The 49,434-nt window shown below is 66.1% G+C and carries 39 protein-coding genes; 27 read left to right on the forward strand and 12 right to left on the reverse strand.

Annotation, left to right across the window (positions count from 1 at the left end; genetic code table 11):
* Nucleotides 1-168 precede the first annotated feature (168 nt).
* Complete coding sequence (gene cyaY, locus QZ994_RS02270; RefSeq protein WP_290867613.1) at nt 169-528, forward strand: iron donor protein CyaY; 360 nt, start codon at nt 169-171, stop codon at nt 526-528.
* Between the two features lie 22 nt (nt 529-550).
* Here cyaY and QZ994_RS02275 read toward each other — a convergent pair whose 3' ends face one another.
* Complete coding sequence (locus QZ994_RS02275; RefSeq protein WP_290867616.1) at nt 551-2,962, reverse strand: penicillin-binding protein 1A; 2,412 nt, start codon at nt 2,960-2,962, stop codon at nt 551-553.
* 243 nt (nt 2,963-3,205) lie between these two features.
* Between QZ994_RS02275 and QZ994_RS02280 the strand changes: the two genes are divergently transcribed.
* The 6 genes from QZ994_RS02280 to QZ994_RS02305 are packed head-to-tail and all read left to right on the forward strand — an operon-like array spanning nt 3,206 to nt 8,882.
* Nucleotides 3,206-4,285 carry a pilus assembly protein PilM gene (locus tag QZ994_RS02280; protein WP_290867619.1) on the forward strand — a complete coding sequence of 360 codons (1,080 nt, stop codon included), beginning with the start codon at nt 3,206-3,208 and terminating at the stop codon, nt 4,283-4,285.
* On the forward strand, nt 4,282-4,938 hold the full coding sequence (locus tag QZ994_RS02285; RefSeq protein ID WP_290867622.1) for a PilN domain-containing protein: 657 nt from the start codon (nt 4,282-4,284) through the stop codon (nt 4,936-4,938). Before QZ994_RS02280 ends, QZ994_RS02285 begins: the two co-directional genes overlap by 4 nt.
* Nucleotides 4,939-4,948: 10 nt before the next feature.
* Entirely contained in the window at nt 4,949-5,635 is a 687-nt protein-coding gene (locus tag QZ994_RS02290; protein WP_290867625.1) for a type 4a pilus biogenesis protein PilO, read from the forward strand.
* Nucleotides 5,635-6,168: a pilus assembly protein PilP gene (locus tag QZ994_RS02295; protein WP_290867628.1), complete on the forward strand. Its 534-nt coding sequence runs from the start codon at nt 5,635-5,637 to the stop codon at nt 6,166-6,168. The genes QZ994_RS02290 and QZ994_RS02295 overlap by 1 nt, the downstream gene beginning before the upstream one ends.
* Before the next feature lie 23 nt (nt 6,169-6,191).
* Nucleotides 6,192-8,309, forward strand: a complete 2,118-nt coding sequence (pilQ, locus tag QZ994_RS02300) for a type IV pilus secretin PilQ (protein ID WP_290867631.1) — start codon at nt 6,192-6,194, stop codon at nt 8,307-8,309.
* A 15-nt stretch (nt 8,310-8,324) separates the two neighbouring features.
* Nucleotides 8,325-8,882 carry a shikimate kinase gene (locus QZ994_RS02305; protein ID WP_290867634.1) on the forward strand — a complete coding sequence of 186 codons (558 nt, stop codon included), beginning with the start codon at nt 8,325-8,327 and terminating at the stop codon, nt 8,880-8,882.
* An 81-nt stretch (nt 8,883-8,963) separates the two neighbouring features.
* On the opposite strand, the gene QZ994_RS02310 is transcribed toward QZ994_RS02305, so the two are convergent.
* Nucleotides 8,964-11,819 carry a valine--tRNA ligase gene (locus QZ994_RS02310; protein WP_290867637.1) on the reverse strand — a complete coding sequence of 952 codons (2,856 nt, stop codon included), beginning with the start codon at nt 11,817-11,819 and terminating at the stop codon, nt 8,964-8,966.
* Nucleotides 11,820-12,040: 221 nt separating this feature from the next.
* On the opposite strand from QZ994_RS02310, the gene QZ994_RS02315 reads away from it, so the two are divergent.
* From QZ994_RS02315 to QZ994_RS02325, 3 genes are read left to right on the forward strand one after another with little or no spacing between them, the layout of a single operon-like run.
* Nucleotides 12,041-12,487: a universal stress protein gene (locus QZ994_RS02315; RefSeq protein ID WP_290867640.1), complete on the forward strand. Its 447-nt coding sequence runs from the start codon at nt 12,041-12,043 to the stop codon at nt 12,485-12,487.
* Nucleotides 12,488-12,526: 39 nt separating this feature from the next.
* The gene (locus tag QZ994_RS02320) at nt 12,527-12,829 is read left to right on the forward strand and encodes a YqjD family protein (RefSeq protein ID WP_290867706.1); all 303 of its coding nucleotides are present in this window, start codon (nt 12,527-12,529) and stop codon (nt 12,827-12,829) included.
* 30 nt (nt 12,830-12,859) lie between these two features.
* Entirely contained in the window at nt 12,860-13,318 is a 459-nt protein-coding gene (locus QZ994_RS02325) for a phage holin family protein (protein ID WP_290867643.1), read from the forward strand.
* 385 nt (nt 13,319-13,703) lie between these two features.
* On the opposite strand, the gene QZ994_RS02330 is transcribed toward QZ994_RS02325, so the two are convergent.
* Together QZ994_RS02330 and QZ994_RS02335 are read right to left on the reverse strand one after the other, a co-directional pair.
* Nucleotides 13,704-14,843 (reverse strand): M48 family metallopeptidase, encoded by a 1,140-nt coding sequence (locus tag QZ994_RS02330; protein ID WP_290867646.1) that lies wholly within the window; start codon nt 14,841-14,843, stop codon nt 13,704-13,706.
* On the reverse strand, nt 14,843-16,099 hold the full coding sequence (locus QZ994_RS02335; RefSeq protein ID WP_290867649.1) for a YjgN family protein: 1,257 nt from the start codon (nt 16,097-16,099) through the stop codon (nt 14,843-14,845). The genes QZ994_RS02330 and QZ994_RS02335 overlap by 1 nt, the downstream gene beginning before the upstream one ends.
* Before the next feature lie 177 nt (nt 16,100-16,276).
* On the opposite strand from QZ994_RS02335, the gene QZ994_RS02340 reads away from it, so the two are divergent.
* Together QZ994_RS02340 and QZ994_RS02345 are read left to right on the forward strand one after the other, a co-directional pair.
* Nucleotides 16,277-18,691 (forward strand): UvrD-helicase domain-containing protein, encoded by a 2,415-nt coding sequence (locus QZ994_RS02340; protein WP_367172249.1) that lies wholly within the window; start codon nt 16,277-16,279, stop codon nt 18,689-18,691.
* A gap of 118 nt (nt 18,692-18,809) precedes the next feature.
* On the forward strand, nt 18,810-19,595 hold the full coding sequence (locus tag QZ994_RS02345; protein WP_290867655.1) for a hypothetical protein: 786 nt from the start codon (nt 18,810-18,812) through the stop codon (nt 19,593-19,595).
* Between the two features lie 38 nt (nt 19,596-19,633).
* Here QZ994_RS02345 and QZ994_RS02350 read toward each other — a convergent pair whose 3' ends face one another.
* Complete coding sequence (locus QZ994_RS02350) at nt 19,634-20,263, reverse strand: response regulator transcription factor (RefSeq protein WP_290867658.1); 630 nt, start codon at nt 20,261-20,263, stop codon at nt 19,634-19,636.
* Nucleotides 20,264-20,267: 4 nt separating this feature from the next.
* Entirely contained in the window at nt 20,268-21,422 is a 1,155-nt protein-coding gene (locus tag QZ994_RS02355; RefSeq protein WP_290867708.1) for a response regulator, read from the reverse strand.
* A gap of 298 nt (nt 21,423-21,720) precedes the next feature.
* Here QZ994_RS02355 and QZ994_RS02360 point away from each other — a divergent pair, with 298 nt between their 5' ends.
* From QZ994_RS02360 to QZ994_RS02385, 6 genes are all read left to right on the forward strand, one after another.
* Entirely contained in the window at nt 21,721-22,176 is a 456-nt protein-coding gene (locus QZ994_RS02360) for a hypothetical protein (protein WP_290867660.1), read from the forward strand.
* 97 nt (nt 22,177-22,273) lie between these two features.
* Nucleotides 22,274-22,636 carry a response regulator gene (locus QZ994_RS02365; protein ID WP_290867662.1) on the forward strand — a complete coding sequence of 121 codons (363 nt, stop codon included), beginning with the start codon at nt 22,274-22,276 and terminating at the stop codon, nt 22,634-22,636.
* A 53-nt stretch (nt 22,637-22,689) separates the two neighbouring features.
* Nucleotides 22,690-24,870: a chemotaxis protein CheW gene (locus tag QZ994_RS02370; RefSeq protein WP_290867664.1), complete on the forward strand. Its 2,181-nt coding sequence runs from the start codon at nt 22,690-22,692 to the stop codon at nt 24,868-24,870.
* Between the two features lie 27 nt (nt 24,871-24,897).
* A complete protein-coding gene (locus QZ994_RS02375; protein ID WP_290867666.1) occupies nt 24,898-25,374 on the forward strand; it encodes a chemotaxis protein CheW in 477 nt (158 codons plus the stop codon).
* A gap of 26 nt (nt 25,375-25,400) precedes the next feature.
* The gene (locus QZ994_RS02380; protein WP_290867668.1) at nt 25,401-25,877 is read left to right on the forward strand and encodes a cache domain-containing protein; all 477 of its coding nucleotides are present in this window, start codon (nt 25,401-25,403) and stop codon (nt 25,875-25,877) included.
* Nucleotides 25,878-25,937: 60 nt separating this feature from the next.
* Nucleotides 25,938-27,464, forward strand: coding sequence for a methyl-accepting chemotaxis protein (locus QZ994_RS02385; RefSeq protein WP_290867670.1), 1,527 nt, complete (start codon nt 25,938-25,940; stop codon nt 27,462-27,464).
* Nucleotides 27,465-27,470: 6 nt separating this feature from the next.
* Here the strand turns inward: QZ994_RS02385 and QZ994_RS02390 are convergent, their stop codons facing one another.
* Together QZ994_RS02390 and QZ994_RS02395 are read right to left on the reverse strand one after the other, a co-directional pair.
* Nucleotides 27,471-27,932: an HIT family protein gene (locus QZ994_RS02390; protein ID WP_290867672.1), complete on the reverse strand. Its 462-nt coding sequence runs from the start codon at nt 27,930-27,932 to the stop codon at nt 27,471-27,473.
* Nucleotides 27,933-27,936: 4 nt separating this feature from the next.
* Nucleotides 27,937-31,962 (reverse strand): FAD/FMN-binding oxidoreductase, encoded by a 4,026-nt coding sequence (locus QZ994_RS02395; protein WP_290867674.1) that lies wholly within the window; start codon nt 31,960-31,962, stop codon nt 27,937-27,939.
* Between the two features lie 265 nt (nt 31,963-32,227).
* On the opposite strand from QZ994_RS02395, the gene ugpQ reads away from it, so the two are divergent.
* Nucleotides 32,228-33,040, forward strand: a complete 813-nt coding sequence (ugpQ, locus tag QZ994_RS02400; RefSeq protein WP_290867676.1) for a glycerophosphodiester phosphodiesterase — start codon at nt 32,228-32,230, stop codon at nt 33,038-33,040.
* 50 nt (nt 33,041-33,090) lie between these two features.
* Here ugpQ and QZ994_RS02405 read toward each other — a convergent pair whose 3' ends face one another.
* The gene (locus tag QZ994_RS02405; protein ID WP_290867678.1) at nt 33,091-34,236 is read right to left on the reverse strand and encodes a spirocyclase AveC family protein; all 1,146 of its coding nucleotides are present in this window, start codon (nt 34,234-34,236) and stop codon (nt 33,091-33,093) included.
* Between the two features lie 227 nt (nt 34,237-34,463).
* Between QZ994_RS02405 and QZ994_RS02410 the strand changes: the two genes are divergently transcribed.
* Nucleotides 34,464-35,258 (forward strand): CbbQ/NirQ/NorQ/GpvN family protein, encoded by a 795-nt coding sequence (locus QZ994_RS02410; protein ID WP_290867680.1) that lies wholly within the window; start codon nt 34,464-34,466, stop codon nt 35,256-35,258.
* A gap of 62 nt (nt 35,259-35,320) precedes the next feature.
* A complete protein-coding gene (locus QZ994_RS02415; protein WP_290867683.1) occupies nt 35,321-37,018 on the forward strand; it encodes a VWA domain-containing protein in 1,698 nt (565 codons plus the stop codon).
* A gap of 8 nt (nt 37,019-37,026) precedes the next feature.
* Here QZ994_RS02415 and mpl read toward each other — a convergent pair whose 3' ends face one another.
* The 3 genes from mpl to QZ994_RS02430 are packed head-to-tail and all read right to left on the reverse strand — an operon-like array spanning nt 37,027 to nt 40,659.
* Nucleotides 37,027-38,403: a UDP-N-acetylmuramate:L-alanyl-gamma-D-glutamyl-meso-diaminopimelate ligase gene (gene mpl, locus QZ994_RS02420; protein WP_290867685.1), complete on the reverse strand. Its 1,377-nt coding sequence runs from the start codon at nt 38,401-38,403 to the stop codon at nt 37,027-37,029.
* A gap of 26 nt (nt 38,404-38,429) precedes the next feature.
* On the reverse strand, nt 38,430-39,722 hold the full coding sequence (gene hemL, locus QZ994_RS02425; protein ID WP_290867688.1) for a glutamate-1-semialdehyde 2,1-aminomutase: 1,293 nt from the start codon (nt 39,720-39,722) through the stop codon (nt 38,430-38,432).
* A complete protein-coding gene (locus QZ994_RS02430) occupies nt 39,712-40,659 on the reverse strand; it encodes a hydroxymethylpyrimidine/phosphomethylpyrimidine kinase (protein WP_290867691.1) in 948 nt (315 codons plus the stop codon). Before QZ994_RS02430 ends, hemL begins: the two co-directional genes overlap by 11 nt.
* 133 nt (nt 40,660-40,792) lie before the next feature.
* On the opposite strand from QZ994_RS02430, the gene QZ994_RS02435 reads away from it, so the two are divergent.
* The 6 genes from QZ994_RS02435 to QZ994_RS02460 form a co-directional block, all read left to right on the forward strand.
* Nucleotides 40,793-40,945, forward strand: coding sequence for a rubredoxin (locus tag QZ994_RS02435; protein ID WP_290867711.1), 153 nt, complete (start codon nt 40,793-40,795; stop codon nt 40,943-40,945).
* 76 nt (nt 40,946-41,021) lie between these two features.
* Entirely contained in the window at nt 41,022-41,420 is a 399-nt protein-coding gene (locus tag QZ994_RS02440) for a response regulator (RefSeq protein WP_290867696.1), read from the forward strand.
* Between the two features lie 100 nt (nt 41,421-41,520).
* Complete coding sequence (locus tag QZ994_RS02445) at nt 41,521-41,886, forward strand: response regulator (protein WP_290867699.1); 366 nt, start codon at nt 41,521-41,523, stop codon at nt 41,884-41,886.
* A 12-nt stretch (nt 41,887-41,898) separates the two neighbouring features.
* A complete protein-coding gene (locus QZ994_RS02450) occupies nt 41,899-42,438 on the forward strand; it encodes a chemotaxis protein CheW (protein WP_290867701.1) in 540 nt (179 codons plus the stop codon).
* 312 nt (nt 42,439-42,750) lie between these two features.
* Nucleotides 42,751-44,835, forward strand: a complete 2,085-nt coding sequence (locus QZ994_RS02455; protein ID WP_290867713.1) for a methyl-accepting chemotaxis protein — start codon at nt 42,751-42,753, stop codon at nt 44,833-44,835.
* 12 nt (nt 44,836-44,847) lie between these two features.
* Nucleotides 44,848-49,434: Hpt domain-containing protein (locus tag QZ994_RS02460; protein ID WP_290867704.1), on the forward strand; the 4,587-nt coding region annotated here is incomplete at its 3' end.

Raw genomic sequence — 49,434 nt, forward strand, 5'->3', positions numbered from 1 at the left:
CCTTTTTGACCGCAGGCAGAAAGCGCCAGACTCAGGCAGAGCAGGGCGGTGCCACGCAGCTTGCCCCACGTTTTCAGTGGAGATCGTCCGTGGGCGCGGGGCAGGGGCGCATCGGTGCCTAAAATTTGAGTCTTGCGGTTCATGCCGCCATTTTAAGGATCACAAACCATGACCACCTCCGTCGACAGCCCTTCGGGCCTCAGCGATGCCCAATACGACGCAGCCATCCAGGCCGTGCTCGCCCGCATCGAGGCCAAGGTCGATGGCTGGCTGGAGGACGATGTGGTCGACATCGACACCGCCCGCTCGGGCAGCATGATGACCCTCTCCCTGCCCAACCGCAGCCAGCTGATCGTCAACGCACAGCCGCCCTTGCAGGAACTCTGGCTGGCCGCGCGCCGCGGGGGCTTCCACTTCAAGTACGACCTGGCCACCGGCCAGTGGCTGGACACCCGCTCGGGCGCGGAGTTCTTCGCGCTGCTGTCGTCCTGCGCCAGCGAGCAATCCAGGCCTGGTCTGGTGTTCTGAGCTGAACTGAGCGGAGGCCCGATCAGGGCTTCTTGTGTTCGCCAAAGAGGTCGAGAATGCCTTTTTTCTCTTCCTCGCTGCTGGGGTTCGGGGCCGCTGTGGTGCTTGGAGCGGCATCGCTGACATCGGGCGCCAGTTCGCGAACGCCCGTGCCCGAGGTGTATTCCTCATAGAACCACTCGCCGCCAATGTTCACCACGCCCTCGGGCGGTGTGGGCTCTTCCACCGGGGCGTTGCGCAGGGCGGTCGACATGAAGTCGATCCACACGGGCAAGGCCAGGCCACCACCGGTTTCCTTGTCGCCCAGCTTGCGGGGCTGGTCGTGCCCGATCCAGACCACGGCCACGTTGTGGGCGGTGTAGCCGGCAAACCAGGCGTCCATCGAGTCGTTGGTCGTGCCGGTCTTGCCGTACAGGTCGGGGCGCTTGAGCAGGGCCTGGGCCTTGGCCGCCGTGCCCGATCGCGTCACCTCCTGCAGCAGGCTGCTCATGATGAAGGCGTTGCGGGCGTCAATGGCACGCATGCTTTCGTCCAGCACGGCCGGGCGGTACTGCGCCAGGGTGTGGCCGCGGGCATCGGTCACCCTCAGCACCATCATCGGGTTCACGCGGTACCCGCCGTTGGCGAACACGGCGTAGCCGTCTGCCATCTGCAACGGGGTCACCGAGCCTGCGCCCAGGGCCATCGTCAGGTAGGCGGGGTGCTTGGCCGCCTCGAAGCCGAAGCGCGTCACCCAGTCCTGGGCGTAATGCACGCCCACCGACTTCAGCACCCGGATCGAGATCATGTTCTTCGACTTGGCCAGGCCACGCCGCAGGGTCATCGGGCCCTCGTACTTGCCGTCGTAGTTCTTGGGCTCCCAGGGCTGGCTGCCGGTCACGCCAGTGTCGAAAAACAGCGGCGCGTCGTTCACCACGGTGGCGGGGGTGAAGCCCTTTTCCAGTGCCGAGGAATAGATGAAGGGCTTGAAACTCGAACCGGGCTGGCGCCAGGCTTGCGTCACGTGGTTGAACTTGTTGCGGCCGAAGTCAAAGCCGCCGACCATGGCGCGGATCAGGCCCGTGCGCGGGTCCATCGAGACAAAGGCGCCTTCCACCTCCGGCAACTGCAGCACAAACCAGTTGCCCTGCTTGTCCTTGCTGACGCGGATCACCGCGCCACGGCGGATCTGCTGCTTCGGGTTGGCCTTGTCCGTCAGGGCGTTGCCCACGGCCTTCAGGCCTTCGGGGCCGACCTCCAGGGTCTCGCCAGACTGCAGCACCGCCACCAGTTTGCGCGGGTCGGCGCTGAGCACCACCGCGGCGCGAATGTCTTCGCTGTCGGGGTGTTCTTCCAGGGCTTCGGCCACGCGCACGTCGATCTGTTTCGGGTCGGAGGGCAGGTCGATGTAGGCCTCGGGGCCGCGCCAGGCCTGGCGGCGGTCAAAGTCGAGCAGCCCCTTGCGCAAGGCCTTGTAGGCCGCGTTCTGTTCGGTCAGGTTGATCGAGGTGTAGACGCTCAGGCCGCGGGAGTAGGCCTCGGTGCCGTACTGTTCGTGCATCAGCAGGCGCGCAGCCTCTGCGGCGTATTCCGCGTGCACGGGGATGGGGGCCTTGCTGCGGTACTGCAGGGGTTCTGCCTTGGCCTGGTCGCGCTGTTCGGGCGTGATGAAGCCGTTTTCCGCCATGCGGTCGATGATGTACTGCTGCCGGATGGTGGCCCGCTTGGGGTTGCGCACCGGGTTGTAGGCCGAGGGGGCCTTCGGCAGGCCGGCCAGCATCGCGGCTTCGGCGATGGTGATGTCCTTGATGGGCTTGCCGAAGTAGGTGTCGCAGGCCGCGGCAAAGCCGTAGGCGCGCTGCCCCAGGTAGATCTGGTTCATGTAGAGCTCGAGGATCTGGTCCTTGCTCAGCAGGCTTTCGATCTTGAGCGCCAGCAGGATCTCGTAAATCTTGCGCGTGAAGGTCTTCTCGGTGGGCAGGTAGAAGTTGCGGGCTACCTGCATGGTGATGGTGGAGGCCCCCTGACTGCGGGATTCGCCAAAGTTGGCCAGCCCGGCACGCAGCACACCGAGGTAGTCCACGCCACCGTGCTTGTAGAAGCGGGCGTCTTCGATGGCCAGGACAGCGTCTCGCATGACCTTCGGAATTTCGCGAACGGGCATGAAATTCCGCTTTTCTTCCCCGAATTCACCGATCAGGACCTGGTCTGCCGAGTAAACCCGCAAAGGCATTTTGGGCTGATAGTCGGTCAGGCCCTTCACTTCGGGTAGATTGGGGTATGCCACGGCGAGGCCAATACCCGCGAGCAGCACGGCCGACAAGGCGCCGGCGACGCCCAGTCCCACGAGCACCAGCACGGGCTTGACCAGCCAGCGGTACCACCCGGGGCGCTTGGCAGGGGCTTGGGCAGGGCCAGGCCTGGAAGAAGGGCTGTCTTTCTGGGAATCGCTCATGTGCTCACACCATGGAAGGTGGGCGGATTATAGAAACCATGTTGTCCGGTTTGGTCTACACCAGTGAGGGTGGGGCAAACCTGCTCAGTCTGTTGGTTTTGAAACGGCTTGTAAGGCGTGTGCATCGCGCAACGTGACGGGGATTTCTCCTGCTATCTCTGCGTTCATCCACAAAACCTTTGCTGATAGCATTGAAGTGGTTTATTAACTTTCCAGCGCCAGCAGTGGCGCGTGGGGGACGGTGTGAGCTTTCTTGACACGCTCTTGGGCCGCAAGCATCCGCCAATGATCGGACTGGACATCAGTTCATCGAGCGTGAAGCTGGTCGAATTGAGCCAGTCTGCGTCTGGCGACTTCATCCTTGAACGCTTTGCGTCCGAGCCCTTCGAGAAGGGCTGGATTGCCGACGGCCAGATCGAAAAATTCGACGAGGTCGCGGAAGCCGTGCGCAAGGTGGTCACCAAAAGTGGCACCCGCACCAAGCACGTGGCCATGGCCATGCCCCAATCGGCGGTGATCACCAAAAAGATCATGCTGCCGGCCGGCCTGCGCGAAGAAGAAATGGAAATGCAGGTGGAGGCCGAGGCCAACCAGTACATCCCCTTCTCGCTCGACGAGGTCAGCCTCGACTTCTGCGTGGTGGGCCCCAGCACCACCTCGGCCGGAGACGTCGAGGTGATGATCGCGGCCTCCCGCAAGGACCGCGTGCAGGACCGCCAGGGGCTGGCCGAAGCCGCCGGGCTCAAGCCGGCGATCCTCGACATCGAGTCCTACGCCTCTCGTCTTGCCGTTCAGCGCCTGGTCGGGGCCTTGCCGGGTGAGGGGAAAGACGCCCTGGTGGCGCTGTTCGAGATCGGTGCCGAAACCACCAGCCTCAAGGTGCTGCGCGACAACGAACTGCTCTACGACCGCGACCAGGCTTTTGGTGGCGCCCAGCTCACCCAGCTGATTTCCCGCCAATACGGCTTCTCCTTCGAAGAGGCCGAGCTCAAGAAGCTGTCCGGCGACCTGCCGGAAGACTTCCAGGGCACCATCCTTGGCCCCTTTGTCGACAGCCTCTCCCAGGAGATCGGCCGGGCGCTGCAGTACTTCTTCACCAGCACGCCGCACCACAAGGTGCATTACGTGATGCTGGCCGGTGGCACCGCCACCTTGCCGGGCCTCAAGGACCGCGTGACCGAGCTCACCGGTTTTGCGTCCATGGTGATCAACCCCTTCGAGGGCATGAAATTGGGCTCTGCCATCCGTGAAAGCAAGCTCAGGCGCGAGGCGCCCTCCTACCTGACCGCCTGCGGGCTGGCCATGCGGAGGTTCCTCGCATGATCCTGATCAACCTCCTTCCCCACCGCGAAGAGAAGCGTCGCCTGCGCAAGCAGGCCTTCTTCGTTGGGCTGGGCCTTTCGGTGGTGGCCGGTGCCGTCCTGGTGGCCCTGTGGTACGTGGTGCTGCAGCAGCTCACTTCCGCCCAGCAGGCCCGCAACGAGTTTCTGCGCGCTGCCATCCACAAGCTGGACGACGAAATCAAGGACGTCTCCTCCCTCAAGTCCGAGATCGACTCCCTCAAGGCGCGTCAGCGCGCCGTGGAAGACCTCCAGACCGACCGCAACATGCCGGTCTACCTGCTCAACGAACTGGTGCGCCAGACCCCGGAGGGCATTTACCTGAGCAGCATCCGTCAGGATGGCCAGGCTGTGCTGGTGACGGGCGTGGCCCAGACCAACGAGCGGGTGGCCGAGTTCCTGCGCAACACCAACACGCGCTCCGAGTGGCTGGAACGTGCCGACCTGCAGGAAATCAAGGCAGGTGCCGCAGGCAAGGACAGCCGCGATCCGAAGCGCCTGTTCGAGTTCTCCGTGCGTGTGAACCTCAAGCGTCCGCAGGACGTGTCGGCGGCCGCGGTGGCGGCGTCTGGCGCCTCCGCTGCGTCGGCCGCGTCGGCCCCCTCGCCCGCTGCTTCGGCAGCGAAGCCGTCCTGAGGACCCGGACATGGCCAACATGAACATCGATTTGAACGCCTGGTTCGAGCAGGCTCAGGAACAGTTCCGCGGGCTGAACCCCAACGAGCCCGGCCAGTGGCCCCTGCTGCCCAAGCTGGCGACCTTCGCCGCCACGACCCTGGGTGTGCTGGCCTTTGGCTGGTTCACCCTGGTGTCGTCACAGAGCGACCAGCTCCAGGCCGAGCGCGACACCGAGCCCAATCTGAAGCAGGAATACCGCGGCAAGGTGGCACAGGCTGTCAACCTGGGCGAGCTGCGCAAACAGCGTGTGCAGGTCGAGGAGTACGTCAAGCAGCTTGAGAAGCAGCTGCCCGGCAAGGCCGAGATGGACGCACTGCTCTCCGACATCAACCAGGCAGGCCTGGGCCGTGGCCTGGAGTTCGAGCTTTTCCGTCCCGGCCAGGTGTCGGTCAAGGATTACTACGCCGAACTGCCCATTTCCCTGAAGGTCACCGGCCGCTACCACGACATCGGCGCCTTCACCGCCGACATCGCCAACCTGTCCCGCATCGTGACCCTGCACAACCTGGTGATCGCCGCACCCAAGGACGTCAAGGACGCCCAGGGCAACCTCTCCATGGAGGCCACGGCGCGCACCTACCGCTACCTGGACCCGGCCGAGCTCGAGTCCATCCGGGCCGAAAAAGCCAAGCAGAAGAAGGGGGATCAGAAATGATGAACCGCCCTCAACGCTGGTTGATCGCCGCCGCGGGCGTGCTGGCACTCACCGCCTGCAGCAACGAGCAGGATGAGCTCAACACCTGGATGGAGCAGCAGCGCCACGAGGTGCAGCCCAGCGTGCCGCCCCTGTCGCCGCCGCAGAAGTTCAATCCGCAAACCTATGCAGGCCTCGATGGTGTCGAGCCATTCAGCGCCCAGAAGCTCACCGGTGCCTTGCGCCAGGAAGCCCGGCAGCCGAATTCGGCCGTGGCCGCCGAACTCAACCGCCGCAAGGAACCGCTGGAGAACTTCCCGCTCGACAGCATGACCATGGTGGGCAGCGTGACCAAGAAGGGGGTGCCTTTTGCGCTCCTCAAGGTCGACAACCTGCTCTACCAGGTCAAGGTGGGTGAATACCTTGGCCAGAATTTTGGAAAGATCACCAAGATCACCGAGACCGAGGTGAGCTTGCGAGAAATCGTTCAGGACGCCGCGGGCGAATGGATTGAACGGCCGACCACCCTGCAACTTCAGGAGGGCGGACGATGACATTGAAGCTGGAGAAACTCACTATGAAACCGTGGCGTGTTGCGTTGGCCGGGCTGACGCTGGCGTGTGTGTCGCCGCTGACCTGGGCCGCTGCGGCCATCCAGTCGATCACGACCAGCATGCAGGCTGGCTCTGAAGTGGTGCGCATCGAGATGAGCGAGGCCTTGACCGCGGTCCCGGCCGGCTTTGTTGTGCAGACCCCGCCCCGCATCGCCATCGACCTGCCTGGCGTGAGCAGCGCGCTCACGAAGAACATCGTCGACATCAACCAGGGCAACCTGCGTTCGGTGAACGTGGCGCAGGCCGGTGAGCGCACCCGCCTGGTCTTCAACCTGCGCCAGGCGACCACCTACAAGGCCCAGTTGCAAGGCAAGGCCCTGTTGCTGGTGCTCGACCAGTCGGCGGCCACGGCCCCGGCGGCGGCGCCTGAGCTCAAGGCGGCCGATGACAAGACGGTGCATTTCGCCGACAGCAAGAACGCCGCATCGGTGGCGCTCAAGGACATCGACTTCCGCCGCGGTCAGGACGGTGCGGGCCGCGTGGTGGTCGAGTTGCCGAACAACCAGGTGGGCGTCGACATCAAGCAGCAAGGCCAGAGCCTGGTCGTGGAGTTCATGCGCACCAGCCTGCCGGAACGCCTGCGCCGCCGCTTTGACGTGACCGACTTCGGCACGCCGGTCAAGGGCATGACGGCCACGCAGTCCGGCGACCGCGTCAAGCTGGTCGTTGAACCGCGGGGCGACTGGGAGCACTCGGCCTACCAGACCGACAACCAGTTCGTGCTGGAGGTGCGTGCCCGCAAGACCGACCCGAACAAGCTGACGCAAGGCCCGGGTTACGCGGGTGAGAAGCTCTCGCTGAACTTCCAGAACATCGAAGTGCGGGCCCTGCTGCAGGTCATCGCCGATTTCACCAACTTCAACGTGGTGACGTCCGACACCGTCACCGGCAACGTGACCCTGCGCCTGAAGGACGTCCCGTGGGATCAGGCCCTGGACATCATCATGCAGGCCAAGGGCCTGGGGGTGCGCAAGTCGGGCAATGTGCTGTGGATTGCGCCCAAGGACGAGATCAACGCCAAGGAAAAGATGGACCTGGAAGCCAAGGCCCAGGTCGCCAACCTGGAGCCCACCCGCACCCAGGCCTTCCAGTTGAACTACACCAAGGCAGAAGAGATCGCCAAGGGGCTGACGGGCAACAACACCACGTCCAGCAGCGGCAATGCCTCGCGCATCCTGTCGCCTCGTGGCAGCGTGATCTACGAGACCCGCACCAACCAGCTCTTCGTCAACGACATCCCCTCCAAGCTGGAAGAGGTCCAGCAGATGATCGCCAAGATCGACATCCCGGTTCGCCAGGTGCTGATCGAGGCGCGCATCGTGGAAGCCGACGATTCCTTCGGTCGCACCCTGGGTGCGCGCCTGGGCACGTCGAACACCACAGCGGTGGCCAGCGCTGGCAACTGGAACCTGGGCATCGGTGGCAACTACACCGGTGCGCAGTCGAGTTACACCGGTACGGCCGCGAGCACGGCGAACAGCTACTTCGTGAACCTGCCGGCCACGGCCTTGTCCAGTGGCGCCTCGGCAGCCACCCTGGGTGTTTCGTTGTTCTCGTCGAGTGCCAACCATGCGCTGAACCTGGAAATCTCGGCCCTGGAGGCCGATGGCAAGGGCAAGATCGTCTCCAGCCCGCGTGTCATCACGGCGGACCAGGTCAAGGCCCTGATCGAGCAGGGCACGGAACTGCCTTACCAGTCGGCGACCTCGTCGGGTGCCACGGCGGTGTCGTTCCGCAAGGCCAACCTGAAGCTGGAAGTCACCCCGCAGATCACGCCTGAAGGCGGGATCATCATGGCGGTGGACATCAACAAGGACAGCGTGGGCCAGGTGACCACTGCCGGTTACGCCATCAATACCAAGCACATCCAGACCCAGGTGCTGGTTGAGAATGGCGGCACGGTGGTGATCGGTGGTATCTTCGTGCAGTCCGAAGACGAGACCGAGAACAAGGTTCCCTTCCTGGGTGACATCCCCATTCTCGGCTTCTTCTTCAAGAACAACATCCGCAATGCCTCGCGCTCGGAGTTGCTCATCTTCCTGACCCCCAAGGTGGTTTCGGACAAGGCCGCCTTGCGCTGATCGGAATGGTTTTCCTTGGTCTCCGTTGTTTCTCTGGTGGGCTTGCCCGGTGGTGGCAAGTCGACCGTCGGTCGCCAGCTGGCTCGGCGATTGGGTGCTCGCTTCCTTGACGCCGACATCGTGCTCGAAGAGCGGATCGGCATGCCGATCCGTGCCTATTTCGAGCAGCACGGAGAACCTGCTTTCCGGGATCTGGAACAGGCCGTTCTGGACGAGCTGACCGCTCACCAGGGCGATTTGCTGATCCTGGCGACCGGCGGGGGCGCGTGCCTGCGCGAGGTCAATCGTCAGCACCTGCATGAGCGCACGACGGTGATCTACCTGCGCTCTTCTCCTGAAGAGCTGTTCCGTCGCCTGAGGCATGACACCCAGCGGCCCCTGTTGCAGGTGGCCGACCCGTTGGCCAAGCTGCGCGAGTTGCACGAGGCGCGCCATGCGCTGTACGAGATGGCCGCGCACTATGCGGTCGACACCGGGCGGCCGTCGGTGTCCACCCTGGTGAGCCTGATCATCCAGCAGCTGGAATCCGAAGGGCTGTTGCCGCCGCGGCCGCCTTCGCCCGCCTCGTCCTGATGTCCCCAAAGAAAAAGCCCTCTCTCGAGGGCTTTTTGCTGTCCGCAATGGGGGGAGGGAGGGGCGCAGCCCCTCGCAGGCTCAGCCCAGACGGCTGAGCTGGGCCTTGATGCGCTCCACGCTGGCCGTGAAATCGGCCACGCGCGCTTTTTCTTGCTCCACCACGGCGGCGGGAGCGCGGGCCACGAAGCTTTCGTTGCCCAGCTTGGCCTGGGCCTTGGCGATCTCGCCTTCAAGGCGCGTCACTTCCTTGCCCAGGCGGGCCTTTTCGGCCTCGACGTCGATCTCGACGTGCAGGGCCAGGCGGGCTTCACCCTGCACGGCCACGGGGGCCATGGCGGTGGCCTCGGCAAAGGCGGCGTCGTCCAGCAGCTTGACCTCGCTGAGCTTGCCCAGGGCCTTGATGATGGGGGCCGCCTGCGTGATGAAGGCGGCGTCTCCCGTGGTCAGCAGGGGCATGCGCTCGGCGGGGGAGAGGTTCATCTCGCTGCGCAGGTTGCGGGTGGTGCCCACGATGGCCTTGAGCTTGGCGACCCAGGCGTCCGATTCCGCGCAGACACGGCCCAGGTCGGCGCGCGGGTAGGCGGCCGTCACCAGAGATTCGTCGCTGCCTTCGGTCTTGCGGCCAGCCACGGGCGCCACAACCTGCCACAGCTCTTCGGTGATGAAGGGCGTGATGGGGTGGAGCAGGCGCAGCACGGTTTCCAGCACGCGGATCAGGGTGCGGCGGGTGGCACGTTGTTGCGCCTCGTTGCCGGCATCCTTGGCGGCATTGATCTGGGCCTTGGCGATCTCGATGTACCAGTCGCAGTACTCGTCCCAGACGAACTGGTAGATGGCGTTGGCGACGTTGTCGAGGCGGAACTCGGCAAAGCCCTGTTCCACCGTGGCCTCGAGGCGTTGCAGCTCCGACACGATCCACTTGTCGGCGGGGCTGAAGTCCAGGTACTCGCCGGTTGCGCACACGCCAGGGGTGTGGGCCTTGAGGCCGCAGTCCTGCCCTTCGGTGTTCATCAGCACGAACTTGGTGGCGTTCCAGAGCTTGTTGCAGAAGTTGCGGTAGCCCTCGCAGCGCTTGCTGTCGAAGTTGATGCTGCGGCCCAGGCTGGCCAGGGTGGCGAAGGTGAAGCGCAGGGCATCGGCGCCGTAGCCGGGGATGCCTTCGGGGAATTCCTTCTCGGTGGCCTTGCGCACCTTGGGTGCGGTTTCGGGCTTGCGCAAGCCGACGGTGCGCTTGTCCAGCAGTTCGGGCAGTGCGATGCCATCGATCAGGTCGACCGGGTCCAGCACATTGCCTTCGGATTTCGACATCTTCTTGCCCTGGGCATCGAGCACCAGGCCGTGGATGTAGACGTGCTTGAACGGCACCTTGCCGGTGAAGTGCTTGGTCATCATGATCATCCGGGCGACCCAGAAGAAGATGATGTCGTAGCCGGTGACCAGCACGGAAGAGGGCAGGAAGAGGTCCATCTCCTTCGTCTGCTCGGGCCAGCCCAGGGTGGAGAACGGCACCAGGGCGGACGAGTACCAGGTGTCCAGCACGTCTTCGTCGCGGGTCAGCGTGCCGGTGTAGCCTGCCGCAGCGGCCTTGGTCTGGGCTTCTTCCTCGTTGCGGGCCACAAACAGCTCGCCATCGGTGCCGTACCAGGCGGGAATCTGATGACCCCACCAGAGCTGGCGAGAGATGCACCAGTCCTGGATGTTCTTCATCCACTGGTTGTAGGTGTTGACCCAGTTCTCGGGCACGAACTTGACTTCGCCGCTGTCGACCACGTCGATGGCCTTCTGGGCGATGCTCTTGCCGTCAGGGCCGGCCTTGGTCATGGCCACGAACCACTGGTCCGTCAGCATCGGTTCGATGATCTGGCCGGTGCGGGCGCAGCGGGGCACCATCAGCTTGTGCTTCTTGACCTCGACCAGCAGGCCTTCTGCATCCAACTGGGCGACCAGCTGCTTGCGGGCCACGAAACGGTCCAGGCCACGGTAGGCCTCGGGGATTTCGGCCAGGTCGCCCACCACCGTCGCGTCCAGCGTGAAGATGGTGATCATGGGCAGCTTGTGGCGCACGCCTACCTGGTAGTCGTTGGTGTCGTGTGCGGGGGTGACCTTGACCACGCCAGTGCCGAATTCCTTGTCAACGTAGTCGTCGGCGATCACGGGCACCAGGCGGCCGGTGATGGGCAGCTTGACGTTCTGGCCGATGAGGTGCTGGTAGCGTTCGTCATCCGGATGCACCATCACGGCGGTGTCGCCCAGCATGGTCTCGGGGCGGGTCGTGGCGACCACCAGGGTCTCGTCCGAGCCATCAACGGGATAGCGGATGTGCCACATCGAGCCGTCTTCTTCCTCGCTCTCGACTTCGAGGTCGGACACGGCGGACTTGAGGATCGGGTCCCAGCTCACCAGGCGCTTGCCGCGGTAGATCAGGCCTTGCTCATAGAGCTGCACGAAGGTCTCGGCGACCACCTTGGAGAGCTTGTCGTCCATGGTGAAGTACTCGTGCTCCCAGGAGACCGAGTCGCCCATGCGGCGCATTTGCTGGGTGATGGTGGAGCCGGATTGCTCCTTCCATTCCCAGATCTTGGCGACGAAGTTTTTGCGGCCCAGGTCATGTCGGGTCTTCTGGCCTTCAATGCCCTTTTCCTGCAGCTGGCGCTCCACCACGATCTGCGTGGCGATGCCGGCGTGGTCGGTGCCGGGCACCCAGAGGGTGTTGTGGCCGAGCATGCGGTGGTAGCGCGTCAACGAGTCCATGATGGTCTGGTTGAAGGCGTGGCCCATGTGCAGCGTGCCGGTCACGTTGGGCGGCGGCAGCTGGATGCTGAACGAAGGCTTGGATGCGTCGAGCGTGGGCTTGTAGAGGCCGCGTTGCTCCCACAGGGGGCCGTACTTGGCTTCGATGGGGCCGGGTTCGAAAGATTTGGCGAGTTCGGTCATGGAGTGGGCACGCGGGCCGCACCGGAGGGCGCGGCGATCTCAGCGGGGTGTCTCTGCGGTAAACCGAGATTTTAGGGTGGGCAGCGCCTGCGGTGGATCAAGGCGGCGCAGGAAACGCCTGTTGCCGTCACGGAAAGGGCTTGGCGCAGGGCAGCGGGAGGCCTAGGATGGTTTCAGGGCAGGTGGAGCGCCCGCCGCCGATCAAGCTGAAGGAGCACGTCATGTATGAACATTTGCTGGTGCCGGTGGACGGCAGCGAACTCTCGCTCAAGGCCGAGGAGCACGCCATCGGTCTGGCCAAGATGCTGGGTGCGCGCATCACGGCCCTGACGGTCGAGCCCCCTCTGCCGGTGCTGGTGGTGGAGCAATCGGCCGTGGCCTACGACGTGGCCACCTTCCAGGAGCACGAAAAGCGCTGTGAGGCCCATGCCCGCGAGTTGCTGGCCGTGTTCGCCGACAAGGCCAAGCACGCCGGCGTGGCCTTTGACGGTCAGTTCGTCATCACCGACAACGTGCAGCAGGCCATCGTGGACGTGGCCGGCAAGCAGGAATGCGACCTCATCGTGATGGCGACCCATGGCCGCCATGGCTTTGATGCGCTGATCCATGGCTCGCTGACCAAGAGCGTGCTGTCGCACAGCCAGCTGCCCTTGCTGATCCTGCATTGAGCCTTGAAACACCCAACGAAGGAGCCTGACATGAGCGATTTGACTGCAGCCCAGAAGGACAAACTGATGGCCGATCTGAAGCTGGTGCTGGCCGATGCCGAGGCCTTGCTGGCCGCCACGGCCGGCGAGGCCGGGGAAGGGGTGGCGGAGTTGCGGGGGCGGGTGCAGGCCACCCTGTCGCAGGCCAAATCGGGCCTGATCGACGCGCAGGCGGCGGTGGTGGAGCGTGCCAAGGCCGCGGCGAAGGCCACCGACGGTTATGTGCACGAGAGCCCCTGGAAGGCCGTGGGCATCGCGGCCGGTGTGGGGCTGTTGCTCGGCATCGTGATCGGGCGGCGTTGAGCCTGATGCGGGAGCCTGTGAGGTGTGAACATGGCCGAGCCTGATCGGCATGCTGGCGCTGCGGTGCCTGGTTGGGGGCGCGGCCTGCTGGGCTCGGTGCAGGGCCTGGCCAGCACCCTTTTGGACATCGGTCACACCCGACTGGCCTTGCTGGCCATCGAGGTGGAAGAGGAAAAGCGTCGGCTGCTGGCGGTGCTGGCCTGGGGGGCCGTGGCGCTCCTGCTGGGCTGCATGGCCCTGCTTTTTGGTGCCCTGACCCTCACCATGGTGTTCTGGGAAACCCACCGCCTGCTTGCGCTGGGCGGCGTGAGCGCTTTGTTCGCGCTGGCCGCCGTGGGCGCGGTTTGGCAGGTGAAGGCCTGGGCCAGGCCCCCGGAAGGCGGCGCCCTCGCGGCATCGCTGGCGGAATTGCAGGCAGACGTCGCCGCCTTGTCGGCCGCGGCGAAGGCGGCGGGGCGTGGGGCTGCATCGCATGAGGGTGGGCCGTGATGCGATCCGGGCTTTTTCACCCGCGCAGTGACTTCGCGTTGGCACGGCGCAAACAGGCCTTGTTGGCCCGCAGTGCGGTGCTGAGGCGTCAGTGTGCAGTGCAGGCCGAGGTGTTGCTGAAACCGGCTTGTGCTTGGGGGGACCGTGCGGGCCGACTGATGCAGGGGGTGAAGGGCCACCCCTGGCTTGCGGCGGGGGCGGTTGTGGGCCTGCTGGCCCTGTGCAGGCGAGTGGCGCCGCGGGGCGGCGGTGGTGCGTTGCGCACGCTGCTGGAGGCCTGGGCTCTGGCACGCCGCTGGGGGCCTTGGGGGCTCATGGTGTGGCGCGCGATGGCGGGAACGAATTCGGGGCCGCAGCCCGAACCGACCGACGGCTGTGAGCCGGGTCAGGGGTGGGCGGCCGACGGTGCGGGGCTGGAGGGCAGGAAGCCCACGGTGGGTTGATCGGCGGCCTGAAAGCGCTGGATGCGTTCTGCATCGGCCGGGTGGGAGCGGAAGGCGATGCCCAGCGTCTGGGCCAATGGGGTGCTGGTGCCATCGCGGTCGGCATGGGGCCCGGTGGGGCCTTGATGGGCCTGAGCGCCTGCCGTGGCGTGGAGGCGCTCGAACAGCGTTGCCATCACCGAGGGGCGGATCTGGCTGGCGCGCAGCCAGGCGATGGCCTCGTTGTCGGCTTCCCGTTCGAAATCGCGGGAGTAGGCCATCTGGCCCAGCAGGACCGGGGCGGTGCTCAGCAAGGTGCTCACATCGCCCAGCGCCAGCGCGGCCACCGTGCCCAGCACGCTGGCCTGCACCAGGCTGCGCGTGCCGTGCCGCAGGTGAACGTGTCCGGTTTCGTGGCCCAGCACGCCGAGCAGGATGTCGGGGCGATCGGCCAGCAACTGGACCAGCTCGTCGGTGACGACGATGGTGCCGCCTGGCAGCGCGAAGGCATTGGGGCCCATGTGGGAGCGCCGGAACTGCAGCGAGACCCCGGGCGCATTGCCGCGCGGGAAGCGCAGGCCACGAGCCCGGGCATAGCCCTCGCGGATGGCCGCCTGCTGCGCAGGATCGAGCCGAGAGGGGCCGAGCAGGCGGCCTTCCATGGCCGCCAGGGCGGTGTCGCCGATTTGGCGTTCGACCTGGCCCGGGATGAGGGCCGTCACTGCCTGCGAGGCCAGCGGCAGTCCCCACCGGTAGGCCGACAGGGTGACGGCCAACAGCAAGGCGGTGGCCAGCAAGGCCCAGCGCCAGCTCTGCTGCGCGCGCACGACCAGCGATTCACCCAGGCCTGTCTGGGCGACCCAGTCGTCCCACTGGGCGGATTCCAGGGCTTGCACGCTGCCGCCGCCTGGCAAGTGGGCCAGCCGTGGCCCGTGGCGGGTGCGTTCGGGCCACTGCACCTGGCGCAAGGGCGCCTGGCGCATCAAGGTCTTGCCGGCAATCTGGAGCATCTCGCCTTCGCACCAGAGCAGGACTTCGTGGACGGCGCCGCTGTGCCCGTCGAAGTAGCGGGCCGGGATGCGGGGCGAGGCCGGTTCGGGCATCAGAGGCCGACGTCCACGCCGATGAGGTCAGCCGCGAAATCGCCGGCAGCGTCGTTTTGCGCTGGGCTGGCCCTGGCCATGAGTTGCTCTGGGCTCAGGCGGCTGATGACTTCGATGGCATGCAGCTTCAGGCGCGTCATGGCCACCAGGGCGAAGGGCCAGTACAGCCCCAGGGTGAGGGCGAGCAGAAACAGGTTCACGGCGCTGACCCTGGCGACCGCCCCCACGTGGAGGTGGCCCTTGAAGCGCATCTGGCGGTTGCCGGTGCGGCCCCAGACGAGGTTGTGCATGCGTGAGGTGTAGAAGGCGCCGACGAGGAACTGGGTGAGCAGCCCGAAGCCGATCAGCAGGATGCTCGCTTGCCCCAGGAGGGCGGTCCAGACCTCCGGGGTGCCGGGTGACCGCAGGCTCAGGCCGCTGCGCGCCAGCATCACGGCCAGCATGCCGCCCAGCAGCACCAGCGCACCCAGCCCGAGCAGGCTGGTTTGCAGGAAGACCCGGGAGACATCGCCAAAACCTGCCTTGAACTGCGTCTGCAGTTGCCCGAGCGTGTAGTGGCTGTGTTGGTAGCGCTTGAGTCGCCACCAGGTGTAGGGACCGATGAGGGCCAGCATCAGCAGCATGGCCAGGCCGATGAGCAGGCTGGCCACATGGCCCAGGGCCTGCCCCAGGAAGGGCATGATCACGGCCATCAGGACCCCGGTACCGATCACCAGGGCCATGGGGGTGAGGAAGACGAGGTAGGCGTCTTTCAGGGAGCCGTTGAAGCCCATTCGCAGGCCGCGCCAGCTGGTGTTGCCCATGCGGAACTGCAGCGACGCCCGGAACAGTGCAGGCCAGATGGCCGCCAGGATCAGGCCGGCGAGGCCACTGGCCAGGGGCGAGGTCTGACCCGCCAGGCTGTAGACGGCCATGAGTGCGGCCACCAGCAGGAAGCCGCGGAAGCTCTGGCGGGCGTCGGCGTGGTAGGCCAGGGGGTAGCCGGCGACGATGGTGTTGCCGTAGAAGTAGCGCAGTTTGCGCACCTTGGCCCACGGGTAGTAGAGGCCCAGGGTGAGCAGCATCAAGAGGAGGTTGACGATCCAGATGCGGAAGTACTCGCTGCCGGAGCCGGTGAAGATGATGTCGTGGTGACTGAGCTCACGGCGAGACGGCGGGATGTCGATGGTGAGCGGTGTGTTCTCGAAGCCGCCCGGTGCGGATGGGGGCGTGGCAGAGGGCCTGCGAGGCGGCCCTGCCGGTGGCGATGTCTGCATGGTGTCCCTGAATTTGGATTTGAATGGGGCAGTGTGCGCCCTGAAGCCGGACGCGGCACCGCTGGCGCCGACCTTCTCGCGGCGCGACATCGCCAGGGCGCCTACAATTTTTCAATGACTGATCACACTGCGTCCGAGGGATTGTTCCCCCAAGCGGCTCCGGCCGGCAATTCCCCCATGCTGGTGGGCCTCAACCCAGAGCAACTCGCCGCGGTGACCGCGCCGCCCGGGCCCGCCCTCATCCTGGCGGGTGCGGGCTCCGGCAAGACCCGGGTGCTGACCACCCGCATTGCCTGGCTGCTGCAGACCGGCCAGGTCTCGCCGGGCGGCATCATGGCCGTGACCTTCACCAACAAGGCAGCCAAGGAGATGCAGGCGCGCCTTCAGGCCATGCTGCCGTTGAACACGCGGGCCATGTGGATCGGCACCTTCCACGGGCTGTGCAACCGCTTCCTGCGGGCCCACGCCAAGCTGGCCGGCCTCCCGCAGGCCTTCCAGATCCTGGACACGCAGGATTCGCTGTCGGCCGTCAAGCGCATCATCAAGGCGCTGAAGTTCGACGAAGAAAAGTGCGTGCCCAAGGCCACGAGCTACTTCATCGCCAACGCCAAGGACAGTGGCCTGCGCCCCAAGGACATCCAGCCCCGTGACGAGGTGGGCCGCATGCAGCTGGCCGTGTACGAGGCCTACGAAGACCAGTGCCAGCGCGAGGGCGTGGTCGACTTTGCCGAACTGATGCTGCGCACCTACGAGATCATGCGCGATCACCCCGAGGTGCGCGAGCACTACCAGCGCCGCTTCAAGCACATCCTGGTCGACGAGTTCCAGGACACCAACAAGCTGCAATACGCCTGGCTCAAGGTCTTTGCCGGCAACCCGGCGCAAACGGGCAACAGCGTGTTCGCCGTGGGCGACGATGACCAGAGCATCTACGCCTTCCGTGGGGCCCAGGTGGGCAACATGGCCGATTTCGAGCGCGAGTTCCGCGTGCCCCGCGTGATCAAGCTGGAGCAGAACTACCGCAGCTTCGGTCACATCCTCGACGCGGCCAATGCCCTGATCTCGCAAAACAGCAAGCGCCTGGGCAAGAACCTGCGCACCGATGCCGGACAGGGTGAGCCCATCCGCATCAACGAGTCGGCCAGCGATTACGCCGAAGCCCAGTGGGTGGTGGACGAGGCCCGGCAGTTCAAGCGCGAGGGCCAGCCCCTGCACGAGGTGGCGGTGCTCTACCGCAGCAATGCGCAGTCGCGGGTGATCGAATCGGCGCTGTTCAACGCGGGGGTGCCTTACAAGGTGTACGGCGGCCTGCGCTTCTTCGAGCGTGCCGAAGTGAAGCACGCGCTGGCTTACCTGCGCCTGATCGAGAACCCCAACGACGACACCAGCTTCCTGCGGGTGGTGAACTTCCCGACCCGCGGCATCGGGGCACGCAGCGTGGAGCTGCTGCAGGATGCCGCCCGATCGAGTGCGCGCAGCCTGTCGCAAAGCGTGACGGCGGTGCCGGGCAAGACGGGCGCCAACCTGCAGGGCTTCGTGGCCCTGATCGATGCCATGCGAGAGGCCACGCGTGGCCTGACGCTGCGCCAGATCATCGAGCACGTGGTGGCGTCGTCCGGCCTGTCGGACTTCTACCGCAACGAGAAAGAGGGCCAGGAGCGGCTGGAAAACCTGGCCGAACTGGTGAACGCGGCAGAGGCCTTCGTGACGCAGGAAGGCTTTGGCAAGGACGCCGTGGCCCTGCCGGTGGACGAGCCCGCGGGCACCATTGCAGAGGGGCTGCCTACGGCGGTGGCCGCGGTCGACACCCTGCCGGATGCGGAGACGGGCGAGATCATCTCGCCGCTGCTGGCCTTCCTCACGCACGCCTCGCTGGAGGCGGGCGACAACCAGGCGCAGGCTGGCCAGGACGCCGTGCAGCTGATGACCATCCATGCCGCCAAGGGCCTGGAGTTCAACAACGTCTTCCTGACGGGCCTCGAGGAGGGGCTGTTCCCGCACGAGAACTCGGCCACCAGCACCGAAGGCCTGGAAGAAGAGCGGCGCCTGATGTATGTGGCCATCACGCGGGCCCGCCAGCGCCTGCACATCAGCTTTTGCCAGACGCGCATGCTGCATGGCCAGACGCGCTACAACATCAAGAGCCGCTTCCTCGACGAGCTGCCCGAGGCCTCGCTGAAGTGGCTCACGCCGCGCAACCAAGGCTTTGGCTCGGGCTTTGCCAAGACCTACCAGGACGCTTGGTCGACCGGCAAGGGCATGGGCTCGGTGGTGGGGGCCGGGGCGCAACCCTGGCGGCAAGGTGGATCCAGTGGATCCGGCTATGGTGGTGGCCGCAGCGCTCAGCCCTGGGGTGGGAAGAAGGAAGACGACTTCAAGGACCTCACCGCGCCGCTGCCGAGCAAGATGGCCCAGGCCAAGACCGAAGCGGGCTTCAAGGTGGGGCAAGCCGTGTTCCACAACAAGTTCGGCGAGGGGGTGGTGCTGACGCTGGAAGGCAGTGGCCCGGATGCACGCGTGCAGGTCAACTTTGGCCGCCATGGCGTGAAATGGCTGATGCTGAGTGTGGCAAAGCTGACACCCATCGAGTGACAGACGGGCCTTCCTGTGAAGGAGCGTAAAGATGGCGGGAATGGGCGGGGTGATCCGGGTTTGTGCGGGGTAGGGCGGTTCCACAATCGGGCCATCTCCACATCCGGTCTGAACCGTCATGCAAGACGCCCGTTTCTCCTCACGCGACACCATGGTGTCAAAGCCCCTGATCCGTCGCCACCGTCTGGGCTTGGCCGTTGCTTTGCTGGCCCTGGGAGGTGTCATGGCACCCCAGGCGCAGGCCTATCAATTCAACAGCCTGGAGGCACTCGGCTCCCAGGGCAATTTCGAGCTGCTGGCCAAGGACCTCAGTGCCGCCCTGGCGCTCAAACCCATGGCCCCCGCGGCCGGTTTGGGCCTGCTGGGATTTGACCTGGGCGTGACCACCAGCGTCACCCAGCTCAGCAGCGTGGCCGTGCTGGAGCGGGCCGCCGGCACCACGCGGGTCCCAGGCAATCTGCCCGTGGTGGGCGTGCGCGCGGCCAAGGGCCTGCCCTTTGGCTTCGATGTGGGGGTGGGCTACAGCGCGATCCCCGGCACGTCGGTGCGGGCCAGCAGCGGCGAGCTGAAGTGGGCCTTCGTCTCGGGCGGCCTGCTGATGCCGGCGGTGGCCGTGCGCGGCTTCTACACCCAGGCCAGCGGGTTGGGGCGCATGAGCCTGCGCAGCCGCGGGGTGGACCTGTCGGTCTCCAAGGGCATTGCGATGGTCACGCCTTATGCGGGCGTGGGGGTGGTGCAGTCGACCGCCACCACCAGCGATGGCACCTGGTCCAAGGCCTCCTACTACCAGCCTCGCGTGTTTGCCGGGGCCAACCTCAATCTCCTGCTGCTCAATGTGGCGGCCGAGGTCGACAAGACGGGCGAAGACACCAGCTACCAGGTCAAACTGGGTTTGCGCTTCTGAATTTCAGGGCGCCCGGTCTTTGCAGGGCCTGAGCCCGATCAGACCAGACCGTTGCGGATGGCGTAGACCGTGAGCTCGGAGTTGTTGGTGAGCGCCAGCTTTTCCAGCACCCGGGCTCGGTAGACGCTGACCGTCTTGGGGCTGAGCAGCAATTGCTCGGCGATGTCGGAGAGGCGCTTGCCCGAGGCGATCATGACCAGGGTCTGCAGTTCCCGGTCCGAGAGCTTCTGGTGCAGGTCTTCCTGGGCGGGCGTGGTGAGGTTGTCCACCAGCATTTGCGCCATCTCGGGCGTGACGTACTTCTTGCCCTGGGCCACGGTGCGCACGGCGGCCACGATCTGGGCGGCATCGCTGCCCTTGTTCAGATAGCCCGAGGCACCGGCCTTGAGGGCCCGCATGGCGTACTGGTCTTCGGGGTACATCGAAACCACCAGCACCTTGAGCGTGCTGCCTTCTTCCTTGAGCACATGCAGCACGTCCAGGCCGCTGCGGCCGGGCAGGTTGATGTCGAGCACCAGCACGTCGCAGGAGGTGTCGCGCAGCAGGCCGCGCAGCTCGCCGTAATCGGCGGCTTCGCCCACCACGTCGATGTCGTCGGCGTCGGCCAGGGTGTCGCGGATGCCGCGCCGGATCAGCGCGTGGTCGTCGCAGAGGATGACTTTGATCATGTGCTCAGCCCCATACCGTGGGGTCGTCCGGGTCCGTGTCTCCGGATGCGGGCTCGGCATCCAGGTCGGTGAACAGTTGATCGATGAAGCCGTTCTCGGGGCCCGACAAGGGTACCGAGAGGATCAGGGTCGTGCCTTCCGGGTTGCTGCTGATGTCGACCCAGCCGCCCACGGTCTCGGCGCGCTCGTGCAGACCGCGGATGCCGAAGGAGCGGGCCTTGGCCAGGTCATCGGCATTGAGCCCGCGGCCATTGTCGGTCACTTCGATGGAGAGCACGCCGCCGGCCTGCGTCACGTCGACGCTGACGGCCGTGGCCTGTGCGTGTTTGGAGACATTGGTGAGCGCCTCCTGGGCAAAGCGGTAGGCAACCAGGGGCACGCCTGCCGGCAACTGCAGCTTTTCGTGGCTGGTGCGAAAGCGTGCGCCGATGCCGGTGCGCTTGCTGAAGCGGTCGGTCATCCACTGCAGGGCGGGCACCAGGCCTTGTTCCAGGATGGCGGGCCGCAGGTTGTGCATGATGCGCTGGCTGGCCTCGTGGGCCAGGTTCACGGCCTCCAGGGCCTGTTGCACACGGTCGGCGATCTGCGGGGTCTCGGCGTGGCGGGCGATCCAGGCGAGGTCGAACTTGATGGCGGTGAGGGCGCCGCCCACGTCGTCGTGGATCTCGCGGGCGATGGCGGCACGCTCCTGCTCGATGCTGGTCTGCAGGTGCTGGGCCAGTTCGCGCAACTGCTGGCGCGAGCGGCTCAGGGCCAGGTCGGCACGCTGTTTCGCAATGCGGATGCGGTTGGCCTCGATGGCCAGCAGCGCGGCCGGTGCCAGGCGGGCAAGGTTGCTCTTGAGCAGGTAATCGTTGGCGCCATTGCGCATGGCCTGCACGGCGATGTCTTCGCCGATCTCGCCTGAGACGAGGATGAAGGGCACCAGCTTGCCCATGGCACGGATCTTGTCGAGCGCGGCCAGGCCGGAGTAGCCAGGCAGGTTGTAGTCCGAGAGGATCAGGTCCCACTCTTCGTCGAGCGCGTCGACCAGGGCGGTCTCGGTGTCGATGCGCTGGATGTCGGCGTTGATGCCGCCGCGCAGCAGGTGGATGGCGACGAGGGCGTGGTCTTCCTCGTTGTCTTCGAGGTGCAACACCTTGAGCCGCAGCGGGGCCAGGTTGTCGGCGTCGGCGCCGGTCGGGGCCTCGGAGGGCAGGGGGGGCGCAAGGTCATCGGCGCTGGGTTGGGTCGACAAATCTGACACGGTTCGCCTTTGATCCTTCGATTTACGCCAAGTAATGCCTCGTCATTGTGAAGACTTGGCACTCGGAAATGCGAAAAATTCTAACAACCCATCAAGCCCGACGCAGTTCCTGCCGAAAGCACACGGGTTAGCGGATCGAACCTGGTTTGACCGCGCCGTGCCACCCGGTTTCATGGGTGGCTTTGAGTCAATCTGGTTGAGTGGAGCCAAGATGAGCCACGACGATCCCGTCGATAACCCGCCAGCCGCATCGCCCATGGCCTTGCTGCTGGCCGCCGAACTGCAGGACCACCTGATGACGGCGACCAATGACCTGGAGCGCCTGCAGCGTTTGCTGGACGACGCCTGCGTGGTCCTGATGGACGGCTTCCACGGCACGGCCGGGCAGCTGGGAGAGGTCATCGACCTCGGCCACGAGATCACACCCCACCTCGAAGAGGTGCGGCAGACGCTCTACAAGGCGGTCACGGCCCTGCAGTTCCAGGACATGGCCACCCAGCTGATCGCCCACACGAACAAGCGTCTGCGCAACTGTGCCGACCAGATCGCCCGTGACGCCCTGGGCGACGACGATCCGGATGGCGCAGCCATCGTGGAAGACGGACCGCTCAAGCCCAACCCGGTGACCCAGGACGAAATGGACGCCGGGTCCGTCGAGTTGTTCTAAAGATTGCGTCCCATCAGCCGAAATACCGTCAAAGCCTGACGGGTCATTTCACCCAGCCTGCCTAACAAGCCCAGTTCATTCAAGACCGGAGAGCGACATGCATTCGATCCTTGCCGTCGACGATTCAGCATCCATGCGTCAAATGGTTTCCTTCACGCTCAAGAGCGCTGGCTACAACGTCGTCGAGGCCGTTGATGGCCAGGATGCCTTCGAGAAAGCCGGTGGTCGCAGCTTCGACCTGGTGCTGACCGACCAGAACATGCCCCGCATGGACGGCATCAGCCTGACCAAGAAGCTGCGTGAGAACCCGCAGTTCAAGAGCACCCCCATCCTGATCCTGACCACCGAGTCCAGCGACCAGATGAAACAGGCCGGCCGTGCGGCCGGGGCCACGGGCTGGCTGGTCAAGCCCTTCGATCCGAACAAGCTCATCGAGGTCATCCAGAAGGTGATCCGCTGATTCAGATTCAGGCTAGCAGGCGCTGACCCCAAGACGATTTTCAGGAGCCAGACATGGCAGAGACCAGCACGGACCACAGCTCTTCTTCGGCAGGCATTGACCTGAGCCAGTTCTACCAGGTGTTCTTCGAAGAAGCCGGTGAGAACCTCGAAAACATGGAACAGCTCCTTCTGGAGCTGGACATCGAGGCGGCCGACGACGAAGAGCTCAACGCCATCTTCCGTTGTGCGCACTCCATCAAGGGCGGTGCAGCCACCTTCGGCTTTGGTGACGTGGCCGAACTGACCCACCAGATGGAGACGCTGCTGGACAAGCTGCGCCGCCATGAGCTGACCCCCACGGCCCCCATGGTGGATGTGCTGCTGCAATCGGGCGACGCGCTCAAGGCCATGCTGGCGCGCCATCAGGGCGCTGGCGGTGGCGAGATCGACACCACCGAGCTGCTGTTCAACATCCGTGCGATGGTGGCGGGCGAAGCGCCGGTTGCCCCGGTGGCCTCGGTCAAGGCCGCTCCGGCTCCGGCGCCCGTGGCCGCACCCGCTGTGGCACCTGCGGCGTCCGGCGGTGCCGCGCCCACCACGGGCCAGCGCACGGTCGAACTGCGGGTGAGCGGTGACGCCGCTCAGGCAGAGAACCTGGTGGAGCTGTTCAAGGAAATCACCGACCTGGGCACGATCGAGCCTCTGCCTGCCGATGCCAAGCTGGACGGCGTGCGCCGCTTCAAGGTCAGCACCGCCACGGCCGAGTCCGAGCTGCTGGACCTCTTCACCTTCCATGTGGCCCGCGAGGCCGTGAGCTTCGTGGCCTTTGGCGACGCGGCACCGGTTGCGGCCAAGCCCGCTGCCGACCCTGGCTATGGCTTCTTCAATGAGGTCGACGCACCGGCTGTGCCGGCGCCTGCCGCCGCCGAGGCCCCGACCGAGAAGGGCTACGGCTTCTTCGACAACGCGCCTGGCGCCCCGGAGCAGGCCCCCGTGGCCGCCCACCCTGTGGCCGATGCCGCGCCCAAGCCTGTGGCCGCCAAGCCCGCCGCACCGGCCGCGAAGTCCGACAAGCCTGCTGCAGCGCTCGAGGCCTCGACCATCCGCGTCTCGGTCGAGAAGGTCGACCAGCTCATCAACCTGGTGGGCGAACTCGTGATCACGCAAGCCATGCTGGCCCAGAATAGCCGTGGCCTGGACCCTGTGGTCTACCAGCAACTGGTCACTGGCCTGACCGACCTGGACCGCAACACCCGCGACCTGCAAGAGGCCGTGATGTCGATCCGGATGATTCCGATGTCGACCGTGTTCAGCCGCTTCCCGCGCATGCTGCGCGACCTGGCCAACAAGCTGGGCAAGAAGGTCGAGCTGGTCACCCAGGGTGAAGCCACCGAACTGGACAAGGGTCTGGTCGAGAAGATCACCGACCCGCTGACCCACCTGGTGCGCAACTCCTGCGACCACGGTGTCGAGATGCCGGCCGACCGCCTGGCCAAGGGCAAGCCTGAAGTGGGCACCATCACCCTGGCGGCCTCGCACCAGGGCGGCTCCATCGTCATCGAAGTGCGCGATGACGGCCGCGGCCTGTCGCGCGAGAAGCTGCTCAAGAAGGCCCGCGAGAAGGGCATCGACGCCCCGGATTCGCTGACCGATGCCGAGGTCTGGAACCTCATCTTCGCCCCGGGATTCTCGACCGCCGACGAGGTGACCGACGTCTCGGGCCGTGGCGTGGGCATGGACGTGGTGAAGAAGAACATCACCTCGCTGGGTGGCACGGTCGAGATCGACTCGGCCGAGGGCTACGGCATGCGCGTTGCGGTGCGCCTGCCGCTCACGCTGGCCATCATGGATGGCATGAGCGTGGGTGTGGGCGAAGAGGTCTACATCCTGCCGCTGTCTTCGGTGGTCGAGTCCTTCCAGGTCAGCAACGACATGGTCAAGACCATTGGGGGCTCGGGCCGCGTGGTCGAAGTCCGAGAGGAGTACATGCCGGTGATCGAGCTGGAGAAGGTCTTCCAGGTGCCCCGTTTCGACTGGGAGCACAACAGCGGGATCATGGTCGTGGTGGAAGCCGAAAGCGGCCGTGTGGCCCTGCTGGTGGACGAGCTGCTCGGCCAGCAACAGGTGGTGGTCAAGAACCTCGAATCCAACTACCGCAAGGTCAACGATGTGTCCGGCGCCACCATCATGGGTGACGGCCGGGTGGCACTGATCCTGGACGTGGGCAGCCTCGTGCGCCGCTCGCGCCACTGATCAACGCAGATTGAAGGAGATCAAGCCATGGGCATGATGGAAAAGCTGGACGTGCAGACCGAACTGGCACGTGAGTACCTCACCTTCCGCCTCGGTGACGAGGAATACGGCATCGACATCCTCAAGGTGCAGGAGATCCGGGGCTACGAGAACCCGACCCGCATCGCCAATGCACCGCACTTCCTCAAGGGGGTGGTGAACCTGCGCGGCACCATCGTCCCCATCGTGGACCTGCGCCTGCGCTTTGGTTGCAGCTCGGCCGAGTACAACGCCTTCACCGTGTCCATCGTGCTGCACATCGGGCAACGCACCATTGGCACCGTGGTGGACTCGGTGAGCGACGTGATGGAGATCCCGGCCGAGGCCGTGCGCCCCGCGCCCGAGATGAACTCGGCCATCGACGCCACCTACATCCGCGGCCTGGCCCAGGTGGGTGAGCGCATGGTCATCCTGCTCGACATCGAAAGCATGTTGATGAGCCAGGACATGGGTCTGATCGACTGAGCCTTTTTCTGCACACGGAGCACACCATGACGACACGCCCATGCACCCTGATCCGGATGGCGCAAGCCCTCGGCCTTGGCCTGATGTTGGCCGCATCCGCGCACGCCGCTGACGGAGGGGCCACCAAGGAACAGGCCGTGGCCATGGTCAAGAAGGGCGTGGCCCTGGTCAAGGCCGGCCCGGCCGACAAGGCTTATGCCGAGATCAGCGACAAGGCCAACACCGCTTTCCACGAGCAGGACCTCTACCTGGTCGTTTATGGCCTGGACGGCACCGTCAAGGCCCATGGTGCCAATCCCAAGATGATCGGTCGCAACCTGATCGACCTGAAGGACATCGACGGCAAGCCTTTTGTCAAAGAGCGCGTCGAGATGGCCCAGAAGCAAAACAGCTTCTGGCAGGACTACAAATTCACCAATCCCGAGAACAAGAAGATCGAGCCCAAGAGCATGTACTGCGAAAAGCTCAACGACACGGTCGTGTGCGGCGGCATCTACAAATGACAGGCTGAGTCAGCCTGGGCGCGACCTATGCGCGACAGGCCTTGACGACAAGGGGAATTCATGAAGTTGCGTACCACCTTGATGGCCGCGCCTGCGGTCGCCTGTCTGGTCTTGCTGTGCTGTCTGGTGGGCTTCCTGGTCGTCATCCGCGACTACGAAGACAAGTCCCGCGCGACCTTCGAGTCTGACGCCCGGCAGCGTGAGGCCATCACCCTGGCGCAGCAGAAGCTGACCGACGCCCACGTGACGCTCTACCGCACGATCGCGGTCATCGGCTCGCTCGGTGAGTCAGAGGTCCAGGCCCGGCGTGAGGCGCTGGTGGGGGTTTCCAAAGAGGTGAGCCAGACCCTGAACTCGGCGCTCTCCGCGCAGGACGCCCAGTCCGATGTGGCGCAGGCCTTCGCAGGCGCGCTGCAGAAGTTCGTCAAGAGCGCGGACACCGCGATCGACCTCGCCACCGTCGATCCCAACACCGGCGTGGCCGCCCTGCAGACAGCCGATGGTGAACACAAGGTCCTGGCCACCCAGCTCGACAAGCTGGCGGATCTCGTGAAGTCCCACGCCCAGGCTGACATCGCAGCGCTCAAGCAAAGCCTGTCTTGGCGTCAGGTGCTGATTGCGTCGCTGGGCTTGCTCTCAGGGGGGCTGGCCTTCGCTTTCGCGTGGTACATGCAAGGGCGCATCGTGCGCGACGTGAAGTCGGCTGCCGATGCCGCCGATGCCGTGGCACAAGGCCACTTCGACCGTGTGGTGCGCGTGGAGCGCGACGATGAACTGGGTCAACTGCAATCGGCCCTGTCCCGCATGGTGACCGAGCTGGCGGCGTCCATCAACGTCGTGCAGATTGCGGCCTTGTCGATCGGGCAGGCCTCCAGCGAGATCGCGGCCGGCAACACCGACCTGAGTCGCCGCACCGAAGACACGGCGTCCAGCCTGCAGGCCACGGCCTCGTCCATGGAGCAGTTGACCGGCACCGTGCGCCACACCGCCGAGGCCGCTCGGTCTGCCGACACGTTGGCCCAAAGCGCCACCGATGCGGCCCGCAAGGGCGGTGAGGTGATGCAGCAGGTTGTGGCCAGCATGGCCGAAATCGACACCGCTTCTCGCAAGATCAACGAGATCATCAGCGTCATCGACGGCATCGCGTTTCAGACCAACATCCTGGCACTCAATGCCGCGGTTGAAGCCGCTCGCGCCGGCGAGCAGGGCAAGGGCTTTGCGGTGGTGGCGGGCGAGGTGCGCTCGCTGGCCAAGCGCAGTGCCGACGCGGCCCGAGAGATCAAGACCCTGATCGGCTCATCCAGTGAGCGGGTCGAAGTGGGCACGCGCCTGGTTCAGGACGCTGGCGCGACCATGCAGGACATCGTGGCTGGCGTGGAGCGCGTGACCCAGATCATCAGCGAGATCACCGAAGCGGCCGAGCAGGAGTCGCAAGGCATTGGCCAGGTCAACGGTGCCGTGACCCAGCTCGACCAGATGACGCAGCAGAACGCTGCGCTGGTGGAGGAGTCGGCCGCTGCGGCCGAGAGCCTCAAGATGCAGGCGCGCAGCCTCTCCGACGTGGTGGGACGCTTCCGCCTGGCCTGAGCGCCCTCAGTTCAGCGTGTGGCCCAGCGCCAGCACGGCGCGGGCGACCTGGGCGTCGAGCACGTCCAGCGGCATGGCCAGGCGCTCGGTGGCGTCGGGCACGCTGTGGTTCAGCGGCGCCCACACCGGGGCCGGCCAGCGGCCATCCCAGTCGAAGCGGGCGATCACATGCCAGTGCAGGTGGGGCACCACATTGCCCAGGCTGGCCAGGTTGACCTTGGTGGGGTGAAGGGCTTCACGCAGCACGGTTTCCACCTTGGCCACGGTCTGCATCAGCAGGCTGCGGTCGGCGGGCACGAGGTCGGTCCATTCGGCCACGTGGTCGTTCCAGATCACACGGTAGAAGGCCGGGTGCTCGGCGTCTTCGGCCCGGATCACGCGCAGCTGCGCCGTGCGCACGACGAGGATGCCCCCATCGCGCTCGCACAGTTCGCAGCTCGGACGGCGGGAGGTGTCGAGTTGGCCCATGTGTTTACACCAGCACGCGTTCGATGCCGCCGTTGTTGGCGCGGGCCACGTACTCCGGCATCCAGTTCTCGCCCAGGATCTGCCTGGCCATCTCGACCACGATGTAGTCGGCTTCCAGCAGGCCGTTGGCCGTGTCCTCGCCATAGCGGCTTAGGCCCTGCAGGCAAGCCGGGCAGGAGGTCAGCACCTTGACGTTTTCCTTCTCGCCGATCAGGCCCTGCTCGCGCAGCGCCTTCTCGCCCTTGAGGATCTCTTCCTCCTTGCGGAAGCGCACCTGGGTGGAGATGTCGGGGCGGTTCACGGCCAGCGTGCCCGATTCACCGCAGCAGCGTTCCGACTTGATCACGCCATCGCCCACCAGGGCCTTGACGGTCTTCATCGGGTCCTGCAGCTTCATGGGCGTGTGGCAGGGGTCGTGGTACAGGAAGGCGCCCTTGCCTTGCAGGGTGATGCCCTTCTCAAGCAGGTACTCGTGGATGTCGATGATGCGGCAGCCGGGGAAGATCTTGTCGAACTGGTAGCCCTGCAGCTGGTCGTAGCAGGTGCCACAGCTCACCACCACGGTCTTGATGTCGAGGTAGTTGAGCGTGTTGGCCACACGGTGGAAGAGCACCCGGTTGTCGGTGATCATCTTCTCGGCCTTGTCGAACTGCCCGGCACCGCGTTGCGGGTAGCCACAGCACAGGTAGCCCGGCGGCAACACGGTCTGCACACCGGCATGCCAGAGCATGGCCTGGGTGGCAAGGCCCACCTGGCTGAAGAGGCGCTCCGAGCCACAGCCGGGGAAGTAGAACACCGCCTCGGTGTCGGCCGTGGTCTGCTTGGGGTCACGGATGATGGGGACGTAGTCCTTGTCCTCGATGTCCAGCAGGGCACGCGCCGTCTTCTTGGGCAGGTTGCCCGGCATCTTCTTGTTGATGAAGTGGATGACCTGCTCTTTCAGCGAGGCCGTGCCCACCGAGGCCGGCGGCGCGCCGGTCTGCTTGCGGGCGGCCAACTTCAGCACGTCGTTGGCCACGCGCTGCAGCGGCATGGCCACGTCGACCAGGGCGCTGCGGACCATCTTGATGGTCTGCGGGCTGTTGGTGTTGAGCATGAGCATGCCCGCCGCGCCAGCCGGGCGGAAGGTCTTCTGACCCATCTTGGTCAGCAGGTTGCGCATGTTCATCGACACATCGCCGAAGTCGATCTTGACCGGGCAGGGCGTCAGGCACTTGTGGCAGACCGTGCAGTGGTCGGCCACGTCTTCGAACTCTTCCCAGTGCTTGAGCGACACACCGCGGCGCGTCTGCTCTTCGTAGAGGAAGGCTTCGACCAGCAGCGAGGTCGCGAGGATCTTGTTGCGCGGGCTGTAGAGCAGGTTGGCGCGCGGCACATGGGTGGCGCACACGGGCTTGCACTTGCCGCAGCGCAGGCAGTCCTTGACCGAGTCGGCGATGGCGCCGATGTCGCTCTGCTGCATGATCAGCGATTCGTGACCCATCAGCCCGAACGAAGGCGTGTAGGCCTCGGTCAGGTCGGCGGCGTGCACATCGTCACCCAGGGCCTTGAGGGCTGCGCCGCGCAGCAGTTTGCCCTTGTTGAAGCGGCCTTCGGGGTCGACCTTCTGCTTGTAGGCGGTGAAGCTGGCCATGTCCTCGTCGGAGAGGAACTCCAGCTTGGTGATGCCGATGCCGTGTTCGCCCGAAATGACGCCATCCAGCGAACGGGCCAGCTTCATGATGCGAGCCACGGCTTCGTGCGCCGTTTGCAGCATCTCGTAGTTGTCGGAGTTGACCGGGATGTTGGTGTGCACGTTGCCGTCGCCGGCATGCATGTGCAGGGCCACCCACACGCGGCCACGCAGCACCTGTTTGTGGATGCGCTTGAGTTCTTCGACGATGGGGCTGAGCGCGCCACCGTTGAAGACCTTGGCCAGCTCGTCACGGATCTCCTTCTTCCAGCTCATGCGCACCGCCCAGGTCTGCATGAGGTTGAAGACGGTGTCGCCCGCGTTGGGCGTGTAGGTGCCGTTGGTGTGTTGCGCGTAACCCAGGGCCACCAACTGGCTGCTCACGGTGCCCAGCGGGGTGTCGATGTGGTCGTGCAGGAACTGCCAGCGCTCGCGCACCTGGGACAGCAGGGCCTGCGCGGCTTGCACCTTCTCGTCGATCTGCTCGGGGCTGGGCAGCTCGCTGGGGTCGTCGGCCTTGCCGATGAACGCCGAGATCTGCAGCTTGCCACCGGCGAAGAAGGCGTCGAAGGCGTCCAGCAGGGCCAGCTTGTTGCGCATCGACAGTTCGATGTTGATGCGCTCGATGCCCAGCGTGTACTCGCCCATGCGGGGCAGCGGGATCACCACGTCTTCGTTGACCTTGAAGGCGTTGGTATGGCGTGCGATGGCGGCGGTGCGCTTGCGGTCGGCCCAGAATTTCTTGCGGGCATCGGCGCTCACGGCCACGAAGCCTTCGCCCGAGCGGCCATTGGCCAGGCGGATGACTTCGCTGGTGGCGCGGGCCACGCGGTCTTCGTCGTCACCGACGATGTCGCCGATCAGCACCATCTTGGGCAGGCCGGAGCCGCCCACATTGCGCTTGCTCTTGGTGGCGTAGCCCACGGCGCGCAGGTAGCGGTCGTCCAGGTGCTCCAGGCCGGCGAGGATGGCGCCGCCAGGCTGGGCCATCTCGGCGAACATGTAGTCCTTGATGTCGACGATGGAGGGCACGCACTCGGTCGGGTTGCCGAAGAACTCCAGGCAGACCGTGCGCACGTGCTTGGGCATGCGGTGCACGACCCAGCGGCAGCTGGTGATCAGGCCGTCGCAGCCTTCCTTCTGGATGCCCGGCAGGCCGGCGAGGAACTTGTCGGTGACGTCCTTGCCCAGGCCTTCCTTGCGGAAAATGCGGCCGGGGATGTCCAGTCGCTCGGTGCGGATCGGCGTCTTGCCATCGGCCTGGAAATAGCGCAGCTCGAAGCTGGCGGTTTCCACGTCGTGGATCTTGCCCATGTTGTGGTTCAGGCGAACCACCTCCAGCCACTCGGCCTGCGGCGTGACCATGCGCCACGAAGCCAGGTTGTCGAGCGCGGTGCCCCAGAGCACGGCCTTCTTGCCACCGGCGTTCATGGCGACGTTGCCGCCCACACAGGAGGCTTCTGCCGAGGTGGGGTCGACCGCGAAGACATAGCCGCCGCGTTCGGCCGCATCGGCCACGCGCTGGGTCACGACGCCCGCACCCGTCCAGATGGTGGCCACGGGGTGATCCATGCCGGGCAGGGTGAGCATCTCGACTTCCGTCATCTGCTCGAGCTTCTCGGTGTTGATCACCGCGCTCTTCCATGTCAGGGGCACGGCGCCGCCGGTGTAGCCGGTGCCACCCCCGCGCGGGATGATGGTCAGGCCGAGCTCGACACAGCCCTTGACCAGGGCGGCCATCTCTTCTTCGGTGTCGGGCGTCAGCACGACGAAGGGATACTCGACACGCCAGTCGGTGGCGTCGGTCACGTGCGCAACGCGGCTCAGGCCATCGAACTTGATGTTGTCCGACTTGGTGACGTGGCCCAGCACCTTGCGGGCGCGGTCGCGCAGGGCGCCCATGTCTTCGAAGGCGCGGGCAAAGCGGTTGATGGCCTGGGCTGCGGCGTCGAGCAATTCGGCCACGAGCTTGTCGCGGCTGGCATCGGTGGCCTGGGCGCCGGGGGTGCGGCGCTTGTCGACCTCACCCAGGCGGTGATGCAGGGCGTCGATCAGCTGGCTACGGCGTTTGGGGTTGTCCAGCAGGTCGTCCTGCAGATAGGGGTTGCGCTGCACCACCCAGATGTCGCCCAGCACTTCATAGAGCATGCGGGCGGAGCGGCCGGTCTGGCGCTCGGTGCGCAGCAGGCTCAGCACTTCCCAGGCGCGCTGGCCCAGCAGGCGCTGGACGATCTCGCGGTCCGAGAAGGAGGTGTAGTTGTAGGGGATCTCGCGCAGGCGGGGTTGGCCGTCGCCGTGGTGGTCGGCGGCGGTAGCGGCCTGGGCGGTCACGTGGGTCAGCTCTGTGGGTGCGTTCATGAAGGCGCCAAGCGCGAAGAGGCCAGATTTGTGAAAAGATCAACGCACCTGGGGCCTTTTCGAGCACCCAGGCACAGCGGGGGAGGGTGGGTTTTCGCGCCTGAGGCGGAATGGTACCGCAGCAGGCCGGCCCATGCCCCGGAAATGGGCACTCTAGCCCGCCTTGTGAAGGGCTTTGAACGGGTGTGGAATGGCTATCCTGAACACCGTTGACACCCGGTTTCGGCCGGGCGGCATCGCAGTCCACCCCAATCCTCAAGCAGTCATGAGCCAATCCACCCCAGCCGCACGCCCCTGGCCCTACCCTTGCTGGATCGCCCACCGTGGCGCCGGCAAGTTGGCCCCGGAAAACACCATGGCGGCCTTCCGCTTGGGGGCCGAGCACGGCTTTGCCATGTTCGAGTGCGATGTGAAACTCAGCGCAGACGGCGAGCCCTTCCTGCTGCATGACGCCGATTTGAACCGAACCACCAATGGCCAGGGGCTGGCCGGCGTGCAGAGCTGGGATGCGCTTTCTCGCCTGGATGCGGGCAGCTGGCATGGCCGAACTTACGCTGGTGAGCCCTTGTTGCGACTGGAGGCCCTCTCGCGCTGGTTGCAGGCCCTGGGCCTGATGGTGAACCTGGAGCTCAAGCCCACCCCTGGCGAGGAGTGGCGCACCGGCCGCGTCGTGGCCGAGCAGGTGGCGCGCCTGTGGGCCCAGGCTCACGTGAAGCCCCTGATGAGCTCCTTCAGCGTCGAGGCCCTGCGTGCCGTGCAGCAGACCCAGCCGGCCTTGCCTCGTGCCCTCCTGCTGGAGCGATGGGCGCCCGATGCCGTGCGCCTGGCCATCGACCTGGGTTGCCTGGCGGTGGTGGTGCACCACCTTGAGCTGGACGCCGAACGCATCCGCAGCGCCCACGAGGCCGGTCTGAAGGTGCTCAGCTACACGGTGAACGAGGCGTCGCGGGCCTCCACGCTGTGGCTGAGCGGCCTGGATGGGCTGATCACCGACCGGGTGGACACCTTCGAGCCCCAGGCTCGCCTGGGCGCCAACCCGGCAAGGCTCATGCTCACGGCCGAGCTGATGATGGCCTGAACGAACAGGTCAGCGCCAGCTTGAGGCTGGCTCGGGCAAGCCGGGAAGTGTCAGGGTTTGATCACGCCTGTGCCAAGGCGTTGTACGGCCTCCTCATGGGAGATTTGCGGCTGCTGGAACTTGGGCAGGTCGTTGCGACGCTGGATAGGCAGATCCGGGCGGGGGCAGGCCAGGCCGGTGCCGGGGCCGCACATGCCGCTGCCCACAGTGAAGAAAGCGGGCAGGTCTTCCGGGAAGGGGTCGGCATAGGCGGTGATCAGCGGCATGGGCAGCACGTAAATGATCAGTTCCACCACCTGGCAGAAGCCGATCACGGCAATGGTGCGCATGGCGGCCTTCGCGAAGTTGGAGCGCTTGCAGACATCGATCTTCTCGACGCCACGCTCCACCCAGGTCAGGCCCTTGTCATCCTTGAAGTACAACAGCACGCTGCAGCAGCCCACCCAGCCACCGAAAAACAGCGCTTCATAGAGCGGAAACTGGTACCAGTGGCCACCCCACAGGCTGAGTGCGCGGATCGAGCCCGGGTAGGCATAGATACCCGAGAAGCGGATCAGCAGGCTCTCCAGGACCATGTCGCACACCATCGAACCCAGGATGCCCAAAGCGGCGAGCTTCACGTTGGCAATGCCAGGCCAGCGGGCCTTCACAAAGCGCATGGTGGCCAGGCCTGCCAGCACCATCCAGGTCAGGAAGCCGGGGTAGCCTCCTGCCCAGGCCAGCAGCGGCTCGGGCAACAGTTCGGAGCGCGGGCTCATCCACCCGGGGATGTGGTTCGACAGAAAGCCCAGGTTGAAGGCATAGGCGTTGTAGACACAGCCCTGCTGGATCCAGTTCATCGACGGGTCCCAGAAGATCGCCACGAGGAAGGCGATGCCCAGCAGGCCCAGGGTGTTGGGCTGGCCCGTCTGGCGGATCGGCTTGACGATCTGCGTGACGATGAAGTACATCCACACGAGCCCCATGCCGATCTCGACGGCATGCACGCCGATCTTGAACTGCAGCGGCACCTCGATGCCCTCAGGCAATTTGGTGGGGCCAAAGCCCGGGGCGCTGACCCACAGGTACACCACATAGCTGATGAAGGCGAGGAAGGCGCAGCCGATGTAGAACCAGGTCTTGATCAGTGCGCTTTCTTGCTTGCCGCTGATGTCGACCTGAGTGGCGGCCTTGCGGCCAGAGGTGGATATCGCCATTGTTTTTGCTCTGATGTCGGGGTGAAAGTGAGCGGCTCTCGCGGACGAGCACCTGCAGCAAGGGTGCCCGCCAACCTGTGAAAGCAGCGCCGGGTGGAAACGATTCGGCCATGTGCGTGGCGTCAGTGTTTTGACGCACCGATCATGACGGTGTTGTGGATGATGGTGTGCTAGTGTACGATTGTCAAGTCCTGACTAGGATGTGGCGCTCCTGAACCATTGTTTGCATGACCTCATCAACCCAAATCCACCCGTACTACCTTCCCTGCGCCGATGAGGTGGAGGTCTTTCGTGCCGCCTTCCGCCAGAAGCTGCCCTTGATGCTCAAAGGCCCCACCGGTTGCGGCAAGACACGCTTTGTGGAGCACATGGCGCATCAACTGGGTGTCCCGCTGATTTCGATCGCCTGCCATGAAGACATCACCGCGGCCGACCTGGTCGGCCGCTACCTGCTGCAAGGCGGCGAGACGGTGTGGTTCGACGGCCCCCTGACTCGGGCCGTCCGCCAAGGCGCGATCTGCTACCTCGATGAAGTGGTCGAAGCCCGCGCCGATACCACCGTGGTGCTGCATCCGCTGGCAGATCACCGCCGCGAGCTCAACATCGAGCGTCTGGGCGAGTCAATGCGCGCGCCCGACAACTTCATGCTGGTGGTGTCGTACAACCCTGGCTACCAGAGCGTGCTCAAGGACCTCAAGCAGTCCACCCGCCAGCGCATGGTGGCCATCGAGATGCACTACCCGGTGGCGGCCAAAGAGATCGCGATCGTGCGCCAGGAATCAGGCATCGGCGAAGGCGCGGCGGCCGACCTGGTAACGTTGGCCAATGCCATTCGCAAGCTCGATGCGAGCAGCCTGCCCGAAGTGTCGTCCACCCGCACACTGGTCAGCACAGCGCGGCTGATGCAAGAGGGGCTGAGCGCCCGCGCTGCCGCGACCGCGGCAATGGTGCTGCCTCTGTCGGACGATGCCGAGATCACGCATGGGCTGAACGAGATCATCAACGCTTACCTGCCCGGTTGATGCCGACGCCGATCGACCCTGCGAAGAACGGGACGGCAGCAAATGCGCTGCATGCGCACCCCATGCGCTTGCTCGCCGGTGCGGTGGTGGGGCGGCCTGTGTCAATCACCTACCTGCAGCAAGTCGGAGGGCGTAGCTGGTCTGATGGTGAGCGCATCTACCTTGCTGCGCATGAGCATGAGCACATTGCTGATCGCCGAATCGAACTGATGGTGCAGGCCGCGCTCGTGGCGGGCCATTCGCTCGACAGCCGCCAGATGCGTCCGCTGATCGGTCGGCTTGATCTCACTCAGCGCTATCTGGTGCTGGAGGTCGAGCGCTGCTGCCGCCTCATCCAGGACCGCTTGCCCAGTGACCTGTGCGCCCGGCTGCTGCCCTACAGAACCGGCCAACAGCCTGGCAGTGCGGCAGAATCCCTGGCCATTGCCCGCAGCCGAGCCGCGCTGCCCACGCCCCCGCCTTGGTTCGGCATGCTCCGGCCCTGGAGGATGGTGCGCAAGGGCTTGCAGGGCAGCGAGTCCCGTCTCACCGAACAGAAGTTGAGCCAGTTGGAGTCAGCGTTGAAGGACGTCGATGCCGATGGCGACCACGAGGACGACGAAGACCGGCTCCACAAGAGCCGGTTCTGGCAGATCTTCTCGTCACCATTCGGGCGCGACAGCTTCTTCTCACGGTTCATGCAGGAGGTGATGGACATGAAGTCCTCCCCTGACAAGAACGCTGCTGATTCGGGTGTGGACGGCTCATCGGAATTGGTGAGCGGGCGCCTGTCCAAGCACATTCGCGACATCACGCAGGCCATTCGTTCCAGCATGGCGGTCGCCATCCCCGGGAGCTTCGTGGCTCAGGAAACCGGCGCCCACACCTATCCCGAATGGGACAGCGCGGCGCAGCGATATCGCCCGCACTGGGTGAGCGTCGAAGAGGTGGACCCGCATGCGGAAGAGCCCCAGTTTGACCTCGATGTCCTGCACCGGCAGAGCGAGCGGGCTCTGCAACGATCTCTGGCCAGCTTGTGCCTGGGCTTCCAGCGCCACCGTGACCAGCCTCAGGGCGACGACCTCGTGCTCGATCGCATGATCCGCCTGGCAGTGGATTTGCAAAGCGGCCACTGTGGCGATGAGCGTGTGTATGCCGCCAACCTGCGCACCCGACGCGATCTGGGTGTGCAGATCCTCATCGATGCATCCAGCTCCACGCTGGAGCGTGGGGCCGATGGGCAGCGGGTGTTCGAGCGCCATGTGCAGGCCGCCTGGCTGTTGTGCCGGTCAATGTCACTCTTGGGCGACCGCGTGGCCTTGCACGCTTTCAACTCCTGGGGCCGCAGCCTCGTGCGCTTCCAGCCTGTCAAGACCTTTGATGAGCCTCTTGGCGCGCTGCTGGCCAAGCGTCTGCGCCAGGTGGCTGTGGCGGGCTACACCCGTTGCGGCGCGGCCATCCGCCATGCGACGGCGATGCTTGCTGTCCACAGCGGCACGCCCTACAAGCTGCTGCTGTTGATCTCCGATGGTTATCCCTATGACGACCAGTACGAGGGCGAGTACGCCATCGACGACACCCTCAAGGCCATTCAAGATGCGCGCGAGGCTGGCGTGGCCGTGGTGTGCCTCAGCGTGGGAGGCGATGCCGATGCCAAGCAACTGGAGCGTGTGTATGGCGCCACCAATTACCTGGGGCTGGAGAGGCCAGAGCAGATGTGCACCCGCTTGTGCGGGCTGATCGAGCGCGCCCTGGGCGAGGTGGGCAAGGTGGCAGTCTGACCCGCCCCTCAGCCCAGCGCCTGGAGCAGCTTGTCGTGCACGCCACCAAAGCCGCCGTTGCTCATGCACAGGATCTGATCACCTGGTTTGGCCGCGCGGACCACCTTGGCCACCAGGGCGTCGATGGTGTCGGCGACCACGGCCCGATCGCCCATTTCGGCCAGGGCCTCGTGGGCGTCCCAGCCCAGGCCACCGCTGTGGCAGAAGGCCAGATCGGCTTCTTCGAGTGACCAGGGCAGCAAGGCCTTCATGGTGCCCAGCTTCATGGTGTTGGAGCGCGGCTCGAACACGGCCAGGATGCGGGCACCTGGGCCCACCTTGCGGCGCAGGCCGTCGACCGTGGTGCGGATGGCCGTGGGATGGTGGGCGAAGTCGTCGAAGACGGTGATGCCGCGGACCTCGCCTTTGTGTTCCAGGCGGCGCTTGACGTTGGCGAACTCGCTCAGGGCCTCGCAGGCCTTTTGCGGCAGCACGCCCACGTGTTCGGCCGCGGCGATGGCGGCCAGGGCGTTCATCTGGTTGTGTTCGCCCAGCAGGCGCCATTCCACGCGGCCCGCGAGCACACCGGCTTTCAGCACGTCGAAGGCATGCGGTTCGCCGCGGGCGCGGAAGCCCGGGGTGTCGCCGCGCACGCCGAAGCGGGCCACGTCGCTCCAGGCGCCACGGCTCAGCACGCGCTGCAGTGCCTCTTCGCGGGCGTTGACCACCAGGCGGCCGCTGGCGGGCACGGTGCGCACAAGATGGTGGAACTGTGTCTCGATGGCGGCCAGGTCGGCAAAGATGTCGGCGTGGTCGAATTCGAGGTTGTTGAGCACGGCCGTGCGCGGGCGGTAGTGCACGAACTTGCTGCGCTTGTCGAAGAAGGCGGTGTCGTACTCGTCGGCCTCGATCACGAAGGGGTGGCCGCTGGCGGGGCGCGAGGCCTCGGTGGTGTCGCCCAGGCGGGCCGACACGCCGAAGTTCTCGGGCACGCCGCCCACGAGGAAGCCCGGCTGCAGGCCGGCGAATTCCAGGATCCAGGCCAGCATGGAGGTCGTGGTGGTCTTGCCGTGCGTGCCAGCCACGGCCAGCACATGGCGGCCCTGCAGCACGTTTTCGCTCAACCACTGCGGGCCGCTGGTGTAGGGCAGGCCCGCGTCGAGGATGGCCTCCATCAGCGGGTTGCCGCGGCTCACCACGTTGCCGATCACGAAGAGATCGGGCTTCAGCTCGAGCTGGTCAACGGTGTAGCCCTCGATCAGCTCGATGCCCAGGGCACGGAGCTGGTCGCTCATCGGGGGGTAGACGCCGGCGTCGCAGCCGGTCACGCGGTGGCCCGCTTCTCGGGCCAGGGCGGCCACGCCACCCATGAAGGTGCCGCAGATGCCGAGGATGTGGATGTGCATGGTCGGGATTGTAGGCAGGGCAGGGCTCAGAGCGCCTTGAAGGCGCTGGCTGCAGCGGCCACCGTGTCGGCCACGTCCTGCGCTGTGTGGGCGGCGCTCACGAAACCGGCTTCGTACATGGCCGGGGCCAGGTAGACGCCCTGGTCCAGCATGAGGTGGAAGAAGCGGTTGAAGGTGTCCGTGCCCTTGGCCATGACGGCCTGGTAGTGCTGGGGCAGTTCGGTTGCGAAGAAGAAGCCGAACATGCCGCCCTGGCTGTCGGCGATCAAGTCGACGCCGGCGTCACGGCCGGCCTGCTCGAGGCCGCGGACCAGGCTGGTGGTGCGCTCGCCCAGGGCTTCGAAGAAGCCAGGCTGTCCGATGAGCTTGAGCGTGGTCAGGCCGCAGGCGGTGGCCACCGGGTTGCCGCTCAGGGTGCCGGCCTGGTAGACCGGACCCAGTGGCGCCAGCTTCGACATGACCTCGCGTGAGGCAGCAAAGGCGGCCAGGGGCATGCCGCCGCCGATGACCTTGCCGAACACGGAGATGTCGGGCTGGAAGCCGGGGATGGCCTGGGCGTAGAGGCTCTGGGCGCTGCCCAGGGCGACGCGGAAGCCGCTCATCACCTCGTCGAACACGAAGAGGGCGCCGTGTTGCTGGCACAACTCGCTGATGCGCTTGACGAACGGCACGCTGGCGCGCACGAAGTTCATGTTGCCGGCGATGGGTTCGATCATCACGCAGGCGATGTCCGCGCCCTGGGTGGCGAAGGCCTGCTCGATCTGCTCGATGTTGTTGTACTCGAGCACCAGGGTGTGCTGCACCACCTCGGGCGGCACGCCTGCGCTGGTCGGGTGGCCAAAGGTGGCCAGGCCCGAGCCGGCCTTGACCAGCAGGGCGTCGGCATGGCCGTGGTAGCAGCCCTCGAACTTGATGATCTTGCTGCGGCCGGTGAAGCCGCGGGCCAGGCGGATGGCGCTCATGCCGGCCTCGGTGCCGGAGCTCACCAGGCGAACCTGCTCGGCGCTGGGCACGTGGGCCAGGATGGCTTCGGCCAGCTCGACCTCGCGCTCGGTGGGGGCGCCGTAGGAGAAGCCGTCGACCGCGGCCTTCTGCACCGCTTCGAGCACCTCGGGGTGGCCGTGACCGAGGATCATCGGGCCCCAGGAGCCGATGTAGTCGATGTAGCGGGTGCCTTCGGCGTCCCACATGTAGGCGCCCTGGGCGCGCTGAATGAAGCGGGGCGTGCCGCCCACGGCGCGGAAGGCGCGCACAGGCGAATTCACGCCGCCAGGGATGACGCGCTGGGCGCGCTCGAACAGCTCGGTGTTAGTGGACATTGCGGGCGTGCGGGGGGAGGTCGTTGAGGTCGATCAGGTCGGTGGCGCCGGCGTCGGCCGGGGGCTCGGCACCTTCTTCGCCCGGGGGCAGGGCCCAGAAGAAGCGGTCGGGCACCACGCCGCCCATGCCGGGGCGGAAGCCCGCGTCCAGGGACTGGTCGAGGAAGCTGAGGGCTTCCGACACGGCCACGTCGAGCTCGGTGCCCGAAGAGAGGATGGCGGCCAGTGCGGCCGAGAGCGTGTCGCCCGCGCCCACGAAGCTGGCTTCAAAGCGCTCGAAACGCTCGCCGGCCACGGCGCCTTGCGGCGAGGCCAGCACGTTGTCGATGAACTGGTCGGGCAGCTGCACGCCGGTCACCAGCACGTGGTCGCAGCCGTGCTCGCCCGCGGCCACGGCGAGTTCGCGGGCAGAGGGCTGGCGTTCGGCGTCCCACTCGGGCAACAGGAAGTCGGTCAGGGTCTTGTGGTTGCCCACCAACACGAGCGTGGCCGGCAGGATCAGCTCGCGGAAGGCATCCAGATAGGCCATCTGGGCGTCGTCGTCCATCCAGGAGAGGTTGGGCAGGTAGGAGACCAGGGGCACGTCGGAGTAGTCCGACAGCACCTCGGCGACGGCGCTGATGCCCTCGGCGCTGCCCAGGAAGCCGACCTTCCATGAGGAGATGGTGGTGTCCTCCAGAATGGAGCGGGCCTGGTCGACCACGGCTTCCGGGTCGATCTCGTGGGCCTCGAACACCTCGGCGGTGTCGCGGATCAGCAAACTGGTGACCACGGGCAGGCCATGGGCCCCCATGGCGGCGATGGTGGCGATGTCCGCCCCGATGCCCGAGGCGCCGCTCGGGTCATTGGCGTTGAAGCTCAGGACGCATGCCGGGGCGCCCGCGTCCTGGTCTTCGCTGGCGGGGTGGGTGTCCGGACCGGTTTGGGAAGGGTTCATGCGTGTCGTGGTGAGAGAGAGAAGGCCGTGGGATTGCCCGCAAACCCTCGCAGGGTGGCGCGCAGCCCGTGGCTACAATCGGTCCATTGTATTCAAGCTGGTCTGATTCGACGTGAACGCTACCCGTACCTGGATGTGCCTGATTTGTGGCTGGATTTACGACGAGGCCGCAGGCTGGCCCGACGACGGCATTGCGCCCGGCACGCGCTGGGAGGATGTGCCCATGAATTGGGTGTGTCCTGAATGTGGCGCGCGCAAAGAAGATTTCGAGATGGTTCAGGTTTGACCTGAAGCGTCGATACAGCGCAAGTCCGGCCTGATTCCGCCCGAAGGGCTCGCCGGTCAACTGGAGGAACGGGTCTGTGACGGATGCAGCATTGCCCGAGGTTCGGGCGGCCAGCAAGGTGCTGGTCATCGACGACAGCAACACCATTCGGCGCAGCGCCGAAATCTTCCTGAAACAGGGGGGCTACGAGGTGGTGCTGGCCGAGGACGGTTTTGACGCCTTGTCCAAGGTCAATGACCACGAGCCCCACGTGATATTTTGTGACATCCTGATGCCCCGTCTGGACGGGTATCAGACCTGCGCGATCATCAAGCGCAATCCCCGTTTTGCCTCGACGCCGGTGATCATGCTGTCGTCCAAGGATGGCCTTTTCGACAAGGCCCGGGGTCGCATGGTGGGTTCCCAGGATTACCTCACGAAGCCTTTTACCAAAGACCAGTTGCTTCAGGCCGTGGCACAGTACACCGCGACCTGAACAAATCGGCTTTGGGCGCCAGGCGGCTCCGGCGATGCGATGGCACCGTTCGGGCAGGCTCACCGTCCCAGGCCGGTCGTGGTTTTCAGAGGTTACAAGCATGCCAATCCAGAAAATATTGCTCGTTGACGATTCCAAAACCGAACTGCATGTGCTGTCAGACATGCTGACCAAGCGGGGTTTTCAGGTGCGCACCGCCGAAAATGGCGAAGAAGCCTTGCGCCGCCTGCAGGAAGAAAAACCCGACCTGATCCTGATGGACGTGGTCATGCCGGGGCAAAACGGTTTCCAGCTGACCCGTGCCATCACGCGCGACCCGGCCTATGCCAGCGTGCCGGTCATCATCTGCACCAGCAAGAACCAGGAAACCGACCGGGTCTGGGGCATGCGCCAGGGTGCCAAGGATTACGTGGTCAAGCCGGTGAACGCCGAAGAACTGCTGTCGAAAATCAAGGCCTTCGGTTAAGAGGTCGGCAGCATGGCCAACAAAGAAGCCCTCAGGGACCTGCAGAAACGCCTGGCCGACCGTCTGCAGGAGGTGCGTCAGCAGGCGCCGGTGCGCAACTGGCTGGCCGTCGAGATCGCCGGGCACGGCTTTCTGCTGCCGCTGGACCAGGCCGGTGAAATCTTCCCGCTCTCGCCCATCCAGGCGGTGCCCCACAGCCAGAAGTGGTTCCTGGGCGTGGCCAACCTGCGCGGGCAGCTGCACGGTGTCGTCGACCTGGCTGGTTTTGTGGGCCTGCCGCCCCGGGTGGCGCGCCTGCCGGGCGAACTGGCCCCCCGCGACGCCGGGCGCCTGGTGGCCTTCAATGCGGGCCTGCAGCTCAATGTGGCCCTGCTGATCGACCGCCTTCTGGGCTTGCGCAATGCCGGCCAGCTCACGGCCGCCGCCAGCCAGGACGCCGCCGCGCCGCACTTTGTGGGCCAGCAGCTGGCCGATGCGCAGGGGCGCACATGGTACGAACTGGATTTGTCGGCCCTGGTGTCCGACGAGTCTTTCATGAAGATCGATGCCTGACGGGCCCTGGCCGCGTCACCGCACACAGACACATCAGATTTGGAGCGTGAGGACATGAGTTTCCTGAGCCGTATCAAGGAGCTGGGCAAGTCGCAGGATGACGACGAGGTCCCGGCAGAAGCCCTGAGCACCGAGGGCATGGTCACGTCCTCAGGCAAGCAGAACGTCGACACGCACGCGCTCGCGTCCACGATCCAGCCTTCCAGCGGGCCGAACACGACGGCCGATTCGATCATTTCCGAGTCCGCACCCTCGGAGTTTCCGCCCGACTACCTCGACAACCGGATGGGCCAGGACCTGGCCGACGGCGGTATGCCCGAGGTGTTGTCCGGCCTGCCCCTGATCGGCCACCTGAGCCTGGCGCGCCAGCAGCGCATCCTGGGCGGGGCCCTGGCCGTGGGCGTGGTGGGGCTGATGCTGGCTGCCTTCCTGTCGGTGAACGCCGCCGACCGCCGTGCCGCCCAGACGGCAGCCACCGGTCAGGCCCTGATGCAGTCGCAGCGCCTGGCGAAATCGGTGTCGCAGGCCCTGATCGGCCGGGGCGAGGCGTTTGACGAGGTGGCCGATTCGTCGCAGGTGCTGGCCACCAACGTGCGAGGCCTGGCCCAGGGGGACAGCAAGCGCGGCCTGAGCGAGGTCTCGGGTGGGGCCAAAGAGGCTTTGTCGGCCGACCTGATGCGCCGCGTCGAGGGGGCCGAGAAAAACGCCAAGTACGTGCTGGCCCAGAAGAAGACCCTGACCCAGGTGAGCCAGGCGCTGCGCGAGGTGAACGCACAGTCTTCGGAACTGCTGGACCTGGCCGAAGGCATCGCGACGACGAAGATCGAACGTGGGGGGGTGCCATCGTCCGAAGCCATGGCGCTGAACCAGATGGTGATGCTGACGCAGCGCATCGGCAAGTCGGCCAACGAATTCCTGACGGTGGAGGGTGTCTCGACCGAGGCCGTGTTCCTGCTGGGCAAGGACCTCAACGCGTTCAAGGAAATCGCCGAAGGCCTGCTCAATGGCAACCAGGAGCTCAAGCTCGCGGCGTCGCGCGACCCGGCCGTGCGCGAGCAACTGGAAGCGCTGCTGAAGATCTTCGAGCGCACCCGCACCCAGTCGACCTTCATCCTGGGTTCGCTGCAGGGCCTGGTGGCCGCGCGCGACGCCCAGGTGGCGGTCATCAACGACTCGGAACCCCTGCGCAAGGGCCTGGAGACCGTGCAGCAGCGCCTGAGCGAGGGGGCCGGCATCGGCGGCTTCAACGTCGCGTTGATCCTGATCTTCCTGCTGACCTCGGTGGCCTCGGCTTACGGCCTGCTGCGCCTGTTCCTGACCGACCAGACCCAACGCGCCCGCATCGCCGAACTGCAACGCCAGGAAGCCGAACGCCAGGAGCGCGAAGCCAAGCGCGTGAACGACGCCAACCAGGCGGCGATTCTGCGGCTGATGAACGAACTGCAGCTGGTGGCCGAAGGCGACCTGACGCAACAGGCGACGGTGACCGAAGACATCACCGGCGCCATCGCCGACTCGGTGAACTTCACGGTGGAAGAACTGCGCAACCTGGTGGCCCAGGTGCAGGGCACGGCGCTGCGGGTGACCGACACCACCAGCCAGGTGGAAGAGACTTCGACCGAGCTGCTGGCGGCCTCCGACGAGCAACTGCGCGAGATCCGCGAGACCGGGGAGTCGGTGCTGCAGATGGCGGGCCGCATCAACGAGGTGTCGGCCCAGGCGCAGCAATCGGCCGAGGTGGCGCGCCAGTCGCTGGCCGCCGCTGACTCCGGTCTGGCTGCGGTGCAGAACGCAATCGGCGGCATGAACACCATCCGCGAGCAGATCCAGGAAACCTCCAAGCGCATCAAGCGACTGGGCGAGTCCTCGCAGGAAATTGGCGAAATCACCGAACTGATCTCGGACATCACCGAGCAGACCAACGTGCTGGCCCTCAACGCTGCCATCCAGGCCGCCTCGGCCGGTGAAGCGGGCCGTGGCTTCTCGGTGGTGGCCGAAGAAGTGCAGCGCCTGGCCGAACGCTCCGGTGACGCCACGCGCGAGATTGCCGCGCTGGTGCGCACCATTCAGACCGACACGCAGGATGCCGTGGCCGCCATGGAGCGCTCCACGCAGGGGGTGGTCGAGGGGGCCCGCCTGTCTGACGCGGCCGGTTCGGCCCTGGGCGACATCGACCGCGTGTCGCGTCGCCTTGCCGAGCTGATCGAGCAGATTTCCGCGCAAGCCCTGAAGGAGGCCGAATCCGCCAACGTGGTGGTGGCCAACATCCAGCACATTTTCGCGGTGACGGAGCAGACGGGAGAAGGCACCCGGTCGACCTCGGCCCTGGTGCGAGAGCTCTCCAAGACCGCGGAAGAGCTGCAGCAGTCGGTGGCCCGGTTCAAGATCTCTTCCTGAAGAGGGTGATGCATGGACAGCCTGCACCAAGATGCTTCTCTGCCCTCGGATGACCTCAGTGCACTGGCCTGGGTCCACGAGGAACTTCGCAAGTCCCTGGATGCAGCGCACAAGGCCCTGCACCGCTGCCTGAAGGAGGTCGGTTCGGCCGATGCCTCCGACATGGACGTGCTGGACCCGTCCATCCTGCGCTCGGCGCGCCAGCAGATCCACCAGGGGGTGGGAGCGCTGGAGATGGCCGGTCTGCCTGCCGGGGCGACCCTGTTGCGGGCCAGCGAGGCCGTGGTGCAGAAGTTCGTGAACCGGCCGCAGTCGCTGTCGGAGGATGCCGTGCGTGAGGTCGAGAAGGCCTCGTTCGCCCTGCTCGACTACATGGGCCGCCGCCTGGCCGGCAAGGCCGTGCCTGCCCTGGCCCTGTTCCCGCAGTACGAGGCCTTGATGGCCCGCGCCGGTGGGGCCTTGCCGCGCCCGACCGATCTCTGGGCCCAGGACTTTCCGGGTGGATCGCTGGAGGCGCCGCTGGCGCCGCCCGAGGGCATCGCGCCCCGTGCGGCCGATGGCGCCACGGTGGACGATTTCGAGAAGGGCCTGCTGGCCCTGCTGCGCCGAAACCAGCCTGGCGACGCCGTGGTCCTGGCCGATCTGTGTGCCTCGCTGGCCAGCGGGGCTTCACAGCGTGCAGCCCACCGCGAATCGGCCACGTGGATGCTGGCTTCGGGCTTCCTGGAAGGCGTGGCCGGTGCCCATGTGCCATTGAACGTGCACGCCAAGCGGGTGCTGTCGTCTTTGCTCAAGCAGCTGCGCGAGCTGGTCAAGGGGGAGGGGGTGCCCTCCGACCGCCTGGCCAACGAGCTGCTGTTTTTCTGTGCGCAGGCCGGGGCCACACCCCAGGCCGAGCAGTCGGTCCTCGCGCGCGTGCGCCGCACTTTCGGTTTGGAGAAGCACCAGCCGGTGGACCTCGTTGCCTCACCTCTGGGCCGTTTCGACCCAGCCTGGATCGCCCAGGCCACCAAGCGCGTGGCCGGTGCGAAAGACGGTTGGTCGGCGGTGGCGGGGGGGGAGTTGCTGCGCCTGGGGGGGCTGAACGAGCAGTTCTCGCTCGTGGCCGATTCCCTGCGCCGTCTCTTCCCCGAAGGCCCCGTGCTGGCCGAGGCCCTTGCGGAGGCCGTGGCCCGCACGGTGGGCAGCGCCCAGGCGCCCGAGCCCAGCCTGGCCATGGAGGTGGCCACCAGCCTGCTGTACCTCGATGCGTCGCTGGAGGACGGGGACTTCGATCACCCGGACCAGGCCGCTCGCGTGCGCCGCCTGGCCGATCGCATTGCCCAGGTGGGGCAGGGGCAGCCCGCCGAGCCGCTCGAAGCGTGGATGGAGGACCTGTACCGCCGCGTCTCCGATCGCCAGACCATTGGCAGCGTGGTGCAGGAGTTGCGCACCACCCTGGGCGAATGCGAGAAGCACATCGACGCCTTCTTCCGTGATCCGCAAGACCGGGCGCCCCTGGTGAATGTGCCGAAGGCGCTGCAGTCCATGAAGGGCGTGCTGGCCGTGCTGGGCCTGGACAAGGCCGCTCACGCCGTGGTCCACATGCGCGAGGACGTCGATCATCTGTTGCAGCCCGACGCCGACCTCGATGCGGCCGCGCAGGCGGGCGTGTTCGATCGCCTGGCCTCCAACCTGGGTGCCCTCGGTTTCCTGATCGACATGATGGGCGTGCAGCCCCAGCTGGCCAAGACCCTGTTCACGCTCGACGAGGCCACCGGGGTCCTCGCACCCGTGATGGGCCGGGAAAAAAAGGGCCCGCCGAGTGCCGCCGAAGACCCGGTTGAGGCCGTTGTCCAGCATGTGCAGCAGGCTCAGCGTGAAGAAGCCGTCGCCGCCGCCGAAGAACTGGGCGAGACCCTGGCCCGCGCCGATGCGCCGCTGAGTGACCTGAGCGAGCGCTTGCAGAAGCTGGCGGACACGCCCCACGTGCAGGAGCAGGCCGACCTGGCTGGTGAACTGGCCGCGGCTCAGGCCGCCCTGGACCAGGCCCGGGCGCAAGACGACGAGGCTTCTCTGAGTGCGGCCCGCGAGCAGGTGGCCCAGCTGGTGTCCGACATCGCGCAGCCTGAGCCGGGACCCGAGGCCGTGCCGGAGGTGGTTTTCCCGCCCCAGGCCCCGCTGGCGCCCGCGCCGGTGGCTGCGCCCCAGGCCACCGGTCTGGAAGAAGACGATGAGATGCGCGACATCTTCCTGGAAGAAGCGCGCGAGGTGCTGACGGACGCCCAGGCGGCCATTGGCGAGCTCCAGGCGCGTCCGGACGACGTGGCCGCCATCACCGGCGTGCGCCGCGCCTTCCACACGCTCAAGGGCAGCTCCCGCATGGTGGGCCTGGGCGAGTTTGGCGAGGCCGCCTGGGCCTGCGAGCAGCTCTACAACGCCTGGATGGCCACGCAAGCGCCTGCCAGCGCCGACCTGCTGGACCTCACCGGCGAGCTGCTGCAGCACTTTGCCGCCTGGACCGAGGCCATTGCCACCCACCAGGATGCCGGGTTTGCCGCCGCGCCCGTGGTGGCCGCGGCCGATGCGTTCCGCCTCCACGGCGAGCGACTGAGCCTGCCCGGTGCCGATCTGGCCCCCGAGGCGCCTGTTTTGCCTGAGGTGGCTGACGCACCTGCGCCGTCCGAATGGGCCGACACGGCGCCTTTGTTGTCCGAGGTCTTCGTGCCCGAGGCCACGCCACCCGAAGGGCTTTCCGCCTTCCCGACGGTGGACGAGCCTTTGGTCCTGGACGCCGGTCCGGACGCTCTCCCCGACACAGTCCTGTCCTGGGCCACCGACGAGGTGGTCGAGCAGGCCCTGGCCAAGCTGGCCCGCGAAGCCGAAGCCGAAGCCGAAGCCGCCTTGCCGCCCCTGACGGAGCCCATGCTGGATGCCGTCATGCTCGATGACCAGCCTGCCGATGTCGACTTGCTGGCCGGCCAGACCGAGTCGCCTCCCTTTGTCGATTCGGTGACCGATGCCGACCGCATCGTGCTGGACCTCTCGGAAGGCGATGCCCCGCAGACCCTGTCGGACGCCGTGACGCTCGACCTTGGCGCCCTGGACGAAGGTGAAACCGGCGCACAGCCCGCTGTGGACCTGCCCGATCTCGCCCTGCTGCCTGAAACGGATGCCGACGCCGAACCGGTGCCCCTGCCCGACCTGTCCTTGCACGAGCCCACCGAGGTCCATGGGCTGGACGAGGAGGCCGTGCCGACCGAACATGGTGCGCTGGACGAGGCACCTGCGGAGGCGACCGGCACGGCCGACGTCGCCGATTCGGCTGGCCCTGCCGACGCCGCCGAGCGCGACGAGCAGGTCAAGGTTGTCGGGCCGCTGCGCATCAGCATCCCCTTGTTCAACATCTTCCTGAACGAGGCCGACGAGCAGTCGCGCCGCCTGTGCACCACGCTCAACGAATGGGCGCTGGAGCTGCACCGCCCGGTGGGCGATGACACCATCGCCCTGGCGCACTCCCTGGCCGGCAACTCCGCGGCCGTGGGTTACACCGAGCTGTCGCAACTGGCCCGCCTGCTGGAGCACGCCTTGATGCGCTCCCAGGCCCTGGGCGGTGGCGAGGCCGATGCCGCCACCCTGTTCAACGAAGCCGCGGACGAGATCCGCCGCCTGTTGCACCAGTTTGCCGCCGGCTTCCTCAAGTCGCCCGACGCGCAGTTGCTGGCCCGCCTGGCCGACTACGACCACGAAGCCTCGCGCCGCCTGGAGGCCCGCAGCCTTGTGGGCGATTTCAACGACCAGCCCGAAGGCCAGGGCGGCCCGCGCCGCCACCTGCGCCTGGTTCACAGCGCCGACGAGCCCCTGGAAACGACGGCGCCTGTCGAGTCCATCGGGTCGCACACCGATCTCGACGTCGACCTGGACCTGTCGCTCGACGACACCCCTGACGCCTTCGACATCACCTCGCCCGCCCCCCTGGGCGTGCCAGAGTTCAAGCCCCTGGCCGAGTTGCCCGATCCGGTCGAGGTCCTGCGGGGTGCGCCGGGCATCCAGCCTGCCAGCCTGGACATCGACTGGGGCCACGAGGCCGACATCGACGCGGTGGACGCCATCGACGCCGACCTCTTCCCCATCTTCGAGGAAGAGGCCCAGGAGCTGCTGCCCCAGCTGGCCACCGAGACCCGCCACTGGCTGGCCCAGCCCGAGCACACCGAGGCCGCCACGGCCTGCATGCGCACCCTGCACACCTTCAAGGGCGGGGCGCGTCTGGCGGGCGCCATGCGTCTGGGCGAAATGGCCCACCGCATGGAATCCGCCATCGAGCGCCTGCTGGGCAATCCCCAGCGCCAGGCCGAAGACGTGGCCCCGATGGAAGGGCGGGTGGACCGTCTGATCGAAGTCTTCGAACAGCTCCGACAGCAGGATGCCCAACAGCAGGACGCCCAGGCCCACACGCCTCTGCCGCCTGCCGACCTGCCCGTGTCCGCCCCCTTGCTCCCGCCTGCCTGGCAGGCATCGCCCGCGATGGAGGACCTCGCAGCCGCCTCTGACGAACAGGCCGAGGCTTCTTCGCTCACACCGCCAACGCAGCTCACCCAGCCTGGCGTGGCCCTGTACCAC

This window comes from Aquabacterium sp. (assembly GCF_021768455.1).
GTDB lineage: Bacteria > Pseudomonadota > Gammaproteobacteria > Burkholderiales > Burkholderiaceae_C > Aquabacterium.

What these genes read in the sequence shown, in the direction of transcription:
- QZ994_RS02350 (WP_290867658.1), bottom strand. Translation starts at nt 20,263, where the DNA reads ATGATCAAAGTCATCCTCTGCGACGACCACGCGCTGATCCGGCGCGGC.
- QZ994_RS02390 (WP_290867672.1), bottom strand. Translation starts at nt 27,932, where the DNA reads ATGGGCCAACTCGACACCTCCCGCCGTCCGAGCTGCGAACTGTGCGAG.
- QZ994_RS02410 (WP_290867680.1), top strand. Translation starts at nt 34,464, where the DNA reads ATGACCTCATCAACCCAAATCCACCCGTACTACCTTCCCTGCGCCGAT.
- QZ994_RS02395 (WP_290867674.1), bottom strand. Translation starts at nt 31,962, where the DNA reads ATGAACGCACCCACAGAGCTGACCCACGTGACCGCCCAGGCCGCTACC.
- QZ994_RS02335 (WP_290867649.1), bottom strand. Translation starts at nt 16,099, where the DNA reads ATGCAGACATCGCCACCGGCAGGGCCGCCTCGCAGGCCCTCTGCCACG.
- QZ994_RS02405 (WP_290867678.1), bottom strand. Translation starts at nt 34,236, where the DNA reads ATGGCGATATCCACCTCTGGCCGCAAGGCCGCCACTCAGGTCGACATC.
- QZ994_RS02415 (WP_290867683.1), top strand. Translation starts at nt 35,321, where the DNA reads ATGCGCTTGCTCGCCGGTGCGGTGGTGGGGCGGCCTGTGTCAATCACC.
- QZ994_RS02340 (WP_367172249.1), top strand. Translation starts at nt 16,277, where the DNA reads ATGCTGGTGGGCCTCAACCCAGAGCAACTCGCCGCGGTGACCGCGCCG.
- QZ994_RS02435 (WP_290867711.1), top strand. Translation starts at nt 40,793, where the DNA reads ATGTGCCTGATTTGTGGCTGGATTTACGACGAGGCCGCAGGCTGGCCC.
- QZ994_RS02295 (WP_290867628.1), top strand. Translation starts at nt 5,635, where the DNA reads ATGAACCGCCCTCAACGCTGGTTGATCGCCGCCGCGGGCGTGCTGGCA.
- pilQ (WP_290867631.1), top strand. Translation starts at nt 6,192, where the DNA reads ATGAAACCGTGGCGTGTTGCGTTGGCCGGGCTGACGCTGGCGTGTGTG.
- QZ994_RS02365 (WP_290867662.1), top strand. Translation starts at nt 22,274, where the DNA reads ATGCATTCGATCCTTGCCGTCGACGATTCAGCATCCATGCGTCAAATG.
- QZ994_RS02385 (WP_290867670.1), top strand. Translation starts at nt 25,938, where the DNA reads ATGAAGTTGCGTACCACCTTGATGGCCGCGCCTGCGGTCGCCTGTCTG.
- QZ994_RS02290 (WP_290867625.1), top strand. Translation starts at nt 4,949, where the DNA reads ATGGCCAACATGAACATCGATTTGAACGCCTGGTTCGAGCAGGCTCAG.
- QZ994_RS02380 (WP_290867668.1), top strand. Translation starts at nt 25,401, where the DNA reads ATGACGACACGCCCATGCACCCTGATCCGGATGGCGCAAGCCCTCGGC.
- QZ994_RS02455 (WP_290867713.1), top strand. Translation starts at nt 42,751, where the DNA reads ATGCCCGAGGTGTTGTCCGGCCTGCCCCTGATCGGCCACCTGAGCCTG.
- QZ994_RS02330 (WP_290867646.1), bottom strand. Translation starts at nt 14,843, where the DNA reads ATGCCCGAACCGGCCTCGCCCCGCATCCCGGCCCGCTACTTCGACGGG.
- mpl (WP_290867685.1), bottom strand. Translation starts at nt 38,403, where the DNA reads ATGCACATCCACATCCTCGGCATCTGCGGCACCTTCATGGGTGGCGTG.
- QZ994_RS02275 (WP_290867616.1), bottom strand. Translation starts at nt 2,962, where the DNA reads ATGAGCGATTCCCAGAAAGACAGCCCTTCTTCCAGGCCTGGCCCTGCC.
- cyaY (WP_290867613.1), top strand. Translation starts at nt 169, where the DNA reads ATGACCACCTCCGTCGACAGCCCTTCGGGCCTCAGCGATGCCCAATAC.
- QZ994_RS02370 (WP_290867664.1), top strand. Translation starts at nt 22,690, where the DNA reads ATGGCAGAGACCAGCACGGACCACAGCTCTTCTTCGGCAGGCATTGAC.
- QZ994_RS02325 (WP_290867643.1), top strand. Translation starts at nt 12,860, where the DNA reads ATGGCCGAGCCTGATCGGCATGCTGGCGCTGCGGTGCCTGGTTGGGGG.
- QZ994_RS02310 (WP_290867637.1), bottom strand. Translation starts at nt 11,819, where the DNA reads ATGACCGAACTCGCCAAATCTTTCGAACCCGGCCCCATCGAAGCCAAG.
- ugpQ (WP_290867676.1), top strand. Translation starts at nt 32,228, where the DNA reads ATGAGCCAATCCACCCCAGCCGCACGCCCCTGGCCCTACCCTTGCTGG.
- QZ994_RS02430 (WP_290867691.1), bottom strand. Translation starts at nt 40,659, where the DNA reads ATGAACCCTTCCCAAACCGGTCCGGACACCCACCCCGCCAGCGAAGAC.
- QZ994_RS02360 (WP_290867660.1), top strand. Translation starts at nt 21,721, where the DNA reads ATGAGCCACGACGATCCCGTCGATAACCCGCCAGCCGCATCGCCCATG.
- QZ994_RS02450 (WP_290867701.1), top strand. Translation starts at nt 41,899, where the DNA reads ATGGCCAACAAAGAAGCCCTCAGGGACCTGCAGAAACGCCTGGCCGAC.
- QZ994_RS02285 (WP_290867622.1), top strand. Translation starts at nt 4,282, where the DNA reads ATGATCCTGATCAACCTCCTTCCCCACCGCGAAGAGAAGCGTCGCCTG.
- QZ994_RS02375 (WP_290867666.1), top strand. Translation starts at nt 24,898, where the DNA reads ATGGGCATGATGGAAAAGCTGGACGTGCAGACCGAACTGGCACGTGAG.
- hemL (WP_290867688.1), bottom strand. Translation starts at nt 39,722, where the DNA reads ATGTCCACTAACACCGAGCTGTTCGAGCGCGCCCAGCGCGTCATCCCT.
- QZ994_RS02315 (WP_290867640.1), top strand. Translation starts at nt 12,041, where the DNA reads ATGTATGAACATTTGCTGGTGCCGGTGGACGGCAGCGAACTCTCGCTC.
- QZ994_RS02445 (WP_290867699.1), top strand. Translation starts at nt 41,521, where the DNA reads ATGCCAATCCAGAAAATATTGCTCGTTGACGATTCCAAAACCGAACTG.
- QZ994_RS02345 (WP_290867655.1), top strand. Translation starts at nt 18,810, where the DNA reads ATGCAAGACGCCCGTTTCTCCTCACGCGACACCATGGTGTCAAAGCCC.